General features: G+C 38.5%; 50 protein-coding genes and 2 riboswitches (1 of these 52 cut by a window edge). Of the genes, 45 read left to right on the forward strand and 5 right to left on the reverse strand.

Annotated features, from left to right (window positions below):
• Positions 1-69: 69 nt before the first annotated feature.
• Positions 70-627, reverse strand: a complete 558-nt coding sequence (locus tag B494_RS0112920) for a TetR/AcrR family transcriptional regulator (protein ID WP_017472810.1) — start codon at positions 625-627, stop codon at positions 70-72.
• Between the two features lie 286 nt (positions 628-913).
• Here B494_RS0112920 and B494_RS0112925 point away from each other — a divergent pair, with 286 nt between their 5' ends.
• The 3 genes from B494_RS0112925 (at position 914) to B494_RS0112935 (ending at position 6,942) form a co-directional block, all read left to right on the forward strand.
• On the forward strand, positions 914-1,615 hold the full coding sequence (locus B494_RS0112925; RefSeq protein WP_017472811.1) for an ABC transporter ATP-binding protein: 702 nt from the start codon (positions 914-916) through the stop codon (positions 1,613-1,615).
• 13 nt (positions 1,616-1,628) lie between these two features.
• Complete coding sequence (locus B494_RS0112930; RefSeq protein WP_017472812.1) at positions 1,629-5,078, forward strand: ABC transporter permease; 3,450 nt, start codon at positions 1,629-1,631, stop codon at positions 5,076-5,078.
• A gap of 343 nt (positions 5,079-5,421) precedes the next feature.
• A riboswitch (purine riboswitch) is annotated at positions 5,422-5,522 on the forward strand.
• 121 nt (positions 5,523-5,643) lie between these two features.
• Positions 5,644-6,942, forward strand: a complete 1,299-nt coding sequence (locus B494_RS0112935; protein WP_017472813.1) for an NCS2 family permease — start codon at positions 5,644-5,646, stop codon at positions 6,940-6,942.
• A 277-nt stretch (positions 6,943-7,219) separates the two neighbouring features.
• On the opposite strand, the gene B494_RS0112940 is transcribed toward B494_RS0112935, so the two are convergent.
• Positions 7,220-7,630 carry an Hsp20/alpha crystallin family protein gene (locus B494_RS0112940; protein ID WP_017472814.1) on the reverse strand — a complete coding sequence of 137 codons (411 nt, stop codon included), beginning with the start codon at positions 7,628-7,630 and terminating at the stop codon, positions 7,220-7,222.
• A 111-nt stretch (positions 7,631-7,741) separates the two neighbouring features.
• On the opposite strand from B494_RS0112940, the gene B494_RS0112945 reads away from it, so the two are divergent.
• From B494_RS0112945 to B494_RS0113020, 16 genes are all read left to right on the forward strand, one after another.
• On the forward strand, positions 7,742-8,392 hold the full coding sequence (locus tag B494_RS0112945) for a DUF2179 domain-containing protein (RefSeq protein ID WP_017472815.1): 651 nt from the start codon (positions 7,742-7,744) through the stop codon (positions 8,390-8,392).
• Positions 8,373-8,549, forward strand: a complete 177-nt coding sequence (locus B494_RS0112950; protein WP_017472816.1) for an NETI motif-containing protein — start codon at positions 8,373-8,375, stop codon at positions 8,547-8,549. The genes B494_RS0112945 and B494_RS0112950 overlap by 20 nt, the downstream gene beginning before the upstream one ends.
• 82 nt (positions 8,550-8,631) lie before the next feature.
• Positions 8,632-8,731, forward strand: a riboswitch (purine riboswitch).
• Between the two features lie 517 nt (positions 8,732-9,248).
• Positions 9,249-9,740, forward strand: coding sequence for a 5-(carboxyamino)imidazole ribonucleotide mutase (gene purE, locus B494_RS0112955; RefSeq protein WP_017472817.1), 492 nt, complete (start codon positions 9,249-9,251; stop codon positions 9,738-9,740).
• A complete protein-coding gene (gene purK / locus B494_RS0112960) occupies positions 9,727-10,848 on the forward strand; it encodes a 5-(carboxyamino)imidazole ribonucleotide synthase (RefSeq protein WP_017472818.1) in 1,122 nt (373 codons plus the stop codon). Before purE ends, purK begins: the two co-directional genes overlap by 14 nt.
• A gap of 12 nt (positions 10,849-10,860) precedes the next feature.
• Positions 10,861-12,156, forward strand: coding sequence for an adenylosuccinate lyase (gene purB / locus B494_RS0112965; RefSeq protein ID WP_017472819.1), 1,296 nt, complete (start codon positions 10,861-10,863; stop codon positions 12,154-12,156).
• 64 nt (positions 12,157-12,220) lie between these two features.
• A complete protein-coding gene (purC, locus tag B494_RS0112970; protein WP_017472820.1) occupies positions 12,221-12,931 on the forward strand; it encodes a phosphoribosylaminoimidazolesuccinocarboxamide synthase in 711 nt (236 codons plus the stop codon).
• Complete coding sequence (gene purS, locus B494_RS0112975; RefSeq protein WP_017472821.1) at positions 12,928-13,179, forward strand: phosphoribosylformylglycinamidine synthase subunit PurS; 252 nt, start codon at positions 12,928-12,930, stop codon at positions 13,177-13,179. The genes purC and purS overlap by 4 nt, the downstream gene beginning before the upstream one ends.
• Positions 13,176-13,859: a phosphoribosylformylglycinamidine synthase subunit PurQ gene (gene purQ, locus B494_RS0112980; RefSeq protein ID WP_017472822.1), complete on the forward strand. Its 684-nt coding sequence runs from the start codon at positions 13,176-13,178 to the stop codon at positions 13,857-13,859. Before purS ends, purQ begins: the two co-directional genes overlap by 4 nt.
• Positions 13,843-16,071 (forward strand): phosphoribosylformylglycinamidine synthase subunit PurL, encoded by a 2,229-nt coding sequence (purL, locus tag B494_RS0112985; RefSeq protein WP_017472823.1) that lies wholly within the window; start codon positions 13,843-13,845, stop codon positions 16,069-16,071. Before purQ ends, purL begins: the two co-directional genes overlap by 17 nt.
• Positions 16,047-17,456 carry an amidophosphoribosyltransferase gene (gene purF, locus B494_RS0112990; protein WP_017472824.1) on the forward strand — a complete coding sequence of 470 codons (1,410 nt, stop codon included), beginning with the start codon at positions 16,047-16,049 and terminating at the stop codon, positions 17,454-17,456. Before purL ends, purF begins: the two co-directional genes overlap by 25 nt.
• A gap of 18 nt (positions 17,457-17,474) precedes the next feature.
• Complete coding sequence (gene purM / locus B494_RS0112995; RefSeq protein ID WP_017472825.1) at positions 17,475-18,503, forward strand: phosphoribosylformylglycinamidine cyclo-ligase; 1,029 nt, start codon at positions 17,475-17,477, stop codon at positions 18,501-18,503.
• Positions 18,493-19,074, forward strand: coding sequence for a phosphoribosylglycinamide formyltransferase (purN, locus tag B494_RS0113000; protein ID WP_017472826.1), 582 nt, complete (start codon positions 18,493-18,495; stop codon positions 19,072-19,074). Before purM ends, purN begins: the two co-directional genes overlap by 11 nt.
• A 3-nt stretch (positions 19,075-19,077) precedes the next feature.
• The gene (gene purH, locus B494_RS0113005; RefSeq protein ID WP_017472827.1) at positions 19,078-20,613 is read left to right on the forward strand and encodes a bifunctional phosphoribosylaminoimidazolecarboxamide formyltransferase/IMP cyclohydrolase; all 1,536 of its coding nucleotides are present in this window, start codon (positions 19,078-19,080) and stop codon (positions 20,611-20,613) included.
• Positions 20,614-20,639: 26 nt separating this feature from the next.
• Positions 20,640-21,896, forward strand: coding sequence for a phosphoribosylamine--glycine ligase (gene purD / locus B494_RS0113010; protein ID WP_017472828.1), 1,257 nt, complete (start codon positions 20,640-20,642; stop codon positions 21,894-21,896).
• 274 nt (positions 21,897-22,170) lie between these two features.
• On the forward strand, positions 22,171-22,965 hold the full coding sequence (locus tag B494_RS0113015; RefSeq protein ID WP_017472829.1) for an ABC transporter ATP-binding protein: 795 nt from the start codon (positions 22,171-22,173) through the stop codon (positions 22,963-22,965).
• Entirely contained in the window at positions 22,958-24,568 is a 1,611-nt protein-coding gene (locus B494_RS0113020) for a hypothetical protein (protein ID WP_017472830.1), read from the forward strand. The genes B494_RS0113015 and B494_RS0113020 overlap by 8 nt, the downstream gene beginning before the upstream one ends.
• A gap of 122 nt (positions 24,569-24,690) precedes the next feature.
• Here the strand turns inward: B494_RS0113020 and B494_RS0113025 are convergent, their stop codons facing one another.
• On the reverse strand, positions 24,691-25,944 hold the full coding sequence (locus B494_RS0113025; RefSeq protein ID WP_017472831.1) for a methyl-accepting chemotaxis protein: 1,254 nt from the start codon (positions 25,942-25,944) through the stop codon (positions 24,691-24,693).
• A 230-nt stretch (positions 25,945-26,174) separates the two neighbouring features.
• Positions 26,175-27,488, reverse strand: coding sequence for a 6-phospho-beta-glucosidase (locus B494_RS0113030; protein WP_017472832.1), 1,314 nt, complete (start codon positions 27,486-27,488; stop codon positions 26,175-26,177).
• 508 nt (positions 27,489-27,996) lie between these two features.
• Between B494_RS0113030 and B494_RS0113035 the strand changes: the two genes are divergently transcribed.
• The 23 genes from B494_RS0113035 to mobT all read left to right on the forward strand — a co-directional run bounded on the left by B494_RS0113035 (position 27,997) and on the right by mobT (position 54,907).
• Positions 27,997-29,037 carry a DUF3048 domain-containing protein gene (locus B494_RS0113035; RefSeq protein ID WP_017472833.1) on the forward strand — a complete coding sequence of 347 codons (1,041 nt, stop codon included), beginning with the start codon at positions 27,997-27,999 and terminating at the stop codon, positions 29,035-29,037.
• A gap of 13 nt (positions 29,038-29,050) precedes the next feature.
• A complete protein-coding gene (locus B494_RS0113040; RefSeq protein ID WP_017472834.1) occupies positions 29,051-29,353 on the forward strand; it encodes a YerC/YecD family TrpR-related protein in 303 nt (100 codons plus the stop codon).
• A 15-nt stretch (positions 29,354-29,368) separates the two neighbouring features.
• Complete coding sequence (locus B494_RS0113045; protein ID WP_017472835.1) at positions 29,369-30,355, forward strand: Gfo/Idh/MocA family protein; 987 nt, start codon at positions 29,369-29,371, stop codon at positions 30,353-30,355.
• Between the two features lie 320 nt (positions 30,356-30,675).
• Positions 30,676-31,362: a heptaprenylglyceryl phosphate synthase gene (gene pcrB / locus B494_RS0113050; RefSeq protein WP_017472836.1), complete on the forward strand. Its 687-nt coding sequence runs from the start codon at positions 30,676-30,678 to the stop codon at positions 31,360-31,362.
• Positions 31,355-33,607, forward strand: coding sequence for a DNA helicase PcrA (gene pcrA, locus B494_RS0113055; RefSeq protein WP_187682941.1), 2,253 nt, complete (start codon positions 31,355-31,357; stop codon positions 33,605-33,607). The genes pcrB and pcrA overlap by 8 nt, the downstream gene beginning before the upstream one ends.
• A gap of 16 nt (positions 33,608-33,623) precedes the next feature.
• Positions 33,624-35,624 (forward strand): NAD-dependent DNA ligase LigA, encoded by a 2,001-nt coding sequence (gene ligA, locus B494_RS0113060; protein WP_017472838.1) that lies wholly within the window; start codon positions 33,624-33,626, stop codon positions 35,622-35,624.
• Between the two features lie 17 nt (positions 35,625-35,641).
• Positions 35,642-36,805, forward strand: a complete 1,164-nt coding sequence (locus tag B494_RS0113065; protein ID WP_017472839.1) for a CamS family sex pheromone protein — start codon at positions 35,642-35,644, stop codon at positions 36,803-36,805.
• Positions 36,806-37,036: 231 nt separating this feature from the next.
• The gene (gene gatC / locus B494_RS0113070; protein ID WP_017472840.1) at positions 37,037-37,327 is read left to right on the forward strand and encodes an Asp-tRNA(Asn)/Glu-tRNA(Gln) amidotransferase subunit GatC; all 291 of its coding nucleotides are present in this window, start codon (positions 37,037-37,039) and stop codon (positions 37,325-37,327) included.
• Between the two features lie 13 nt (positions 37,328-37,340).
• Complete coding sequence (gene gatA / locus B494_RS0113075; RefSeq protein WP_017472841.1) at positions 37,341-38,822, forward strand: Asp-tRNA(Asn)/Glu-tRNA(Gln) amidotransferase subunit GatA; 1,482 nt, start codon at positions 37,341-37,343, stop codon at positions 38,820-38,822.
• Complete coding sequence (gene gatB / locus B494_RS0113080; RefSeq protein ID WP_017472842.1) at positions 38,819-40,249, forward strand: Asp-tRNA(Asn)/Glu-tRNA(Gln) amidotransferase subunit GatB; 1,431 nt, start codon at positions 38,819-38,821, stop codon at positions 40,247-40,249. Before gatA ends, gatB begins: the two co-directional genes overlap by 4 nt.
• 420 nt (positions 40,250-40,669) lie before the next feature.
• Complete coding sequence (locus B494_RS0113085) at positions 40,670-41,605, forward strand: diacylglycerol kinase (protein WP_017472843.1); 936 nt, start codon at positions 40,670-40,672, stop codon at positions 41,603-41,605.
• Positions 41,606-41,999: 394 nt separating this feature from the next.
• On the forward strand, positions 42,000-43,088 hold the full coding sequence (locus tag B494_RS0113090; protein WP_017472844.1) for a hypothetical protein: 1,089 nt from the start codon (positions 42,000-42,002) through the stop codon (positions 43,086-43,088).
• Positions 43,089-43,135: 47 nt separating this feature from the next.
• On the forward strand, positions 43,136-44,434 hold the full coding sequence (locus B494_RS0113095) for a hypothetical protein (protein WP_017472845.1): 1,299 nt from the start codon (positions 43,136-43,138) through the stop codon (positions 44,432-44,434).
• A 351-nt stretch (positions 44,435-44,785) separates the two neighbouring features.
• Positions 44,786-46,168, forward strand: a complete 1,383-nt coding sequence (gene rlmD / locus B494_RS0113100) for a 23S rRNA (uracil(1939)-C(5))-methyltransferase RlmD (RefSeq protein ID WP_017472846.1) — start codon at positions 44,786-44,788, stop codon at positions 46,166-46,168.
• A gap of 663 nt (positions 46,169-46,831) precedes the next feature.
• Positions 46,832-47,875 carry a DNA cytosine methyltransferase gene (locus B494_RS0113105; RefSeq protein WP_017472847.1) on the forward strand — a complete coding sequence of 348 codons (1,044 nt, stop codon included), beginning with the start codon at positions 46,832-46,834 and terminating at the stop codon, positions 47,873-47,875.
• Between the two features lie 167 nt (positions 47,876-48,042).
• Positions 48,043-49,080, forward strand: a complete 1,038-nt coding sequence (locus tag B494_RS0113110; RefSeq protein ID WP_017472848.1) for a DUF262 domain-containing protein — start codon at positions 48,043-48,045, stop codon at positions 49,078-49,080.
• A 4-nt stretch (positions 49,081-49,084) separates the two neighbouring features.
• A complete protein-coding gene (locus B494_RS0113115; RefSeq protein ID WP_017472849.1) occupies positions 49,085-49,810 on the forward strand; it encodes an MAE_28990/MAE_18760 family HEPN-like nuclease in 726 nt (241 codons plus the stop codon).
• Between the two features lie 123 nt (positions 49,811-49,933).
• Positions 49,934-51,016: a DNA cytosine methyltransferase gene (locus tag B494_RS0113120; RefSeq protein WP_017472850.1), complete on the forward strand. Its 1,083-nt coding sequence runs from the start codon at positions 49,934-49,936 to the stop codon at positions 51,014-51,016.
• A gap of 82 nt (positions 51,017-51,098) precedes the next feature.
• Positions 51,099-51,302, forward strand: coding sequence for a hypothetical protein (locus tag B494_RS0113125; RefSeq protein ID WP_026065250.1), 204 nt, complete (start codon positions 51,099-51,101; stop codon positions 51,300-51,302).
• Positions 51,303-51,404: 102 nt separating this feature from the next.
• Positions 51,405-51,719, forward strand: a complete 315-nt coding sequence (locus B494_RS0113130; protein WP_017472852.1) for a YdcP family protein — start codon at positions 51,405-51,407, stop codon at positions 51,717-51,719.
• Positions 51,720-51,748: 29 nt separating this feature from the next.
• Positions 51,749-52,129: a YdcP family protein gene (locus B494_RS0113135; protein ID WP_017472853.1), complete on the forward strand. Its 381-nt coding sequence runs from the start codon at positions 51,749-51,751 to the stop codon at positions 52,127-52,129.
• A 2-nt stretch (positions 52,130-52,131) separates the two neighbouring features.
• Positions 52,132-53,469, forward strand: coding sequence for an FtsK/SpoIIIE domain-containing protein (locus tag B494_RS0113140; protein ID WP_017472854.1), 1,338 nt, complete (start codon positions 52,132-52,134; stop codon positions 53,467-53,469).
• A 220-nt stretch (positions 53,470-53,689) separates the two neighbouring features.
• Positions 53,690-54,907 (forward strand): MobT family relaxase, encoded by a 1,218-nt coding sequence (gene mobT / locus B494_RS0113145; protein WP_033193658.1) that lies wholly within the window; start codon positions 53,690-53,692, stop codon positions 54,905-54,907.
• 119 nt (positions 54,908-55,026) lie between these two features.
• On the opposite strand, the gene B494_RS0113150 is transcribed toward mobT, so the two are convergent.
• Positions 55,027-56,211, reverse strand: coding sequence for an IS110 family RNA-guided transposase (locus tag B494_RS0113150; protein ID WP_017470375.1), 1,185 nt, complete (start codon positions 56,209-56,211; stop codon positions 55,027-55,029).
• 315 nt (positions 56,212-56,526) lie between these two features.
• Here B494_RS0113150 and B494_RS0113155 point away from each other — a divergent pair, with 315 nt between their 5' ends.
• From B494_RS0113155 to B494_RS0113165, 3 genes are all read left to right on the forward strand, one after another.
• Entirely contained in the window at positions 56,527-56,748 is a 222-nt protein-coding gene (locus B494_RS0113155) for a hypothetical protein (RefSeq protein ID WP_017472856.1), read from the forward strand.
• Positions 56,749-56,870: 122 nt separating this feature from the next.
• Positions 56,871-57,191, forward strand: a complete 321-nt coding sequence (locus B494_RS0113160; RefSeq protein WP_017472857.1) for a hypothetical protein — start codon at positions 56,871-56,873, stop codon at positions 57,189-57,191.
• Positions 57,192-57,365: 174 nt separating this feature from the next.
• Positions 57,366-57,671 carry the 5' portion of an antirestriction protein ArdA gene (locus B494_RS0113165; RefSeq protein ID WP_017472858.1) on the forward strand. The gene runs 195 nt beyond the window's last position, so only the first 306 of its 501 coding nucleotides appear in the window; it begins with the start codon at positions 57,366-57,368; the stop codon falls past the right edge of the window.

Here is a 57,671-nt window from a genome sequence, read left to right on the forward strand (position 1 = left end):
CTCTTTAAAATGTGTTTATGCTAAAATGAAAATTCAAATCGTTAGCATTGATAAAGAGAGAGCAAGGCATTACTTTTCAAATGCACCTATACCATTTTGACCGAGACGCATTATAATATCAGCCATTTCAACAGACGATTTGGTGGAATTATTTTTTAGCCATGTTTCGATCAGGCGGATACTACCGCTAATTATATATGTGCTTATATAATCCGCCAGTTCTTCATCAATTTTATTTGTTTCTAAAAACCCTTGAACAACAAAATTATGAGCCATGCTCGTGATTTTGTCATGGAAGCCTGCATTCACTTTTTCATTTAGGAGTGTTAAGCATATATCTTGGTTGGCTACAATATAGTCTAATAATTTAATCACCATTTCATCCGCTTCATTTATATTGACATGGTAGTATGCGATTAATGTTTGCTCCATGTCGTTCATCACTTCTGTTTCAATCTGATCAAGTAAATCGTAGACATCACGAAAGTGGGCATAAAAGGTTGAACGGTTAATGTCTGCTTCCTCACATAATGCTTTAATGGTGATCTTAGAGATAGATTTATCTTTAAGTTGGTTGATTAGCGCTTCTTTTAACACCATTCTTGTGTATTTTTTTCTTCGATCCATTCCAACTCCTCCTACCTAAGCATATCAAACTATACAATAATAATGAAAATGTTAGTACGGCAACATAATAGTCATATTTGTTGGGGACTGTACGTTTTTAAAAGAACTGTATGTTGAATACCCAACACGCTGTCTTTATAATGGAATATATCAATTTTATGAATAGTGGTCAACAGTGGCTGAACGGAAAGATAAATATATGTTAAAGGCATTATTGACCTGGTGATAAGATGCACTTTATTTGTAGTATAATGGTCTATGGGACATTTTAAAGGGGGCAAAATCTGTGAGCTATGTTGAAGTTGTTGATGAACATAAACGTTATAAAATGGGTGAAAATACTATTGTGGCAAACAATGGTATTTCCTTTGAGATAGAACAAGGTGAGTTTGCGATTATCCTGGGTCCAAGTGGTGCGGGAAAGTCAACCGTGCTTAATATTCTAGGTGGCATGGATACACCTGACGAAGGAAAGGTTTTAGTCGATGGTCATAATATTGCTGAATACTCAACGAAGCAATTAACTCAGTATCGTCGTGATGATGTTGGATTTGTTTTTCAATTCTACAATCTTGTGCCTAACTTAACGGCAAAGGAAAATGTTGAATTGGCTACACAAATATCACCAAATGCTTTAGATGTTGATGGCGTGTTGAATGATGTAGGCTTAGCCGATCGAGTCGCTAATTTCCCTGCCCAACTTTCTGGTGGGGAACAACAACGGGTTGCGATAGCGCGTGCTTTGGCGAAGAATCCGAAGCTATTGCTTTGTGATGAACCAACAGGAGCATTAGATTTTGAAACAGGCAAGCAAATCCTTAAGTTATTACAAAATACAGCACGTGAAACCGGAACAACAGTTATTGTTATTACCCACAATTCAGCGATTGCGCCCATGGCTGATCGCGTTATTTATATCAATGATGCAAAGGTAAGGGAAACGATTTTAAATCCACGGCCACGTTCGGTTGAAGAGATAGAATGGTAAGGAGGCGTGATTAGTGGGTAAAAAAACAGCATTACGAAAACTGATTTTTAAAGAGATTTGGACTTCAAAAGCGCGCTTTTTGTCTATTTTAATATTAATCCTTTTAGGGGTAGGTTTTTTTGCAGGGCTACAGGCAACAGGTCCAAATATGTTAACAACAGCTGATGATTATTTCGATCAACAACATCTTTATGATATCCATATCCAATCAACACTGGGTTTTGAAGATGAAGAAATACAAATGATTGCAGACTATCAAGCAACGGAGCAACTCGAAGCTGGTTATAGTCAAGATGTATTAGCTGGTGAGCAACGTTTAGCTATGAAATTAATCGGTTATCATCAAGACCAGCAATTAAATCAATATATAGTCAATAGTGGGCGACTCCCTGAAAATAGCGGTGAGATTGCTTTAGATAATCATGAGTCGATTCGTAACCAATATGAAATCGGTGACCAAATTACACTTTACGCTGATAAGCAAGATACAGACCTAGCGGAGCAATTCAATGTGACGACGTACGAAGTTGTTGGGTTTGTTACAAGCCCACGTTATATTACTGAAGATTCGCGAGGTCAAACCACTATAGGACGTGGGCAACTTGATGCATTCGGGGTTATTATCGAAGATGACTTTAACTTACCGGTCTATACCGATTTATTCGCCACTTTTACTGGATTAAGAGCACTCGATACGTATGGAAGTGATTATCAACAGCTTAGTCGTTCACACCAAACTGAAATTGAACAGCTTTTAGAAGCGTATGGACCTGAACGTCTTGAGTCGATTCGAAATGAAGCAGAGGAAGACATCGCTGATGCAGAGGCGGAGATTGCTGATGGGCGAGCCGAGCTAGATGAAGCACGTCAGCAATTAGATGATGCAAAAGAGCAGTTAAATGAGGGAAGAGAGGCGATCGCTAAAGCAGAAGCCGAGCTAGAGCAAGGCCGAGCAGACCTCGAGCAAGGTGAACGAGATTATCAAGCGGGTTTGGAAAGCTTTACGAACGAAATAGCAGATGGAGAAGAACAGCTTGAAGAGGGAAAAGCCGAACTTAAACGCCAACAGACAGAGCTTGATCAGGGACGGAAGGAGCTTGAACAAGGCTCAGCTGAACTAACCGATGCCAAAAAAGAAATTGATCAGCAACGTGCAACACTTGTTAAGCAACAAGAAGAATTCAAACAACTTCGTGCTGAGCTCAATCCGTTGTTTGACGTGCCAGTTGAGTATGTGCCTGAGCAGCAAAGAGTAGCAATTATAGAAGAAACGGCTTCTATTGAATTGGGAGAACAGACGTTGGCTGATCTATTAACCGCCTATTTTGCGGGGCAGATAGATGCCGACAAAATTCAGGAGCTGTTAAACCAAGTGGAAGCCGAACTTGAAGCCGGCTTGGTACAACTGGATCAAGCCGTGGAAGAAGTTAGTGATCAGCAAAAAGCAGTTGATTCTGGACGCACCGAACTAGAGGCTGGACAGGAAGCACTTGATCAAGGCAAAGCGACTTTAACTGAGCAGGAGTCACGTTTAGAGCGTGAACGAAATAGGGGGCAAGCCGAGCTCAATCAAGCTCGAACTGAACTGGACGAAGGATGGAATGACTATCAATCGGGGCGAGCCCAACTTGATGAGGAACAGGCTAACTTTATAGAGGCGGAAGCAGAATATGATGAGGGTCTGGCTACCTTTGAAGATGAACAGGGAGATGCGTTAGCTGAAATAGAAGAGGCAGAGGCAGACATTGCAGAGGCCCGTGTTGAGCTTGCAGACCTTGAAGAGCCAAGCTACTATCCATTTATTCGAGAAGACAATGGTGCGTTTATTGAATATGCTGATAATGCAGATCGATTAAGCGATTTAGCTTCTATATTTCCGGTGGTCTTTTTCGCAATTGCAGCGTTGGTCACATTAACAACGATAACACGTATGATTGAAGAACAACGTGGAGAAATTGGAACATTAAAAGCTTTAGGCTATTTGAACGGCGAAATATCCTTAAAGTATTTTGCCTATGCGATTAGTGCAAGCTTACTTGGTACAGTATTTGGTTTATTACTAGGTTACTTGATATTACCGCGCATTATATATGATGCATACCGGATGCTTTATAATCTACCTGATTTAATTTTGGCCAATTATTGGTTGTATACTGTGATCTCTTTGACGATTGCTTTACTATCAACTGTGTTGACCGCGTGGATTGTTCTTCGTGTTGATTTAAGAAGCCATCCGTCTGTTTTAATGCGCCCGCGCGCGCCGAAGATAGGGAAACGGATATTAATTGAACGCATTACACCATTGTGGAAACGCCTAAGTTTCATTGAAAAGGTAACGGCTAGAAATTTATTTAGATATAAGCAACGGATGTTAATGACGGTGTTTGGTATTGCGGGTTGCGCAGCTTTAATTGTGACCGGTTTTGGTTTGAAGGGAGCCGTTGAAGGTTTGACAACATTACAGTTTGGTGATGTGATGCAGTATAATGCAATGGTTATCCTTGATCAAGATGCATCTGAACAAGATGCGACATCTTATCATCAACTTATTGCTGAGTGGGATGGATTGGATGATCATTTAACCGTGTATCAAGAACAATACGAAGTTGCTCAAACGGGGCAAAATAGTCAAGATGTTCATGTCATTGTACCAGAGGAGCCCAACAGGTTAACCGATTTTATTCATTTAACTGATCGGACATCTGACCAACCTTATCAACTAACCGACGATGGAGCGATTGTCTCCGAGAAGTTAGCGACGTTATTTGATGTCCAGCAGGGTGACACCCTTACCATTACCGATGCTGATAATGAATCCTATCCAATTGAAATTGCGGAAATCACCGAGAACTACACGGGGCATTATCTCTATATGACTGAAGCTGTATATCGCGCCCAAGTTAAAGATGAACCGATTCGTTTCAACGCAGATTTATTAAACTATGATCAAGATCGTGACTGGGAAGATGCTTTATCTGATCGATTGATGGAAGAAGACATGGTGGTTACCACATCATTTAATGCAAGCATGATTGAAACGTTTGAAGATTCAATGGAAAGCTTAAATGTCGTAGTTATTGTATTAATTATTGCGGCAGCAGGGTTGGCGTTTGTTGTCTTATATAACTTGACAAATATTAATGTATCTGAGCGGATTCGAGAATTATCCACTATTAAAGTGCTTGGTTTTTATGACGGTGAAGTGACGATGTATATTTATCGTGAAAATTTAATTTTAACGATAATGGGTATTGTTGCAGGTAGTTTTTTCGGCCGTATTCTCCATGTATTTGTATTGGAGACGGCTTCAATGGATAATATGATGTTTAGCCCCAACTTACATTGGTCGAGCTACTTATATGCGGCGATTTTGACGTTTGTCTTTTCTACATTCGTGATGTGGATTATGCATCGCAAATTAAAATCTGTTGATATGATTGAAGCATTAAAATCAAATGAATGATAAGCGATTAGCTGTGTATCACAGATAACCGATGCTAGTGCCTTAATTTACGCAACTAAAAAGGTTCTACGTCAAATGACGCTGGTAAGTCCTAGTAGTCAACTAAATTATCTTGTGTTTGAAGCCGTGCCTGCGGAAAGCGAGTATATTTCCTTTGCGCTTCAAGCATCATGTGAGGTTAGTGCGTTTTTTTACTCACCAACGTCATTTATTGTACAACCAATAAAAATAAGAGAGACATGACGAAAAAGGGTATATCCGAACGATGGATATATCCTTTTTGTGAACATTCGTTTTTTCACTTGACGATCGATGGGTTCCCTAGTATGATTATTTCTGTATTAAAAATTAAATTTAAATTCGTCGTATAATCTTGAGGATATGGCTCTAGAGTCTCTACCGACCACCGTAAATGGTCTGTCTACGCAGAAGAATAGAAGAAATATGTCTTATTAATGCTTATTTATCAATCTATTTTCTACTTCTGACTGGCTGAGCACATCCTTGATTATATTGTTAAGGGTGTGCTTTTTTACGCGACGAAAAAGAAGGGAAGCGAGGATTTATGAAGAATTTCTTTGAGTTAGATCAGTTGGGTACAAATGTGAAAACTGAATTTATCGCAGGTTTAACGACCTTTTTATCAATGGCTTACATTTTATTTGTTAACCCACCAATGCTTGCAGCAACGGGTATGGATGAAGGTGCTGTTTATACAGCGACGGCATTGTCAGCGGTCATTGGTACATTAATTATGGGACTTTATGCGAAATACCCGATTGCATTAGCACCAGGTATGGGTTTGAATGCGTTCTTTGCTTATACGGTTGTTTTAGGCTATGGTATCCCTTGGGAAACAGCTTTAAGTGGTGTGCTTGTTTCTGGTCTAATCTTTATTTTGTTAACTTTGTCAGGTGTACGTGAAAAAATTATTAACACGATCCCACCAACATTGAAATTAGCGGTAGGTGCTGGTATTGGCTTGTTTATTGCTTTTATTGGTTTTCAAAATGCAGAAATTATTGTTGCTGATGAGGCGACGATTGTTGCTTTAGGAGACTTCACTTACGGACCAACGGCACTTGCTATCTTTGGTTTAATTGTTACGGTGGTATTAATCTCCTTAAAAGTTAATGGTGGTGTGTTTTATGGTATGGTGATAACTGCAGTGGCGGGGATTATTGTTGGACAAATTGATTTACCGTCTTCAATTTTTGCTCCTGTCCCGAGCTTAACGCCAACTTTTGGTCAAGCCTTTGCTAACTTTGGAGATATTTTTACGATACAAATGGCAGGTGTTATCTTAACTTTCTTATTTGTAGATTTCTTTGATACGGCAGGTACGCTTGTTGCGGTAGCAGAAAAAGCTGGTTTTATGAAGAATAATGAATTACCGCGTGCCGGTCGTGCGCTCATGGCAGATTCAACAGCAACAGTAGCTGGGGCCGTCTTAGGTACCTCAACAACCACTTCATATGTTGAATCGGCAACAGGTGTTGGTGCTGGCGGGCGTTCAGGTTTAACGTCAGTCTTTACGGCTATGTTTTTCTTGTTAGCATTACTTTTCTCGCCACTTTTAAATGTGGTCACATCTTCAGTGACTGCGCCCGCATTAATTATTGTTGGTGTGATGATGGCTTCAACGTTAAAAGATATTGCTTGGGATCAATTTGAAATTGCTGTTCCAGCGTTTTTAACGGTGATTATGATGCCACTAGCGTATAGTATTGCAACAGGGATCGCTGTTGGTTTCACATTCTATCCAATAACGATGGCAGCGCGTGGTAAAGCAAAAGACATTCACCCATTAATGTGGGGACTATCTGTTATATTTGTGTTATTCCTCATCTTCTTAGCTGAGTAAGGTGAAAAAAAGGTCTAGCCAAAAATAAAAGTAAATCTTTAGTGGGGATTTTCGTTCCTTGCAGCTTGTTTCATTGAGTGAATAAGGACAGACATTAGCGTCCGTTTTCGCCCGCCTAAATAGGCGAGCGCTGCTCTCTATTTTAAAGCAGACGTTTTAAGGACGGTTATCCGGGATAGAAGAAACAAAGTGAAAAGCGAATGATCCGTTGATTTAGTTGACGGGATCATTCGCTTTTATTATGTTTTTGCACTGATATAGTCCAAAAAAAGTATGTTTAATCTATTTTCTCAATAGGAATCGTTGTAGAAGGTGCATCCTCATCTAACTGTCGGTGTAATCGAATAATAAGTAAACCAGCTCGATAAGACGCCTGTATTTGATCGGGTCTCACTGAATAAGGGAGATCAATTGATCGCTCAAACGCACCATGTACAATTTCATCCTGAATAAGTTGGCCTTCTGTTTGATTTAAGGGGATTTCGCCAATAATAAATAAACGACTCCCTTTAACGTAAAGTTTAATGGCATTGACATCCTCTAGACCTGGGACGTTGACATAACACGTGATTTCTTTATCAAGCTGATAGATATTCGTCTGTGGAATAGGTGGCTTTAAGATGTGTTCAAAGGAATGCCAAAATTGATCACCAAAAAAATGATCGAAATTCTTTTTCCATTGTTGCATAAACTGAACCTCCTCCATGTCATCCTATCCTTAACATATGCCCATTTGCATAAGAAGGTTCATTGGAAAAATAAGAATAAGTCATATACAATGGAGCTAGGAGGGTTGCATATGTTAGAAAGTGCGATGATAATGGTTTCAATTATATTAGCGATTAACATTATTTATGTATCCTTTTCAACAATTAGAGTTATTCTCACTTTAAAAGGACAGAAGTATATTGCTGCAATGATTGGAACGGTTGAAATTATTATCTATACATTAGGACTCGGTCTTGTACTTGATAATCTTGATCGGATCGAAAATTTACTTGCCTACGGAATTGGTTACGGTATTGGGGTCATTGTAGGCTCGAAAATTGAGGAACGCTTAGCATTAGGTTACATAACAGTTAATGTAATTTCATCTGATCCTGGTATTGCTTTTTCAAGAGAGTTGCGTGCAAAAGGTTATGGTGTCACCAGTTGGTATGCGTATGGCATGGATGGTGATCGGTTAGCGATGCAAATTTTGACGCCAAGAAAGTATGAGCTACACCTGTATGAGACGATTAAGACGATGGATCCTAAAGCCTTCATTATATCTTATGAACCTAAACATATTAATGGTGGTTTCTGGGTTAAACAAGTTAAGAAAGGAAAGATTAAGCAAAGTGTCGAAGCAGAAGAAATTGAGCGGTTCAAAGCTGACCAACAAACGAATGAAACGGCAGAACAGCCAAAACAAGAAACAATTCGAAGTGATGGACAACGAGACGATTGATCAGTGTATAGATCGGATAAAAGCAGCGGGGTATCAGCCGGCAAGAAGGATAGAAAAGCCGATTTTTAGAGAAGTGATCAAAAATGAAGAAGTTGATTATCAACCGATTGGAAAAAAGATTGTTTTTGACGCGATTGTGAACAAAGACGAACAATAGGTCTTTTTATTTATTTATCGTTCGATTTTTTGTTGACTAATAAAGGCGTCCTTGTTATGATAAACATGCAGTAATGATAATGAATGAATATAAAAACTGACCTCATATAAATTTGAGAATAGGGCTCAAAAGTTTCTACCCGTTACCGTAAATAATGGACTATGAGGGAAGATGAAGCATGACAACAGCAATCTATCAACGATCACATAACCGTCCGTAAAACACCCACCTCAGTAGAGGTAAATCTATTGAGGTGGGTAATAACGGTCGCTAATGTCCTGATCCAATCAGTAGGAGAAGAAACGAAAAAACCGCTGATTGAAGATTTATTTAATGTTGTGATGTTCTTTTGTTCTGACTATTGGTTCAGACAGTGATTGTTCATTGGTGTGTAAACGCCAATTCACCTATTCATCTTCTCTCATAAATGGGAGAAGTGGATAGGTTTTTTTAATCACCGATAGCCGTCAATAAAATGCCGCCTCAAACTAGAGCGTAGAGCAGATCTATTTAGACCAGATATAACGGCTACTAATGCCTTGATCCAATCAAAGGTTCGTTTTATAAGGTTAGATTGTATAAAATAAAAATGAAGAATCATTAAGTATTTAAAAGAGGAAAGTATAAGAAGAGCGACTTCATTTGATGAAAATAAGTAAATGCGCGTTCTTCTTATATATTTAGGAAAAGGGGGATAAGATGGTTCAAGTCGGTGTGATTATGGGAAGCATTTCAGATTGGCAAACAATGATGAATACATGTGAGGTGCTCGATTATTTAGCAATTGATTATGAGAAGTTAGTGATATCTGCTCACCGGACACCTGAAGATATGTTTGAATATGCAGAATCAGCTCGTGCAAAAGGTTTGCGTGTGATTATTGCTGGTGCAGGTGGAGCCGCTCATTTACCAGGTATGGTTGCTGCAAAAACGACGTTACCGGTTATTGGTGTACCGATTCAATCGAAAGCATTGAATGGTATTGATTCTTTACTATCGATTGTACAGATGCCGGCCGGTGTCCCTGTCGCAACGGTTGCTATTGGTGTTGCTGGTGCGAAAAATGCAGGTTTACTTGCTGCGCAAATTTTGGCAACACATGATGCTGATTTAGCGACTAAATTAACCGCTTATCAAGCGGAAATGCGTGAAAAAGTGTCGGAAATGAGGGATCAGCTTGCCGAACAATGAATTTTGCTTTGGGAAAACAATCGGGATCATTGGTGGTGGACAGCTAGGTCGGATGATGGCAACAACAGCACGTCACATGGGTTATCGTCTGATCGTACTTGATCCGACACCGAACTGCCCAGCAGCACAATTAGCTGACGAGCAAATTATCGCCTCCTATGACGATTTTACAGCCATCAAAACATTAGCTGACAAAACAGATCTAGTAACTTATGAATTTGAGAATGTCGACCTTGAAATGGCACGCTATCTCGAAAAGCAGGGGTGTTTGCCACAAGGCGCCAAGTCGCTTGAAATTACCCAAGACCGTGAAAAAGAAAAACAGGCGATGCTCGCTAGCGGACAAGCAGTAGCCCCATTTAAAATCATAAAAACCAACGAAGATCTAATAGAAGCAGTGAACACGATTGGCTTCCCCGCTGTGCTAAAAACATGTCGCGGTGGTTATGATGGTAAAGGGCAAATAAAGTTAACGAGCAAAGCTGATTTAGCAGAAGCATCGACATTTTTAACAAAGCATCAACGCCTTATTTATGAGGCGTGGGTCAGTTTTGATTGCGAAATATCGGTTGTTTTCACACGGGGTATCAACGGTGAGATTACTTTCTTTCCGATTGGCGAGAACGTTCACCGCGATCATATTTTGCATACAACAACGGTTCCCGCTCGTGTCTCACCAATCGTCATAAACAAAGCGAAACAGGCGACAGAATCAATAGCAGAAACGATTGGTGTGGTTGGTACATTTGCGATTGAGTTATTTGTTAAAGATGATCAGGTCTTTATCAATGAATTAGCACCACGACCGCACAATTCTGGACACTATACCATTGAAGCCTGTAATGTGTCACAGTTTGAGCAACATATTCGAGCGATTTGTCATTTACCGCTACTTCCCATTTACTTTCACGGGGCAGCGGTAATGATCAACTTACTTGGTGATAATATAGATACTTATTTTTCAAATGATGAACGGCTTGAGCGTGCCCATGTTCATATGTATGGCAAGGATCAGCTTAAACCAAAACGAAAAGTAGGTCACCTTACCTTTGTTGACCAAGATCGTCAACAATTGGTGCAATATTTAAAGCAACAACATTTAATTTAGGGGGACATAAAGATGATTGAACGTTATACGCGACCTGAGATGGGTGCAATTTGGACAGATGAAAACAAATATCAAGCATGGTTGGAAGTAGAAATTCTAGCTTGTGAAGCATGGAGCGAGCTTGGTGTTATCCCGCAAGCTGATGTGAAGAAACTTCGTCAACATGCTTCGTTTAGTATTGATCGTATTTTAGAGATTGAGCAAGAAACACGCCACGATGTTGTCGCTTTTACACGAGCGGTCTCAGAGACACTTGGTGAAGAGAAAAAGTGGGTGCATTATGGCTTGACCTCAACAGATGTCGTTGATACAGCTTTGTCTTATTTACTAAAGCAAGCAAACGTCCTTATTCGTAACGATGTTGAACAATTTATTGATGTTTTAAAAAATAAAGCAATCGAGCATAAACATACCGTCATGATGGGACGTACACACGGTGTGCATGCTGAACCAACGACCTTTGGATTGAAGATGGCATTATGGTATGAAGAAATGAAGCGTAACCTTGAACGCTTTAATGCAGCGGCAGAGGGAATTGAAACAGGTAAATTGTCCGGCGCGGTTGGGACTTACGCCAATATTGATCCCAAAGTTGAAGCTTATGTTTGTGAAAAGCTTGGACTAAAGCCGGCTCCTGTTTCAACCCAGACGTTGCAACGCGATCGCCACGCGCAATATATGTCTGCATTAGCACTAATCGCAACATCAATCGAAAAGTTTGCGACTGAAATTCGAGGTTTACAAAAAACAGAGACACGTGAAGTCGAAGAGTTTTTTGCTAAAGGACAAAAGGGTTCTTCAGCTATGCCGCATAAGCGGAATCCTATTGGATCTGAGAATATGACGGGGATGGCACGTGTGATTCGTGGTTATATGATGACAGCTTATGAAAATGTCGCATTGTGGCATGAACGTGATATATCACACTCTTCAGCTGAACGAGTGATTTTACCAGATGCCACCATCGCTTTAAATTATATGCTTAATCGGTTTAGTCATATTGTTAAAAATTTAACCGTATTTCCTGATAATATGAAACGCAATATTGATCGGACCTATGGTGTGATCTTCTCACAACGCGTATTACTTTCATTGATTGATCAGGGGATGAGTCGAGAAATGGCTTATGATCTTGTTCAACCAAATGCCATGAAAGCATGGGAAACGGCTACGTCTTTCCGTCGTTTGATCGAGCAAGAACCAAAGATTACAGGACTATTGTCTGAAGCGCAAATTGATGATTGTTTTGATTACACCTATCATCTGAAAAATGTTGATCAAATTTTTGAACGGCTTGAACTTGTGTAAATCAGGTTTGCCTTTGGTTACGTTGTTTTAAATAGAAGGATATCACAATAGAGGGGTGTAGCTGATGAAGAAACAGCTTTTATATGAAGGGAAAGCTAAGCAAGTCTATACAACCGATCAATCGGATTTACTTGTGCTTTCTTATAAAAATGAGGCGACTGCCTTTAACGGAAAAAAGAAGGCCTCTTTTAATGGGAAAGGCCGGTATAATAATTTAATTTCAGCTTACTTGTTTACCTATTTAGCGGATCATGGTGTTCCAAGTCATTTCAAACAAACGTTAAGTGATACAGAACAACTTGTCCAACAAACGACAATCATTCCACTTGAAGTCGTTGTTCGTAATTTAGCAACAGGTAGCATTGTCAAACGATTAGGCATTGAAGAAAAGACTGTTTTTGATCCACCTCTGATTGAATTCTATTTTAAAGAAGATGCGCTTGATGATCCTATTATTAATGACCAACATGCTTTGCTTTTAACAGATGCAACGGTCGAAGAGCTTGATCAAATCAAAAGCTATGCTCTTAAGGTGAACCATGTACTGCAAAGTTTCTTTGATACGATTGAAGTTAAATTAGTAGATTTCAAACTTGAGTTTGGTCGTGATCGATTAGGAGAAATCGTCTTAGCTGATGAAATTTCACCAGATACGTGCCGACTTTGGGACAAAACGACTGAAGCTAAACTAGATAAAGATGTGTTTCGACAAGGTACCGGTGATTTAATAACCGTCTATGATACGATACTAAAACGACTGGAGGCAGTAAAATGATTAAAGTTAATATTCATATCACGCTAAAAGAGGGTGTCCTTGATCCCCAAGGGAAAGCGATTGAAGGCTCTTTAAATACGCTAGGCTATCAAGGTGTTGAAGACGTCCGTGTAGGTAAGTTGATTGAGATGACCTTTTCTGATAGTGAACAGGTAACAGAGCAAGTCGAGCAAATGTGTCAGAAACTTTTGGCTAATCCAGTGATTGAAAATTATAGCTATACCATTGAGGAGGGCGTTGTTCAGTGAAGTTTGCTGTGATTGTTTTCCCTGGCTCAAATTGTGATCGTGATATGTATTATGCTGCCAAAGATGCACTTGGAGCAGAAGCTGAGTTGGTCTGGTATCAAGATTCATCTCTTGAAGGCTATGATGCGATTTTACTTCCTGGGGGTTTTTCTTATGGTGATTATTTACGCTGTGGCGCCATTGCCTCAACTTCAGAAATTGTAAAATCACTTCACCGCGAAGCTGATCGTGGCACACCGATATTAGGGGTGTGCAATGGATTTCAAATTTTACTCGAATCCGGTCTTTTACCGGGGGCGTTATTAAGGAATAAGGGATTAAAATTTTTGTGTCATCATGAGCATTTAGTCGTTCGTAATAACCAAACATTATTTACTTCGGAATATGAAAAAGGGCAAATGATTTCGATTCCGATTGCTCATGGAGAAGGCAATTATTTTTGTGATCCAACCACGCTTGCTCAGTTGAAGGCAAATAATCAAATTGTCTTTACTTATCAAAATAACCCGAATGGTTCGGTTGAGGATATTGCCGGCATTGTTAATGAAAAAGGAAATGTTCTTGGCATGATGCCACACCCTGAACGTGCAACGGAAGCTATTTTAGGCAGCGAAGATGGCTTGAACTTATTTAAGTCAATGCTGGTAAATTGGAGGGAAAGCTATGTTACAAACGCTTGAAGTTAGCCCTGAGACCATTGAAAGAGAAAAACATTATCGAGAAATGGGTTTATCCGATCAAGAATATCAATCGATCGTGGGTATTTTAGGTCGACGCCCTAACTTTACAGAGACTGGGATATTTTCCGTGATGTGGTCAGAGCATTGTAGTTATAAAACATCAAAGCCATTATTGCGCAAGTTTCCAACCGAGGGTCAACAAGTGATCCAAGGACCAGGTGAAGGTGCCGGTATTGTTGATATTGGTGATGGTCAAGCCGTTGCTTTTAAAATAGAGAGTCACAATCATCCTTCAGCAGTTGAACCTTATCAAGGTGCAGCTACTGGAGTTGGTGGGATTATTCGTGATATCTTTTCGATGGGTGCACGTCCGATTGCCTCACTCAATTCCTTACGCTTCGGTCCGCTAACAACGGGTCGTGTGAAGTACCTATTTGATGAAGTGGTCCATGGTATTGCTGGTTATGGTAATTGTGTTGGTGTTCCTACTGTAGGGGGAGAAATTCAATTTGATGCATGTTATGAAGGGAACCCTCTTGTTAATGCGATGTGTGTCGGTCTGATCGATCAAAAAGATATTCAAAAAGGTATTGCGGCTGGACTCGGTAATACCGTGCTTTATGTAGGATCGAAAACAGGACGAGACGGTATTCATGGTGCTACATTTGCTTCTGAAGACCTAACGGAGGACTCAGAAAGCAAACGTTCAAACGTTCAAGTTGGCGACCCGTTTATGGAGAAATTATTAATTGAAGCCTGCCTTGAAGCAATTAAATCAGATGCCCTTGTTGGGATGCAGGATATGGGAGCTGCGGGTCTAACGTCTTCAGCAAGTGAAATGGCGAGTAAAGCAGGCATGGGGATGGAAATGAATTTAGATTTGATTCCACAGCGTGAAGCGAATATGACGGCATATGAGATGATGTTATCTGAATCACAAGAACGGATGTTACTTGTTGTTGAAAAAGGTCGCGAACATGAAATCACGTCTATTTTTGAAAAATATCAATTAGAGGCTGTCGCAGTTGGGCAAGTTACAGATGATAAGCAATTTCGCTTACTTCATCAAGGAAAGGTCGTTTGTGATATTCCTGTTGACAGTTTAGCTGAAGATGCACCCGTCTACAATAAACCATCACAAATACCTGCTTATTATGAAAAATTTCAAGCGATGCCTGCTTACTATCCAAAGGTAACGAATCATGGTGAGCTATTGGAACAATTACTTGCTCAACCGACGATTGCTAGTAAAGAATACGTCTATGATCAATACGACTCGATGGTTCAAGCTAATACAGTTGTCGCACCAGGTTCTGATGCGGCGGTCGTTCGTATTAGAGGTTACGATAAAGCGATTGCGATCACAACAGATTGTAATGCCCGTTATATCTATTTAGATCCAGAAATGGGTGGGAAGATTGCTGTTGCTGAGGCGGCCCGTAATATTATAGCATCAGGGGCAAAACCCCTTGCTTTAACAGATGGTTTAAATTTCGGTAATCCTGATAAACCAGAAAATTTCTGGCAAATGGAGAAAAGTGTTGAAGGGATGGCAGCGGCTAGCTTAGCCTTAAATACGCCTGTTATTAGTGGGAATGTGTCACTTTATAATGAATCAAATGGTCAATCGATTTTCCCAACACCGATCGTTGGTATGGTAGGGTTGCATCAATCAACGAAGGATATTACCACTTCACACTTTAAAGCTAGCGGTGATGTGATTATCCTTATTGGTGAAACCAAGCCGGAATTTGGTGGCAGTGAGTTGCAAAATCTATTAGAAAAACAATACTATGGTAAAGCCCCATCGATCGATTTAGCCATAGAACAAAAGCATCAAAATCAACTGTTATCAGCTATTCAAAAAGGCCTTGTTAAATCAGCTCATGACTTATCTGAAGGTGGGTTAGCTGTTGCATTAGCTGAATCGCTCTTTTCAACTAAGCAATTAGGTGCTGACGTTCAATTAACTGGTGATGCAACAACAATGTTATTTAGCGAAAGTCAATCACGCTTTTTAATAACGGTTGCGCCTGCTGACAAAAAACGTGTACTCGCGGAAATTGAAGATGCAGCACCGATTGGTACAGTCACTGAGACGGCTGATTTAAAGATCACGATCAATGATAACATGCTGATTAGCAAACCAATGACAGTGTTAGAATCACGCTGGAAGGGAGCTATACCATGCTTGCTGAAATCAAAGGCTTAAATGAGGAATGTGGTGTTTTTGCAGTTTGGGGTCATGAGAAAGCCGCGGAGATGACGTATTATGGTTTACACGCCATGCAACATCGTGGGCAAGAAGGTGCCGGCATTGTCACAAGTGATGGTGATCAACTCCACCTTCATAAGGGGATAGGCTTAATTAATGATGTTTTTCAAGAAGGACAGATAAAAGAATTGACCGGTACTGCTGCAATTGGTCATGTTCGTTACGCCACACAAGGTGGTGGTGGATATGAAAATGTACAACCCTTATTATTTCGTTCACAAACATCGAGTATGGCTCTTGCCCACAATGGGAATTTAGTCAATGCATTTGCTTTAAAAGCGCAACTCGAGGCACAAGGAAGCATTTTACAAACGACCTCTGATACAGAGGTTGTCGCCCATTTAATCAAACGTAGTGGTTACCTTAGTTTAGAGGAAGCAATTAAGCAAGCATTAGGCATGATCAAAGGGGCATATGCATTTACCTTTCTAACAGAGCGACAGTTATTCGTAGCACTCGACCCAAGGGGTTTACGTCCGCTCTCATTAGGTAAATTAGGTGATGCTTATGTGGTCGCTTCTGAGACATGTGCCTTTGATTTAATTGGGGCTGAGTATTTACGAGAAGTAAAACCAGGTGAATTGATTACGATTGACAAAGATGGGCTGAAGTCAAGTGTATTCAGTTCTCCAATGCGTCGCTCACTTTGTGCCATGGAGTATGTTTATTTTTCACGCCCTGACAGTAATGTCAACGGTCAAAATGTTCATGCTAGTCGAAAAATAATGGGGAAACAGTTAGCGAAAGAATCGATGATTGAAGCTGATGTGGTTACTGGCGTTCCTGATTCAAGTATTTCTGCTGCGATTGGTTTTTCTGAAGCGAGTAGTATTCCTTATGAAATAGGGTTAATCAAAAATCGTTATGTCGGTCGAACGTTTATTCAACCTTCACAAGAATTGCGAGAGCAAGGTGTGAAAATGAAGCTATCTCCGGTTAGGGGGATTGTTGAAGGGAAACGTGTCGTAATGGTTGATGATTCAATTGTTAGAGGGACAACAAGTCGACGTATTGTTCGCTTGCTAAAGGAAGCTGGCGCAACAGAAGTGCATGTGCGGATTGCTTCTCCACCGATTATGAACCCGTGCTATTACGGTATTGACACGTCAACTAAAAGTGAACTCATTGCTGCCAATTATTCGATTGAAGAAATGTGTGAACAAATTGGCGCAGATAGCCTGGCCTTTTTATCTGTCGAGGGATTAGAGCAATCGATTGTAAAAGAGCCTTCAGTTGAAGAAGGTATTTGTCATGCATGTTTTACGGGCAATTATCCAACCGAAATCTATCCGGATACGGTTATACCAGCTTACAAAGATTAAGGACAGGAGCGAATAATGATGAGTGATATTTATAAAGCTGCCGGTGTTGATGTGCATGCCGGTTATCAAGCGGTTGAGTTAATGAAAAAACATATAAAACGAACCGATCGTCCAGAAGTCCTTGGTGGTGTCGGTGCTTTTGCTGGTTTATTTGATCTTACTGGATTCAGATACGATCAACCCGTGCTTATTTCTGGAACAGATGGTGTTGGGACGAAGCTAAAACTTGCTTTTGAATTAAATCAGCACGATACAATCGGTATTGATTTAGTTGCCATGTGTGTAAATGATGTCATTGCTCAAGGGGCGGACCCGTTGTTCTTTCTTGATTATATCGCTTGTGGCCGCAATGTACCTCAACAAATCGAACAAATTGTTAAAGGAATTGCCGATGGCTGTGTGGAAAGCGGGGCAGCACTAATAGGTGGAGAAACCGCCGAGATGCCTGATATGTATCAGCCAGGTGAATATGATCTCGCTGGTTTCGTTGTCGGTATTGCAAATAAACCTGATTTAATCACAGGCGAAACGATTAAGGCGGGGGATTGTATTATCGGATTAGCCTCAAGTGGTGTACACGCTAATGGCTTTTCGTTAGTTCGAAAGATTTTGACTGATCAGCAACTTAAATTAACGGATGTCCCAGAACAACTCGATAGGTCGATTGGTGAATCACTATTAATACCAACCAGAATTTATGCGAAAGCAATTAAGGCATTAAAAAAGAACGTCACGATTAAAGGGATTAGTCATATTACTGGGGGCGGCTTTTACGAGAATATTCCGCGTGCTTTACCCGATCACCTTGGTGCTATCATTCAAACGTCTAGTTGGGAGATTCCAGCTATTTTCACTTTTTTAAAAGATCAAGCTCAGTTAACAGATTCAGATTTATTTGGTGTATTTAATATGGGGATTGGCATGGCGATGGTTATTGATGCTGAGCAAAAAGAGTTGGCATTGCAATTATTGACAGACCTTGGCGAAGCAGCCTATCATATTGGCAATGTAGTTGCAGAGACAGGGGTGACATGCATTGAAGGATAAGGCGCAATTGGCTGTCTTTGCTTCTGGAACCGGGAGTAATTATGATGCGATTGATCGAGCCATTAAGCAAGGTGAGCTGGATGCGGAAGTGGCTATACTGGTTTGTGATCGGCCAGGTGCGCAAGTGATTGAAAAAGCAGAACAAAACAAAGTCGCTACCTTTGTTTTTAATCCAAAAGATTATCAAACGAAAACGGATTTTGAAGCAGAAATTGCCAAGCAGTTGCGAGAGGTAAAGGTAGATTGGATCGTTTTAGCTGGTTATATGCGCCTTGTCGGCCCTACGTTATTGTCAGCATATCAAGGGAAAATGATAAATATTCATCCATCGCTACTCCCTGCGTTTCCCGGTCTAGATGCGATCGGTCAAGCTTTACAGGCTGGTGTTAAAGTGTCTGGCGTGACGATTCATTATGTCGATCAAGGTATGGATACCGGGAAAATCATTGCACAACAACCTGTTAAAATTGAAGAAGACATGACACGTGAGGGGTTACAATGTAAGCTTCAAGAAGTTGAGCATATGTTGTATCCCAAAACGATTCAGCAACTAATCAAAGAGGGGGAATAGACGTTGACGAAAAGAGCGTTATTAAGTGTTTCAAATAAAGATAATCTTGTGCCATTTGCAAAGGGGTTAGTCGAAGCTGGTTATCAATTAATCTCAACTGGAGGGACGTTAAAAGCGTTAGAAAAAGCTGGACTCGAGGCTTTACCCGTATCAGCTGTTACTCATTTTGATGAAATTTTGGACGGTCGTGTGAAGACGCTACATCCAGCCATCCATGGTGGTTTATTAGCTCGTCGTGATGATCCATCACACAAAGATCAATTAGCCGAGCGGGGGATTACACCGATTGATATCGTTGTCGTCAACTTGTATCCATTTAAAGAAACGATTGCAAAACCAGGTGTAACAGAGGCTGATGCGATAGAGAATATTGATATTGGTGGACCAACGATGTTAAGGTCAGCAGCAAAGAACTTCCGTGATGTTACTGTTGTTGTTGATCCCACAGATTATGACATGGTGCTATCACAATTAAATGACGGGCAAGTCACTGTAGCATTCCGCAAGCAATTAGCAGCAAAAGTGTTTCGTCATACAGCACATTATGATGCGTTAATTGCTAATTATTTTGCTGAAATAACAGAAGAGAACGCCCCCGAAACCTTAACCCTTACTTATGAGAAAGTACAATCGCTACGTTATGGGGAAAATCCACATCAATTAGCTGCTTTTTATCAAGAACCGATCATAAATGGTGGGTCAATTGCAAATGCAAAGCAACTTCATGGCAAAGCGTTATCTTACAATAATATTCAAGATGCAAATGCTGCCTTAGAAATTGTATTTGAATTTGATGAGCAACCAGCTGCTGTTGCAGTAAAGCATATGAATCCTTGTGGTGTGGGGATTGGTGAGACGATTGAACAAGCTTTTCAGAAGGCTTATGACGCTGACCCTATTTCGATCTTTGGGGGGATTATTGCGTTAAATCGCGAAGTGGATCAAGCGACAGCCCATCTGTTGCAAGACATCTTTTTAGAAATCGTGATTGCGCCAAGCTTTTCTCATGAAGCACTTGATATTTTAAAGAGTAAGCCGAATCTACGCTTACTCGAAGCATCAATGGAATCAGATAAACAAGATACGCAAAAAGTCGTCAGTGTCCTTGGTGGTCTTCTTGTTCAAGACCGTGACCTTGGTCAGATTGATGCCGATCAATTAACTGTTGCGACAGAACGCGCGCCAAGTGAAGCGGAGTTGAAAGAATTATTATTTGCTTGGAAAGTGGTGAAACATGTGAAATCAAATGCGATTGTCGTCGTTAAAGGTCAGCAAACCATCGGTGTAGGCGCCGGTCAAATGAACCGTGTCGGTGCTGCCCAGATCGCCTTTGAGCAGGCTGGTACGGCAACACATGGAGCCGTTCTTAGCTCAGATGCATTTTTCCCAATGCCGGACACCGTTGAGAATGCTGCAAAGGCCGGCATTACAGCAATTATTCAACCAGGTGGATCGAAGCGCGATCAAGATTCAATTGATGCATGCAATCATCATGGTATAGCGATGGTGATGACAGGTATGCGTCATTTTAAACATTAAGATTTTAAGATAAGTGAGGGATTCAGATGGACGTACTTGTGATTGGTAGTGGTGGACGTGAGCATATGCTTGTGAAGAAATTAAATCAATCAGATCGTATTAAGCAAGTTTATGCTGCGCCAGGTAATGGTGGGATAGCAACAGAAGCGATTTGTGTGGACATTAAAGATGATGCAATTGAAGAGCTTGTTGCATTTGCCAAAAAAGAAGCGATTGATTGGACGATCGTCGGCCCTGAAATTCCATTAACAAAAGGGATTGTAGATGTGTTCCGGCGAGAAGGGTTAAAGATATTTGGACCGACACAAGCAGCTGCGCAAATTGAAGCTAGCAAAGATTTTAGCAAACATTTAATGCAAAAATATCATATCCCTACAGCGAAGTATCAGACATTTACGAATAGTGAACAAGCAAAAGCCTATATAAGCAGGCAAGGGGCACCGATTGTAGTGAAGGCAGATGGTTTAGCTGCGGGTAAAGGTGTGGTCGTGGCGATGACTGTTGAAGAAGCTCATCAAGCGGTTGAACAAATGCTTGTCCACAATCGTTTTGGTTCAGCTGGCGCCTCGGTCGTCATTGAAGAATTTCTAGAAGGCAAAGAATTTTCTCTATTTGCTTTTGTTGAAGGGGAAGCCGTTTACCCGATGATTCCGGCTCGTGACCACAAGCGCGCTTTCGACCATGATCAAGGCCCTAATACTGGTGGGATGGGTGCATATGCACCTGTGCCAGACTTAGACCCTGCTCATGTATCATTTACTGTCGAGTCGATTATAAAGCCGGTCGCCAAAGCGATGGTCAAGGAAGGAAACCCTTATACCGGGGTGTTGTATGCTGGATTAATAGAAACAACGTCAGGTATTAAGGTGATTGAATTTAATGCGCGTTTTGGTGACCCTGAGACACAAGTCGTCTTACCGCTGTTAGAAAATGATTTGATTCAAGTGATTGAGGACGTGACGTCAAGTACCGATCCAAAATTAAAGTGGCGTGATCAATACGCAATCGGTACCGTTGTAGCTGCAGCCGGCTATCCAGCAGCATATAACAAAGGTGTCCCTTTACCGGAACTTAGTGATGATTCAGATTGTTACCTGATTCATGCCGGTACTAAACAAGGAGAAACGGGGGAGCTTGTTTCAAATGGAGGGCGTGTTTTATTGGTTGGGGCGATAGATAGCACACCTGAAAAAGCACAAGCCCATATCTATCATTACCTTAAACAATTTGATCAAACGAATCACTTCTTTTACCGCAAAGATATAGGAATAACTGAATCTTAACGAGAAAGAGCTTGTCGCACGTTTATGTGTGACAAGCTTTTGCTATACCCGTCGATCCATTTAAAATGAACTTTCAATCAGTGGGTGGAGGGCCATAGGACGTGGCGGTTTTAGTCTGTAATCCTTCTTAAAGATAGTCTACGATCTGGCCTCCCACTGATTGATAGTTGAGTTAACCAGGACATTTGCGCCGGCTATCTGTAATAAAATCTTTAGTGATCATTAGTAAATTATGTTAAGGTTAAAGAAGTGATTAGTTAAGGGGGCGATTGATTTGTCAGAGGATCTCGTACTTGAATTAAAAGATTTATCCATTCAGTTTCATGCAAAACAAGTACTTAACCACATCAACTTACATGTGAAACGCGGGCAAATTATTGGTTATATTGGTCCAAATGGTGCAGGAAAAAGCACAACTGTAAAAATCATTTTAGGTTTGCTTGACCGTTATCAAGGACACGTCCACGTATTTGGTCAAGATATTAGACACGGAACAGTCGAATATAAACGTCGAATTGGCTATGTTCCTGAAAACGGAGAAATTTATGATGATTTAACCGCACAAGAATACATCCTTTTTGTTGGACAGATGTATGGGATGGATGCTGAAATCATTAAGCGGAAATTAGCGGTACTACTTGAGAAGTTTGATATGAAGACCGTGACCCATTCAAGAATTGGTACGTTTTCTAAAGGGATGAAACAAAAACTGTTAATTATAGCAAGTTTAATACATAATCCCGATTTGATTTTTTTCGATGAACCGTTAAGTGGTTTAGATGCAAATAGTGTCATGATTATTAAAGAGATGATGGCGCAATTGGCTAAGCAAGGAAAGACGATCTTTTATTCATCGCATATTATGGACGTTGTTGAGAAGATAAGTGATCGAATCTTATTGCTTAATGAGGGGGAAATAGTAGCGGATGGCAGCTTCGATCAACTAAAAGCTAAAAACAAGGAAGGAACGTTGGAGCAAATATTTAACCAGCTGACCGGCTTTGATCAGCATCAACAATTAGCAGAGGACGTTGTGGCGGTTATTCATGGAGATGATAATAATGAATGAGTCATTAACATTAAAAATACTTGATCAATTTGCCTGGCTATTTCGTTTGTTAAAGGCAGATTATTGTTCGTTAAGATTAATTATTGCATTTAAAATCAAAATGGATCATCGTCGTGTGCCTACAATTATGCAAGGTGGTAAACAGCGTGCAGATCCAATCATGTCTCCATTTGTTAAATCATTATTATTATATGCTTTTTATGGCTTGTTCCTTATCCCATTTCTTATTTCTGAGGATTCTTATCTAATGCAGATGATGATTGTCTTTGCTATAATGATGTTTATTTTAATAACATCGATGATATCGGATTTCTCATTTGTCTTATTAGATGTTCGAGATAAAGTGATTTTGGATACCAAACCACTAGATGCGCGAACACGGGCTTTAGCAAAGTTTACCCACGTTATCATTTATATGGTGCAATTGACGGGGGCTTTTTTATTGCTCCCTTTTTTAGTAAGTAGTTTGGTCCAAGGCCCACTATTTTCATTATTGTTTTTTATAAGCGTTATCTTAAATGCAACATTTTGTATGGTTATAACTGCTCTTTTCTATATGGCTATTTTAAAATTTTTTGATGGTGAAAAATTAAGCAATCTTATTAATATGATTCAGATCTTTTTAACTGTTGGGTTGTTTATAGGCTATCAATTGATTGTGCAATCTTTTGGTGTTGTTGACTTATCGATTACAATCGATTGGCAGTGGTGGCACATATTTCTACCGCCTATTTGGTTTAGTGCGGTTTTTGAGATGTTTTTACTTAACAACTATTCATTCGTGTTGATCATAGCTTCGGTACTTGCTGTTATGATTCCTTTATTATCGATATCGCTTTATTTCAAATGGATGCCTACTTTCGAACGCAACTTACAAAAACTATTGATGACCAGTCATACAGGTAAGCCTAAAAAACATTGGTGGTCAACGTTGATAGGTCGGATAGTCTGTCGTGATGTTCAAGAACGGACGATTTTCACTTTTGCTTGTGCAATGATGCGACAAGAGCGTGAGTTTAAATTAAAAGTATATCCTTCATTAGCTATTTCAATTATCTTACCGCTGTTCTTGTTGTTTAATTTATTTAACCCTGATCAAGGGTTCGGTGGTGGTCTTAGTTATCTTTACGGATACTTTGTGTTGTTGATGATTCCAAACGTGGTTTATATGTTAAAGTATTCTAGTAAGGCAAATGGTGCATGGATATATAAAGTGGTACCGATAGAAAACCGAAGTCTATATTATCGTGGGACATTGAAAGCATTTTTTGTTCAACTATGCTTACCATTGTTGAGTGTATTGCTGATTGTTTATGTGGTCATGATAGATTTTTCACTGTTTCTTGATTTATTTATTATTCTTGTCACTGCATGCCTATTTACGGTGATCTGTCATAAAATCTTTAACAATGGTACATATCCGTTTTCAGTATCTTTTTCTTTTAGTGATTCAGCGGGTGCAGTGTTAGTATTTGTTGCCATGTTTGTAATTGGAATATTTGCCTTTATTCATTTTGCCTTTACCTTGATCCCAATTGGTTTATATATTTACTTACTTGTGTTGCTTATTGCGAACTTTTTTGTGTGGAAGAAAGTTCTGTAATGAAAATGAAAAATTGAGAAGGTATATTTTAGTTCTTCCAACGTTTCGGCAAAATACTGAGCACGGGCTTAGGATTACAGTAGGTAACCCTAAGACCGTGCCCATGGCATGGTTTACTATGCTTAATGAAAAGATGCATTTAAATCAGCAACTTCATCATTAATCGTTTCCGCGTGCTTAAGTTGTTCTGAAATAACATCATTCATTTTAACGACATGTTCGGTGGTTGATTCGGTTTTCGTTGTTGCTTGTTCCATTGCACTAGCAATTTCTACACTCGATTTAGAGATATCTTGGGTATGTTGATTAATCGTATCAATCACCTTAATATTTTCAGCAATATTTTGGGCAAACTGTTTGAAGTCATTATTAATCGCTAGGATTTTACCCGATTCATCAGCTATATTTGTCGCCTGTGTCTCTGTTTGTGTTGTAAATTGTTCAACACCAGCTAAAATTTGATCAACGGTTTTTGCAATTTGGTCTGTTGCATCAACCGAACGCTCAGCAAGTTTTCTTACTTCATCAGCAACAATTGAGAAGCCTTTACCATGTTCACCTGCTCTAGCAGCCTCTATCGATGCATTTAAAGCCAATAAATTTGTTTGTTCAGAAATATCATTAATCAGTGTGACAATGCCTTTTATTTTATCGATTTCGTTGGTAAGGTTAGAAACGATCGTTTTGGTTTGATCAGAATTACTTGCGATTTCCTCCATTGCAGTAGACGACTGATTAACTTGATTAATGCCAGCATCGGTACTGGCACGCATTTTATTGAAAGATTCTGTCAATTCACCGATACTTGTAGCAATCGATTGAAATTGATCGTTCATATTATCTGTTACTGCTGACGTTTCTTCAAATGTACTTAATTGCTCAAGTGCACTATTCGAAATATCGTCAAAATATTGGTGCATTGAGCGCATTTCCTTTGTTAAATGATCAACTCTCTCCGAGATGGTTTGTGATTTGTTTTCTACAAAATTAATTTGGGTTTGCTGATCGTTTTGATGTTGTTCTATTTGAATAAACAACTCATTTAAACGATGACTGAGTACACCAATCTCATTGGAGTTCTTTGCGTTTACTCGGACAGAAGCGTCACCTTGCTGGAACTGATAAATTTTTTTCTCGATTGTTTGAATCGGCTTAATAATATAGTAATTAATAAACAAGGTAATTAAGATGGTAGCCACAATGATATTCATAAAGCCATTTAAAAATTGTCCAATTAGCCCCAATTCTATACCGGTCATCTCAATTAAATTTAATAACAGTCCAGAAACGGTTGTATTTATTAGTAGAACAATGACTAATATTGAAATCGCATGAATATGAAGTCTTTTCCAAAATGGTATTTTTTTGTGTGTCATAGCTATTCTCCTTTATTTGTCATTTTTCTATGTGGATTTTCATAAGACCTTCATATTATAACAAACAATTTGTGTGATGACGAACAAAAAGCAAGCGACCGATGAAATAGATTTATTTAGTATAAGAAAAAAGGAATCCAGTATCGACTGAATTCCTTTTTACATTTTATCTGGGGTTTGTCCCAAGCACGATACCTTCAGTATTTACGGTTAAAAGAAATATCGTTTCGTTAAGAGAATTGTGGCAAGTGTTCTTTGTGCGCTTCCATCATTTCGTCTACAATTTGTTTAGCTACGGTATCAGATGGCGTAAGTGGGTTAATGGTTAAAGCCAAGACAGCTTTATCATAATCACCAGTTACCGCTGCTTCTGCACCAATTCGTTCAAATGATTTAATTTGTTGGACTAATCCACGAACAGCAACAGGTAAGTCCCCGACTGCGATTGGTTTAGGTCCATCTTTTGTAATGATACTACTAACTTCTACTGCTGAATCGTCCGGAATACTTGCGATTGCGCCATTGTTTCTCGTATTTACAGGTTGAATATCACGTTTGTCATTATAAATAGACGTAATTAGCCGAACTGCTGCATCCGAATAGTAAGCACCTCCACGTTCTTCAAGTTGAGGCGGTTTAATTGCTAGCTCAGGATCTTTATAGAGTTCGAATAGCTCTTTTTCTAATTTAAGCACAACTTCTGCACGCGTCCCTTTTTCTGCTGCATCTTTCTTTGTTTTTTCAAGCATGTCCTGAGATTTATAGTAGTAATTATGATAGGGACAAGTCAGGGCATTTAAAGCACGGATAAAGCTTGGCTCCCAACCAATACCTTCAATGTTTTTGACAAAGCTTGTGTTTTTAGGATCTGTTAGCATTTCTATCACTTTTTCTTTGACACTAACACCATCTAAATAGACATCCAAGCCATATACCATGTGATTTAAACCGGCAAAGTCGATGCGGATTCTTGAGTGATCAACGTCGAGTAACTTGGCAATACCCATTTCAATGCCGATTGGCACATTACATAAGCCCACCACTTTCTTAATATTCGTATAACGCAGCACAGCTTCTGTAACCATTCCTGCTGGGTTAGTAAAGTTAATCAACCAAGCATCAGGACAGAGACGTTCGATATCACGACATATATCTACAATAACTGGAATCGTACGTAGCCCTTTGAATAATCCGCCAGGACCGTTGGTTTCTTGACCTAAAACACCATATTTCAATGGTATCCGTTCATCCTTAGCACGTGCTTCCAATAAGCCAACACGGAATTGTGTTGTGACAAAGTCTGCGTCTTTTAATGCCGCTTCACGATCTAATGTTAAATGAACATCAATCGGTAAGCCTGCTTTTTTCACCATGCGTTTGGCAAGCTCTCCTACGATTTCAAGCTTTTCTTTTCCTGCTTCAATATCAACGAGCCAAAGCTCTGTTAATGGAAACTCATCATAACGTTTAATAAATCCTTCAATTAATTCTGGTGTATAACTTGAACCTCCACCAATCGTTGCAACTTTTAACTTCTTTGTCATAAGCTATTTGCCTCCATTTCTTCTCGGTTATCCTAGTTAGTCACTCTTAAAAGCGTTATCATTTATCATTGTACCTTGGAAAACATGTGTTGGCTAGGTCGTTTGCGAAAACGGTTTATTTTAACATGAAAAGGAACTTGTTTTATTTGCGTAACAGTGTGTTTTATCACAGGTAGCCGTCCGTAAAAGGCCCCCAAAAATCGCGAGAGCCAATCTATTTAGGCGGGGGCTAAAGGACACAAATGTCCTGATCTACTCAGCTACCAATCAGTGGACAAAGAACGAACATGCCCACTGATTGAAGGTTCGTTTTATACTGTGCGTGGGTCACTGAAAAAGCCAAGCGCTTCGTGGAGATCTTTGGTATAATATAGATTATAAAAAGTTGCATTCACTTCCCCTTAGCAAATGTTTTGATTTTTTTTAGGCTTGGATTTTGAAATTTTTCAAGCTTTCTTAACGTAAAAATAAAGCTCGTTAACTTCTATGTCAGTAAAGGATGGATGTCATGATAACAAAGAAATTATTAAGTCTTATTATGTTGTGTTTAATTATTTTAATCGCTTGTTCTAATGATGATGCGGATCAGACAGGTCAAAATGTGGCTTCAAAAGAAATCGATCAGGAGCCGATTGAAACATCTGAACCTGAATTTTATTATCCGCTAACAGGTTTGCCGTCTTCTCAGCCTGTTACGAACCGAATTGTTAGTGTGATGATTAATAATCATCCGTCTGCGCGCCCCCAAACGGGTCTATCTCAAGCCGATATCGTATTTGAAATGCTCGCTGAAGGACAAACAACACGCTTTTTAGCAATGTTTCAAAGTGAAGCACCAGAGGTTGTAGGGCCTGTTCGGAGTGCACGCCCATATTATTTTAATTTAGCTGATGATTACAATGCGCTTTATGTTTACCATGGTGCGGCAGATTTTATTGAAAATATGCTTAAAGGCGGTGCAGCTGACCATTTGAATGGATCCTATTTTGACAATGATGGTCACTTGTTTGTCAGAGAAACTTTTCGTGTCGCCCCACATAATTCTTATTTGCAGTATCAAGCTGTAGAAGATGTTGCGACTACTCAAGGCTATGATATGGAAGCTACATATGAGACTTTACCATTTTTAGATGAGGAAACTTTAGGTGATATTGCCGGAGAACAGCGGTCTGAGGTTACCCTCTATTATGGACAAGAGTCCGTTCGTTACGTGTATGATGAGACAATCGATAAGTACTTGCGTTATAATAATCAACAACAAACCGTTGAATTAGAAAATGAAACACCGATTGAATTGGATAATGTTTTCATCATAGAAACCCCACACCAAGTGATTGATGATCAAGGACGACGAGATATTGATTTAACATCAGGGGGCAATGCTTATTTATTGCAAAAGGGTAAGTTGCAAAAGATTCAATGGAAAAATAGTGAAGGTAGACTCATTCCGGTACGCAACGATGAGCCTGTTGGATTTGTTCCGGGGAAAACATGGGTTAATGTGATTCCAACAGATCCAGGCTTGAATGGGATAACGGAAATGGAATAGGAGGTTAGCGTCAATGCAAATCGATAAATTGAGAGGGGAACAGCTCGATCAATTATTTGATGCGATTTTAACATTAAAGGATCGTGAAGAGTGTTATCGTTTTTTTGATGATCTTGCTACAATGAATGAAATTCAAGCACTTGCACAACGGTTAATGGTAGCCAAGATGCTTTATGAAGGCCAAACTTACCATGCGATTGTCGAAGAATCTCATGCGTCAACAACAACGATATCGCGCGTTAAACGGTGTTTGACTTATGGAAGTGAAGGTTATACAACAGTATTAGATCGAATCACTAAAAAGACTGGAGAATAAGAGAGGATGGTAAAGATGGTTCGTTTTGGTGTAATCGGAACAAATTGGATTACGGATCGTTTTCTAGATGCAGCTTTTATGGTAGAGGATTTTCGTTTAACTGCTGTTTACTCAAGGACTAAAGACAAGGCAGTAGCTTTTGCTGACAAGTATCAAGTTGATACGACCTATACGGATATTGATCGCTTTGCACAAAGTGATCAGATTGATGCGGTTTACATTGCTAGCCCGACGTCACTTCATGCTGAGCAAGCTATCCGTTGTATGGAGCAAGGTAAACATGTCTTTGTTGAAAAACCAATTGCCTCTAATCAGCGAGAGGTTGAACAAATGATTGCCGCAGCGAAAAAGCATAACGTTTTGCTAATGGAAGGGATGAAGACTACCCATTTACCTAACTTTAAGGTGCTTAAAGATCAACTGACAACGATTGGACCTGTTCGCCATTTGGTAGCTAATTTCTGCCAATATTCATCGCGGTATGATCAGTATAAGGAAGGTGTTGTGCTAAATGCCTTTAAGCCTGAATTCTCTAATGGCTCATTGATGGATATCGGTATTTATACGGCCTATCCGATCGTGGCATTGTTCGGGTTCCCTGAACATGTCAATGCCAATGCCTATATGCTTGATTCTGGTGTTGATGGTCAAGGAACTATCGCTGTTAAGTACCCGGAACTAACTGCAGATTTAATGTTTTCAAAAATTACAAACTCTAGTATCCCGTCAGAAATCCAAGGTGAAAAGGGAACGATTGTCGTTGATAAATGGAGTGATATGCGTAAACTGACTTTAATCGATAATGAAGGGACCGTCACCGATATTTCTGTTGAGCAAAAGCAAAATACAATGTATTACGAAATTAACCATTTTGTTGGCTTATTACAGGACGGTTTGCGTGAAAGTGATGTGAATAGTCATCTGGTGTCGTTGAATACAATGAAACTGCTTGATCAAGCGAGAGCCTCTATTGGCTTGCGCTTTCCTGCTGATGAGATTTAACGCAACACAAATATATATTGAATAGTCTCAATTAGAAACGTACTACTCTTGGTAGTGCGTTTTTTTAGTTAGCACAGCTAACCGTCCGTAGGATACCTCTCTCAAAATGGAGAATATAGGTAGGTGATAGCGAACGCTTATATCCTGATTCACTCAACTAACAATCAACGAGCGAAGAATGCCCACTGATTGAAGATTCATTTTATGCTAAGAAGTATAATTGAATCGATTAATTGATGATTCCTTGATAAAATCTCCCCGTTTTGATGATGTTTTTGTTATAATGAAGAGATGAAAATAAAGAGATTGGAGGCTTCATGTTGTATAATCGTAAGGCATGGAAGCATGTATTTAAACTAGACCCGAATAAATCGCTAACTGATCAACAGTTAGATCAAATATGTCAATCTGGAACGGATGCTATTATCGTTGGTGGCACAGATCATGTTACGCTTGATGGTGTACTTGATTTAATGAGTCAAATTCGTCGTTATACTGTCCCTTGTGTACTTGAAGTATCAACGCTTGATGCGATTACACCTGGTTTTGATTTTTATAATATCCCAATGGTTCTAAACAGTCGTGAGAAGAAGTGGATGATGGATATTCAACATCAAGCAGTGAAAGAATATGGACACTTCTTAAATTGGGATGAACTAGTGACGGAAGGCTATGTGATCTTAAATCCTGAAGCCAAAGCTTATCAATTAACCAATTGTCGCTTACCGGATAGCGATGACGTCATTGCTTATGCCCAAATGGCTGAGCATATTTTTAAATTACCGATTTTCTATATTGAATACAGTGGTACATATGGTGATCCGGAGCTTGTCAAAAAAGTTAAACAAGAACTGCAACACACCCAACTTGTATATGGTGGTGGCATTAAGCATCGCTCACAGGCAGTAGAAATGGCGCAGTATGCAGATGTAATTGTTGTAGGGAATGGCTTGTATGAACAGTTTGATGAAGCGATCGAAACAGTAACTGCAGTCAAACATGGATAAGGACGGTGATAGTGTGAATCAACAGACGCAAGATTTCCTTAATGGATTAAATAAAAAACAACAAGAAGCGGTTAAACATACTGAAGGACCACTGTTAATCATGGCAGGTGCCGGTAGTGGTAAGACACGTGTGTTGACCCATCGGATTGCTTATTTACTTGATGAAAAACAAATTGCCCCTCGCAATGTACTGGCGATAACGTTTACCAATAAGGCGGCAAGAGAAATGAAAGCGCGTGTCCGTCAATTGGTAGGTCCAGAGGGTGAATACATGTGGGTATCTACCTTCCACTCAATGTGTGTACGTATGTTAAGAAGAGATATTGATCGGATTGGTTATAATCGCAATTTCACTATTTTAGATAGTGGTGATCAGCTAACTGTGATAAAAAACGTGTTAAAGGCAAAAAATATTGATGCAAAAAAGTTCGAGCCACGAGCAATGTTAGCTGGAATTAGTGCAGCTAAGAACCGCTTGCTAACACCTAAACAACTTGAAGCAGAAGTTGGCAATTTCTATGATAAAACAGTTGCAGATGTGTATAACGGGTATCAGAAAGTGTTGCAACAAAATCAATCATTAGATTTTGATGACTTAATTATGCAAACCATTAAATTGTTTGATCGCGTTCCAGAAGTCTTAGAATACTATCAAAGACGCTTTCAATATATTCATGTAGATGAGTACCAAGATACGAACCACGCACAATATCAGCTTGTCAAACAATTGGCAGCTAAATTCCAAAATCTTTGCGTCGTTGGTGATTCGGATCAATCGATCTACCGCTGGCGGGGAGCAGATATTAAAAATATTCTATCATTTGAAAAAGACTACCCCAATGCACAGGTTGTCATGCTCGAACAAAACTATCGCTCAACAAAGTCAATTTTAGATGCGGCAAACGCAGTGATTAGCCGTAACCCAGGTCGCAAACCGAAAAAACTGTGGACCGATAATGATCATGGCTCTAAATTGTATTATTACCAAGCAGCGACCGAACAATATGAAGGTCTCTATGTTGCTGATAAAATTGAAACCTATGTTCAAGAGCAGACATTTAATTATCGAGACATTGCCATTCTTTATCGAACCAATGCGCAGTCTCGTGCAATTGAAGAAACATTTGTGAAGGCGAATATCCCCTATCAAATGGTCGGTGGAACGAAATTCTACGATCGTAAGGAAATCAAAGATATGTTGGCATATTTACGTCTGATCTCTAACCCAAATGATGATTTGAGTTTTGCCCGTGTCGTGAATGAACCAAAGCGTGGAGTAGGCAAGACCTCACTTGAAAAGCTCCAAAACTATGCAGCTAGTCATGATATATCATTGTATACAGCAACAAAAGAAATTGATTTTGTTGGACTTAGTACACGTGCAACCAAGTCACTTGCGGCATTCGGACAAATGATTGCAGAATGGACCCAACAGCAAGAATTCTTAGCAGCAACCGATATGGTTGAAGAAGTGTTAAAGCGGACAGGCTATGAAGAGATGCTTGTTAATGAACGTACGATCGAATCGCAAAGTCGTTTGGAGAACTTAAATGAATTTAAAACGGTCACCCAACACTTTGAAAAGGAAAGTGAAGACAAAACATTAGTTGCTTTTCTCACAGATTTAGCACTTGTAGCTGATATTGATCGTATCGATGATGATCCAGATGCTGATAATAAGGTAACAATGATGACTTTACACGCGGCCAAAGGTTTAGAGTTCCCTGTTGTGTTTTTAATCGGTATGGAAGAAAATGTTTTTCCGCATAGCCGCTCGTTAATGGATGATGAGGAAATGGAAGAAGAACGTCGCCTTGCTTATGTTGGGATTACCCGTGCGGAAATGGTGTTGCATTTAACCCATGCACAGATGCGATCCCTATATGGGCGTACCAATATGAATCCAATCAGTCGCTTTATCCATGAGATACCAACTGATCTGGTCGAGGGATTAACGGAACAAAAAGGTCAACCTATTTTTTCTTTGTCACATAAACAGCAATCGACACCAGCGGAAAAACCTACGCCAAAGCAAACGATTAAGCGTCAGGCTCAGAAACGATCAACTGGTGGAGAGACACAGGATTGGCAAGTAGGTGACAAAGCGGATCATAAGAAATGGGGTACGGGTACGGTTGTCAAAGTATCGGGTGCGGGTGAATCGCTTGAATTAGATATTGCCTTTCCGGCACCAACTGGGGTTAAACGATTGCTCGCTAAATTTGCCCCTATTACGAAACCATGATGAAGAGGTGACAGGATTGACATCACTAGAGAAAAAAGTTGCTGATTTACGCGAGACTTTACACACCTATAATTACCAATATCACGTCCTTGATCAACCAACAGTACCTGATGCCGAATATGATCGATTAATGCAGGAATTGCGAACGTTAGAATCAGCCAATCCTGAGCTCACTGCAGCTGACTCACCGACACAACGTATTGGCGGTCAACCACTTGAAGGGTTTAATAAAGTTGAGCATCAGGTTCCCATGCTCAGCTTGGCAAATGCTTTTAATGATCAAGATTTACGTGATTTTGATCGCCGAGTTCGCGAAGGATTGGGGATTGAACAGGTTGATTATGTTTGTGAATTGAAAATTGATGGTTTAGCTGTATCATTACGTTATGACCAAGGTATATTCCAACAAGGGGCAACACGTGGCGATGGGAATATTGGCGAAGATATTACGCACAATTTGAAAACGATACGCAGTATTCCATTGAAAATAAATGAAACCAGTACGATTGAAGTCCGCGGCGAAGCCTTCATGCCAAAACAATCTTTTCTTTCTTTAAATAAAGATAAAGAGATGCGTGAGGAAGAGCCATTTGCCAACCCGAGAAATGCAGCGGCCGGTTCATTAAGGCAACTTGATCCAAAGATTGCTGCACGTCGTAATCTTGACATTTTTATCTATGCCGTTGGGAAATGGGAAGCGGGCGATTTAGATAGACATAGTGATCGATTAACTTACCTGACCTCGTTAGGCTTTAAGATCAATCCGGAGTGGAAGAAGTGTCAAGGCATTGACCAAGTGATTGATTATGTGGAGAGTTGGGTAACTAAACGTGATGAATTACCTTATGAAATAGATGGTATTGTCATTAAAGTTGATCGTCTGGATTATCACGACGTATTAAAGACAACAGCAAAGAGTCCACGTTGGGCGATGGCTTACAAGTTTCCAGCAGAAGAAGCTGTCACGACGTTGAATGATGTCATTCTAAGTGTGGGACGAACAGGTGCTGTCACACCGACTGCGTTACTTGAACCCGTAAAAGTTGCTGGCACAACCGTGCAACGCGCTTCTTTGCATAATGAGGATTATATTAAAGAAAAAGATATTCGTATTAACGATACGGTTGTCATTAAAAAGGCAGGAGATATTATTCCTGAAGTGGTGCGGGTTATACCAGAACAACGACCAAAAGATGCCGAACCTTTTTCAATGCCAGCTGAATGTCCATCATGTGGCGCGGAACTGGTTCGCCTCGATCAAGAGGTGGCGTTACGTTGTATTAATCCAAACTGCCCAGCCCAATTAAAAGAAGGTTTGACCCATTTTGTGTCAAGAAATGCTATGAATATTGATGGGCTTGGGGAAAAAGTGATTGAACAACTTTATGATAATCAATTGGTTGCCAATGTTGCTGACCTTTATCAGCTTAAACGTGATGAATTATTAGGGCTTGAGCGAATGGGTGAAAAATCTGTTAGCAATTTGTTATCAGCAATTGAGGCTTCAAAAGCAAATTCACTTGAACGGCTACTATTTGGTTTAGGTATTCGCTTTGTCGGTTCAAAAGCAGCTAAGACATTGGCTCGCGCATTTGATGATATCGATCAACTCCGAGCCGCCTCACGTGAATCATTAGAAGCTGTTGATGAAATTGGGAAAAAAATGGCTGATTCAATTGTCCGTTTTTTTGCGGAAGAAAAAGTTGGGCAACTAATTGATCGTCTGAGACAAGTTGGTGTGAACATGCATTATCGAGGACCAAAGCCAACTGTGAATCAAGAACAATCGATTTTTCACAATAAAACAATTGTTTTAACGGGGAAACTTGAGCAATTAACCAGAAATGAAGCAAAAGAAAAAATTGAGATGTACGGTGGAAAAGTGACAGGAAGTGTAAGTGCAAAGACAGACTTACTCATTGCTGGTGAAGATGCAGGTTCAAAGCTAACGAAAGCAGAGCAGTTAGGAATTGAAATATGGACTGAACAACAGTTTATTGATCAAATAGATAAATAAACGGGAGGAGGACTGGAATGAAACGTTTACTAATTTTATTAAGTGTTATTTTCATCGTATTAGCCGGCTGTGCACCTGATTTTTCTAATCAAGAAGAAGTCGTAGATGAAAACATGCCTGATGATGTTGCACAAGAATCTGCGATCATTCCGAACTATAGTGTGTCTGATCAGGAGTATCAAATTCTATTACCTTATCGTTTGAGTCAATCACGTGGTGTGACAACGAACCAAGTCGCGAACCGTTTAGACATCCCTGCATTGGAAAATGGGTTGCGTCGACATTCAACGGATGTGTTTGATCCAGGTAACCATTATTTTCAGGAAGGTCAACAGTTGGGGACAAGTGAATTGTATAGTTGGTTAGCACGCGAGTCTGACTCAGATGAACTCGGTTTAAATCCATCCGTTGACTATGATGAAGAAGACGATGAAGAAGAAATTATTGAGGAAGAACGAGATAATCCAAGATATTTATCACATATCCTTGAACAAAATTACCTTGTTCGAACTGATGATAATACGGTTCAGCTAGCCGGTATTTCCTTGGGGATTGCGATGAAATCCAATTATCGTTTTCAGACTGAAATCGGTGGTCCTTTTTACTATGAAGATATTTCAGAACAAGCGATGCTTCAAGAAGCTTCTGTTATTGCAGAGGAAGTGGTTAGCCGGATGCGTCAAAAAGAAGGATTACAGGAAGTTCCAATCATGATTGGTATTTATCGAGAGGCCGCAAGAGATGCTCTTGTTCCAGGTCACTTTGTTGCAACAACAACTGTGCAAGGAGGGAGTCAATCGATCGGTAACTGGGATTCTGTTGATGAGCAATATGTACTCTTTCCTTCTAGTGATGCGCGTGATTTAGATCCAGATCTATCGGCTACGATTGAAGGGTTTAAATCAGAAATTGCAGACTATTTTCCAAACTATGTCGGCATCATCGGCGAAGGGTTTTATGAAGGTGACCAAATTCGCAAGCTCACATTAGAAATCCCGATTGAATTTAATGGGCAGGCTGAAGTTGTTGGCTTTACTCAATATGTATATGGTTTAATTATGGATAGCTTTCAACCTCACTTTGCGATTGAGGTCAACATTAAGTCAAGCGATCAACAACAAAGCTTGATTGTTCGTGAAGCAGGTGAAGAAGAACCAATTGTCCATATATATGAAAGGTAAATTGATTATTGTGGTAACCAAGCTTTATTGAAGTATCAACGTTGTCATTGTAAGTTGCGATAAGTGAGAAAGAAAAAGAAGGTTTATGTCCCCTTTTTCTTTCCCTGTTTTTTGAGGTAATATTACATCAACGCCAATTTTAAGGCTAAAGTTGCTAAAGCGCGCTATTGTTTGCTATTATCATAAGTATGTTTAATCAGATGAAGTAAAAATCTCATGGAGGTGACAGAAATGGCTGAAATTTCAAAACAACAAGTTAAACATGTCGCTCATCTCGCTCGATTAGCAATAACTGATCAAGAGGTAGAAGTGATGACAAAGCAACTAGGAGATATTATTCACTATGCTGAACTATTAAATGATTTAGATACTAGTCAAGTTGAACCAACGACACATGTACTGGATCTTAAAAATGTAATGCGTAAAGATGTCCCACGTAAATGGATTGATCGCGAGGATGCTTTAAAGAACGCACCAGATCAACAGGATGGTCAATTCCGAGTGCCATCAATTTTAGAATAGGAGGCGAGCTGAAATGTCAGTTTTTGAGTATACGTTAAAAGAATTACAAGCTAAGCTACATAATAAAGAACTTACCGTGTCAGAACTTGTGCAAGCTTCCTTTGATCAAATTGAAGCAGTTGATGATCAAATTAAAGCCTTTTTAACTTTAAATAAAGAAGCAGCCCTTAAACAAGCACAACAATTAGATGAGCAAGTTGATCAAGCCAATCATCCATTATTCGGTATACCAATTGGTATAAAGGATAATATGGTAACAAAAGGGGTACGAACAACGTGTGCGAGTCAATTTTTATCTAATTTTAATGATCCCTTATATGATGCAACCGTCGTTGATAAGTTAAACAAGGAAAATACCGTTATGATTGGGAAATTAAACATGGATGAATTTGCGATGGGGTCATCTAATGAGAATTCAGGCTACTATACAACCCGTAATCCTTGGCATACTGATTATGTGCCAGGGGGTTCAAGCGGTGGTTCTGCGGCAGCAGTTGCAGCTCGGGAAGTCTTTTTTTCACTAGGCTCAGACACGGGTGGCTCAATTCGTCAACCTGCTGCTTTTTGTGGCGTCGTAGGTTTAAAGCCGACGTATGGTCTAGTGTCTCGCTTTGGATTGGTCGCCTTTGCTTCTTCTCTTGATCAGATTGGTCCAATTACAAGAACGGTAGAAGATAATGCCCATCTCTTACAAGCAATTGCTGGACATGACCCAATGGACTCAACATCTGCTAATGTCGAAATCCCGACTTATAGTGATGCTTTGAAACAAGATGTTAAAGGGTTGAAGATTGCTGTGCCAAAAGAATATTTGTCAGATCAAGAAGGTGTAAATAGCGAAGTACGTGAAGCTGTATTAGCTGCGCTTAAAGTATATGAAGCGTTAGGTGCGACGTGGGAAGAGGTTTCACTACCACATTCTAAATATGCGGTAGCCGCTTACTATTTGCTTGCTTCATCAGAAGCTTCAGCTAATTTGGCACGATTTGATGGTGTTCGTTACGGTGTCCGCACAGAAAATGCCGACAATATGATTGATATGTTTAAGAAATCCAGAAGTGAGGGTTTCGGTGATGAAGTTAAACGTCGGATTATGCTAGGAACCTTTGCACTTAGCTCAGGTTATTATGATGCTTATTATAAAAAAGCGCAAAAAGTAAGAACATTAATTAAAAATGATTTCGATAAAGTGTTTGAAGACTATGATGTTATTATTGGGCCAACAACACCAACACCAGCCTTTAAAGTAGGCGAAAAAGTTGATGATCCATTGACCATGTATGCCAATGATATTTTAACGATTCCTGTTAACTTAGCAGGCGTACCAGGCATGTCAATACCATGTGGATTCTCAAAAGATGCGGGCTTACCAATTGGCTTGCAAATTATCGGAAAACATTTTGATGAAAGTACCCTCTATCGGGTAGCATATGCATTTGAACAGGCAACAGATTATCATAAACAACGTCCTCATTTAGGAGGGGTGAAGTCATGAATTTCGAGACAATTATCGGTTTAGAGGTTCACGTTGAACTTAAAACAGATTCAAAGATATTTAGTCCAAGCTTTAACCATTTTGGTGCAGCGACAAATGAAAATGTCAATCCAATTGATTTAGGTTATCCAGGTGTTTTACCTGTACTAAATGAAGAGGCCGTCAATTTCGCCATGAAAGCTGCCATGGCGTTAAACTGTGAAATTGCCACAGATACTAAATTTGACCGTAAAAATTATTTTTATCCAGACAACCCTAAAGCTTACCAAATTTCGCAATTTGATCAACCTATTGGTGAAAATGGCTGGATTGACATTGAAGTAGAGGGCAAAACAAAGCGGATAGGCATTACTCGCCTTCACTTAGAGGAAGATGCTGGAAAGCTAACACATAGTGATGATGGTTACTCACTCGTTGATTTTAACCGTCAAGGAACACCACTTGTGGAAATCGTATCAGAACCAGATCTGCGCTCACCAGCAGAGGCTTATGCGTATTTAGAAAAATTAAAAAACATCATCCAGTACACAGGTGTGTCTGATTGTAAAATGGAAGAAGGTTCATTACGTTGTGATGCTAATATTTCACTTCGACCGATTGGTCAAGAGGAATTTGGTGTTAAGACAGAATTGAAAAATTTAAACTCATTTTCTTTTGTTCAAAAAGGCTTAGAGTTTGAAGAAAAGCGCCAACAAAAAGAATTATTAACAGGTGGCGTTATTTTACAAGAAACCCGTCGCTATGATGAGCAAACAAAGGAAACGATTTTAATGCGTGTTAAAGAAGGTTCAGATGATTATCGTTATTTTCCTGAACCAGATCTTGTGCCACTCTATATCGATGAAGATTGGAAAGCGCGAATTCGTGCAGAAATCCCAGAGCTTCCAGATGCTCGAAAAGCACGTTATATTAAAGAATTAAATTTACCAGCTTACGATGCGATGGTCTTAACGAGTACGAAAGAAATGTCTGACTTCTTTGAAGCTGCTATAGTAGCTGGGGCTGACGTCAAACTTGTTTCCAATTGGTTAATGGGTGAGGTTTCTGCCTATATGAATAAGCATCAGAAAGAACTTCATGATTTACCACTGACTCCAGCCGCGTTGGCAAAAATGATCACGCTAATTGATGATGGCACTTTATCATCTAAAATGGCGAAGAAAGTCTTTGCTGAACTTGTTGAAAATGGTGGAGATCCTGAACAGATCATTAAGGAAAAAGGTCTTGTGCAAATTTCAGATGAAGGTCAATTAACTGAAATCATTACAACGATCCTTGATAAAAATCAACAATCCATTGAGGACTTTAAAAATGGTAAGGATAAAGCGATTGGCTTTTTAGTCGGTCAAGTGATGAAAGAAACAAAAGGACAAGCTAATCCACCAATGGTGAATAAGATCTTGTTAACAGAAATAAAAAAACGCTAGCACTTATTTAGGACTATCAATACAGTTGTTATTGATAGTCTTTCTTTACACATTTGTTTATTATAAACGAATGGGAAAAGATAAATGCAAGATCTCAAGGTGCTAATCAGAGGCATGAATATTTTTGAAGTTGCTAGGCAATAACGAAGTTAAATACTTACTATGTGTTGATAACATTGCTCATCATTACTATAAAATGAACCTCCAATCAGTGGGTGCGTTCTTCCCCCATCGATTGGTCATAGCGTTAATCAGGAGATTAACGTCCGTTAACGCCGTCTAAATAGGCAATCTCTCTTCACTCGTTTGAGGAGGACCTATGGACGGTTATCTGTGATAAAAAAACTGCTAATTTGGAGTTTTTCTGACACAAAAATGGTATGATAAAGTCAGATAGTGTATGTCATTAGGGGGTTTTTTATGAAACGCGCAAGAATTATTTACAATCCAACGTCAGGCCGAGAAGCTTTTAAAAATAAACTTCCTGACGTATTAGCAAAATTCGAGCAAGCCGGTTATGAGACGTCAGCGCATGCAACAACAGGTGTTGGAGATGCAACTGAAGCGGCTCGAATTGCTGTTGCTCGAGATTTTGATGTGATTGTAGCAGTAGGGGGAGATGGCACGATTAATGAAGTTGTTACAGGTATATCAGATGCTGATCAGCGTCCGCGTTTAGGTATTATCCCTGCTGGAACAACGAATGATTTTGCCCGTGCTTTGAATATTCCTAAGGCAATTGACAAAGCTGTTGATATTATATTAGCGAACCACACCTGCAAACTGGATGTCGGTCGAGTGAATGAACATTATTTTGTTAATATTGCCGGTGGTGGAAAGTTGACAGAGGTATCTTATGAGGTACCAAGTAAATTGAAAACGATGTTAGGCCAACTTGCTTATTTTATGAAGGGTGTTGAGCTCGCACCACGTTTACGACCGATTCGGACCCGAATTGAATTTGACGATAAAGTCTTTGAGGACGAGATCATGATGTTTTTAATCGCAAATACAAATTCTGTTGGTGGCTTTGAAAAATTAGCTCCAGAAGCAAAAATGGATGATGGTCTATTTGATCTGCTCGTTTTGAAAAAAAGTAATGTTGCTGAACTTGTTCGTGTGTTGTCAGCCGCTACGAGAGGTGCACATTTTGATGATGCTAATGTATTTCATGCCAGAGCTAAAGCTATTAATGTCTACACAGAAGAAAAGATGCAATTAAATATCGATGGTGAATATGGTGGACTGTTACCGGGTAAATTCACTAATCTTAAGCAACATATTGAATATTTTGTTCCGACACCTGACCAAGCTACATTACAAATTGAAGAACCGATTGAAGAAGCCCTTGAATAAATTCGAGGGTTTTTATTTTGGGTTTCAACTTATCTAAGCTTAAGGATGAGCGACCTTCATTTTAGATCGGCATAACTTTTGTCCTGTCGATATGAAGTTAGTTAAGGTATAAAGTCCTTTTTCTGAAAAGGTACAGCATTCGACAAATTCCACAACTGCCTTGTGTTATATTATGGATATTCATTTGTTCTAGCGATTCAAGAAAGGGGGTCTAGAAGAAAGCGAACCGCTAGGATAACGACAACTTAGCTAAGTAAACCACTTCTCCAAATTTTTCTCGTCGATTTAGAAAAGGAGCATTGTGTTTACTTAAACATCATTTGCTTTAAATCAATGAACATCTTTGTTTCGACATCAATAAAAAATAACAGAGGTGATTAAGGTGAAAAGTAAAATGAAAAAAGTGGTATGGATAGCCGTACTCGTGATCAGTCTAACAACCATCCTAGGCATTCCATCGTTAATGGCTGAAGTTGAAGAACAAAGCGATATTGACTGGGATGAGACTAAGTTAGCCTCCTTTGATTTAGGTTTAATTGATGAAGATGATGATGTTGAGATCAGTGAAGAAGAGCTCATTATTGATAAATCAAAAGCTATTGAGGTTGAAGAAGATAACACAATGTCGACACAAAGTTATTACTCGGTTGATGGTGACCGTATGTATTTTACTGATACATTAACGAATGATGATCCTGATGATTGGTGGTTTTTTTCGCTTGAGGAAGAAAGAAGTTTCTTATTTGAACTCGAAAGTGATCAAACAGATTACTATATCCAACTTTATCTAGTAGACTGGGATACGGGCAATGCATATGAGACAAGCATTGGATCAAGTCCTAACAGACTATATGCTGGTGGTTACATCCCAGAAGGGGATTGGGCACTTCGTGTCTATTCAAATGATCAATTAGGGAATGATTATACGATAAAAATGAATGCAACCAATCCATCAGGTGCTGTAGGTGTTTTATCGAGATCTTCTTCATTATTATATGTCGCATTAAGCTATGACAGCGGTGACATTTATCTTAACGGTGACTATATTGCTAACCTTAGCGGTAATAATAGTCATTTAGATTGGGAGCGTCGCTATCAATTTAATTGGGACGGTAATTATAATCAACGGACACACACCGTATCAAGTGTAAAAGTTAGCAATGTTTCCGCCCCTGTAAGATATCAATCACAATATGCGAGTTCAGCTAATGCTTTACTCATTTATTTGGATATAGATACACTATTTATGCATCATGAATCTTATTTCCGGTCAGGACCACCAACACAGTATGAAAGTTCTTTTGTAGATACGATTGGAAAGGTCACACCAAGACGTCTAGATCAAGACGACTTTGATTACTGGGGCGATCATATCTTGGTCTATGATATTGAAAATAATGAGGCGATAGACTTTTTCAGTGTCTTGAATTATTACTATGCAAGTGGGGTAGAACGGACGCCAACGATTAGCTTTTTACAGTAGCAAAAGTAAAGATTCACTCAGTTGCAGCAACAAAGGAGATAAACATTATGATTACCAATAGATTTGCCACAACGTATTATGGAGGATTGATAAATCAGAGTAGAACGTCTAATCTTTCTCTTTTTAATCAAACGAATAATCAAGTATTGACGAGCGCTGATTATCTAGCTAATCAAGATATATATAAACAACAAGCCTCTAATCGAATTGGAAAACAGATCTTTAACATTGTAAGAAATGACGAAGGTACAGTTACAGATATGGTAGCCGCCGCAGATAGTAGTCGAAGGTTTAATTGGGGGTTATTAGCACTTCCACTTGTTCCAAACCATAGCACTGCGGATAACGTTGGTTACGACATTGATTATTTAGCTTCTGAATACGTCAATTATCAAAATCAAATTAAACGGCTATACAGTGAAGAGGAGCAGGCGGAGCAACTTCAGAAGCTTGATCAACTCATGAGCAAACAAGTAGAGAAGTATGCCGAGAAATTTGCTGAGATAACGGGTGGTTTTTTAAATGAAAATGGTGTGGTTGTTCAAGCAGAGGACATTAAAGCAAGTTTAATTGATCATTTTCATCAACGCACAGAGCAATACCAAAACTTTTATCAACAAAATCAAGATTATGCTCATTTAAAAGGAACTGAAGATGAGTGGTTGTTAGATGATGCGATCTACATGGGTGATTATTTGCGTTATGCTTTTACTCAAGAACATTCAGAAATGAGCATTTCTAGCGAGCATGGTTACCATATTGAGGAATTGGTTGCAGTTGGAACCATTGCCTCTGAAACGTGGCAGATGACATATCAATCTCGACTCCTCGGTTCGTATAAAAATAAGTCAGAAGAAGAGCTAGGTGTTTCCTTAGGGTTAATGGCGATGAAATATGAGTTGATCAGTGACACCTATCAGCTAAGTGATCCTTTTAAAGCAAAGCTTGATCAAGCTTTTAAAACATACTTACAGGTAGAGAACGAAAGGGCACGTGACTATGTTACTCAGCAACAAAAAGATCCTTATGTGAGAAATAAGCAAGCTTATAAAATGGATTGGAATGAACAGTTGGTTTATGACATTATTGAGCGAATGGTAAGTAGTCTTCAAACGGATGATGTGCAACAAGCTATTGAAAATGACATCCTTATCATTACTGAAATGTACAAAACCAATCGTGACCAACATTCAAATCTATCAAGATACAATAACAACAATCATTCATCGACGATCAACAACTATGTTCAAGACTGGAACCGTTTTATTAAGACGATCATACCAGACGATCAGGTAAATGATTATTTACTAGATGTTGAGTTTGCAAAATTAGATATAAAGGTTTAATGGCTAAAAAGTCAGCGATAAATGCTGGCTTTTTATTTTTTGAAATTAGTATTTATCACAGGTAATCGCCTGTAAAACGCTCGCCACAAAATGAGCGTAGAGCAAATCTATTTAGGTGGGCGTTAACAACCGCTAATGTTCTGATTCACTCGGCCCTCACTGATTAAAGGTTCATTTTAGTAATCTGATAGGGCACTAATATCCCTGCTTTTCTAAAGAATAAAGTCCTCAAGGACGAATTTAGACAAATTAATTATTTCCTAGGAAATAAAAAGTCGAAAGAGCGTCGCTTTCTTTCCTAAGGGCTTTTTGATAAACTATGAACAGTGCTAAGAAAAGGACGTTGATACAATGAATAAACCACAAGCACCTGTTAAAAAGAATCAGACGGTTACCTTAAATTTTGAAGACATCACACATGAAGGAAGTGGAGTCGGCAAACTAGATGGTTATCCGCTATTTGTTGAGAATGTTCTGCCAGGTGAAACAGCAAAAGTAAAAGCAATTAAAGTGAAGAAGAACTATGCAATCGGTAAGTTGTTAGAGATTGAAACAGAAAGTGCTGAACGTGTTACCCCGCCGTGCAATGTGTATTTTCAGTGTGGTGGTTGTCAGCTGCAACACATGAGCTATCAGATGCAATTAGATATGAAACGTCAACAAGTTGAAACGGTATTGAAGAAAATAGCTCATATTGAAAGTGTGTCGGTGGAACCGACCTTGGGAATGGAGGATCCTTGGCGCTATCGCAATAAAGTGCAAATCCCTGTTGCGAATAAACAGGGTGAATTGATAACTGGTTTTTATCGTAAAAAAAGTCATGATATTATTGAGGGAATGGATCGCTGCATTATTACAGCAGAGGTTAATGATCGTATGGTAGAAGCAGTCCGTTCAATTGCCGATCAACTTGGCATCCCTGCCTATGATGAACAATCTCATCGTGGCGTTTTGCGTCATATTATGGCAAGAACAGGTCAAGAAACCGACCAAACCATGATTGTACTTGTCACACGAACGAATGAATTGCCACATAAAAAACAATTGATCAAGCAATTAACCGAAACGTATCCTAACGTTAAATCGATTATTCAAAATGTTAATCAGGAGCGAACCAATGTCATTTTAGGTAAACGCACGCTCTGCCTCTGGGGTGACGAATATATTTATGACACCATTGGTGAGATCAAATTTGCGATCTCAGCCAAATCTTTTTATCAAATCAACCCAGATCAAACGAAAGTGCTTTATGAAAAAGCACTTGAATACGCTAATCTAACGGGAGGCGAAACCGTTATTGATGCTTATTGTGGTATTGGTACGATTTCACTGTTTTTAGCAGAGAAAGCTAAGAAAGTTTACGGTGTCGAAGTGGTTCCAGAGGCAATTGAAGACGCCAAACAAAATGCAATTCTAAATGGCATCACTAACACTGAATTTGTTGTTGGCCAGGCTGAAAAAGTTATGCCATGGTGGACCGCGCAAGGATTAAGACCAGATGTGATTGTCGTTGATCCGCCAAGAAAAGGCTGTGATCAAGCCCTGCTTGATGCGATGCTTGAGATGAAACCTGATCGGATTGTCTATGTTTCGTGTAATCCCTCAACGCTAGCTCGTGATTTAGCCATCTTAGAAGAGGGAGGATATCAAACACAGAAAGTCCAGCCTGTGGATATGTTTCCGCAGACGAGTCATGTAGAGACGATAACGTTGCTATGTCGCCAAACTACGTAGAAATCCTTAGTTTCAAGGCGTTTCACAAGCATTCTTACTTTGAGACAAAAGGTGAAAATGGCAGAAAAAAAGTGATAAAAAACCACATTAATGTTTCAGTAGGAATTGACCTAGTGTGAGGAGACATGTGAGATTAATTATTCTATATTAAAATAGATTCATTATTTTAGACGTTCAAACAAACTGAACGTCTATTTTTTTATGTAAAAATTGGAAATTAATATTTAATAATTCTTAGAATAAAACTTAAGATTTATTCTTTCTGGCGAAAGTCTTGATTTTCGTTCAATTGGTATCGTTATTGTCAAATACGTAAAATTATAGAGTTCAGTACTGTTAGTTATGTTTTCTCTAAATAGTAAGAACAAAACTATTTTGTGAACCTTGCGTAAAGAACAAATCTTTTAAAATAAGCAGTAGTTAACACAAAATGTCCTTATATCAAAAATAATAAATGTATTTAGTTTCTTGGCTTTGTCACATTACTTGTTTTTATGTTAATAGTTAATTTTTATGGTAATAGCAAAACAAAATTGTTAAAATGAATTTATATGTGTTTTAAATGTTAAGTTGAGCAGTAATTTAACTATTTAGAAATGGATTTAAGTGGTAATTTAAGGTGTGAATAAACTATGTTAATTTTGAAGTGAGGGAGGACATGAATTGAATATTGAAGCTGTAGATTTGTTCTGTGGTGTAGGTGGTTTAACTTACGGCATGCAACAAAGTGGTATTAATGTTATTGCGGGCTACGATATTGATGATTCCTGCCGTTTTGCCTATGAAAGTAATAATAATTCTAATTTTATCAATAAAGATGTAAAAGAAATAACAGGAGAAGAAATAAAATCGCTTTATTCTAAAGATACTGATATAAAAATCTTAATGGGATGTGCTCCATGTCAGCCTTTTTCTTCTTATAGTTATCGATATAAAGATAATCAAAATACAATAAACAAAATGGATTTATTAGATTACTTTGGTAATCTAGTGGAGAGTGTGCAACCAGAAATTGTATCTATGGAAAATGTTCCTCAATTGAAAAAAGAGGATGTTTTTTCTGATTTTATAAAGTTATTAAAGAAAAATGGATATTTTATTGAATGGAAAGTTATTTTTGCTCCTGAATATGGTGTTCCTCAAAACAGAAAAAGGCTTTTACTACTAGCTTCCAAAATAGGTCCTATTACGCTGATAGATCCATTATTTAATGAAGATGAATTTGTAACAGTTCGAGATACTATAGGTTTTCTGTCCCCTATAAATGCTGGTGAAGCTTCTAAAGAAGATCCTATGCATAAAAGTGTAAAATTAAGCGATATCAATTTAAAACGTATAGAACAATCAATTCCGGGGGGAACTTGGAGAGATTGGGATGAGAATTTGATACTTTCTTGTCATAAAAAAAGTTCTGGAAAATCCTATCCATCTGTTTACGGACGTATGGAATGGGATAAGCCCGCTCCAACAGTTACAACTAAGTTTTATGGTTATGGAAATGGACGTTTTGGACATCCAGAGCAAAATAGGGCAATTTCATATAGAGAAGGGGCGCTTCTTCAAACGTTCCCAAATGATTATAAATTTTTAGATCCTTTGGAACCTGTTACAACTAAGAAATTAGGAATACAAATTGGAAATGCTGTTCCAGTTAAATTAGGAGAAGTTATAGGGAATTCAATAATCCAACACTTAAATAATGAATAATATTAAGTAGTATATTTAAATCCATTGTTTAAGTCAAAATGCTTAAATTTATGTGATGATATAATTACTATAACAGATTGGTGGATGTACGATAGTTCGTAAATTGATGATGTGCCATAAACTATAAAATAAATGTTTGAATTTATTTTAAGATAAGGGGAAATGTTATGACTCAGGAGATAAGCGCACAGGACATTAAAAAAGCCGAGCAGCAAATACTAGAGCAACAGTCAAGAGTTGACTATGATATAAGAGATTTCCCAATTGCCTTTATAGTTGAAAATTTTAATGAGGGCGAGTATTTTGTCCCTGAATATCAAAGAGAATATGTGTGGACAAAGGAGTACAGGGTTCGTCTTATTGAGTCATTATTATTAGGGTTGCCAATTCCTCTAATTTTTTTATCAGATACTGCAACAGGAGAATTAGAAATTGTTGATGGTGTTCAAAGAATTAGTACATTGTCTTCTTTTATAAATAATGAATTACAATTAAATGAACTAAAAAAATTAGATTCCATAAATGGTTTTTATTTCAAGGATTTACCTCCTTCACAACAAAGGAAATTAAAATCAAAGTCACTAAGGGTAATAGTTCTAAGATCAAATACTAAAGAAGATATTAGAAAAGAGTTATTTAACAGATTAAATACTTCTTCATTAAAAGCTAGTGATTCTGAAGTAAGAAAGGGTTCATATGGAGGCAAGTTTATGGATTTTGTTATTCGTCTATCTGAAAATCCTAAACTAATTGAAGTTGCTCCGATATCTAAAAAACTCTTACAAAGACAGGAAAATATTGAATTCGTTTTAAGATTCTTTGCTTACTCTAATAATTATCAAAATTTCAAACATGGAGTTCAAAGTTTTATTGATGATTATATTGAAGAAGTAGAAAACTCATTCGATGAACAAATTATGGAAGATGAATTTAATTCAATGTTAGAGTTTGCAACAGAGTATTTCCCGATTGGCTTTCGAAAAACTAAAAATGCTAAGACTACTCCAAGAGTAAGATTCGAAGCTTTATCAGTGGGGATAAATTTAGCACTTAGAAAGAAAAAAAAGTTAGTTCCCACTGATGTTAATACATGGCTTGAAAGTGAAAAATTTAAAATTCTTACTACTTCTGATGGAAGTAATTCTAAAACGAGAGTGGCTAATAGAATAGAATTTGTACGTGACAAATTATTAGGTGAGGAATAAAAATATGTCAACACCAGCAGAATTTCCAAATATAGAATTTCAAAATAGAGTGAATGAAGTAAATTATTTTTTTTCTTGTCTAGAGACATTATATGAATTCTTTGATCAGAAACAATCTAAAGTTTTGAAAAACAAATTAAGTGGTAGTGAACTAAATCATTCTGATTTTATGATTATATTAAAATCAAATGGTTATCTCATGTTATATAACTTGATAGAATCAACAGTTAGATCATTGATACAAAGAGTATATGACGAAATTACTATCCAAAGATTAGGCTATAAAGATATAAGGCAAGAATTACAAAAAATCTGGATTAATGTATCTTATGATTCATTAGGTCATACAACTACCAATTTTGATCAACATAAAAATAAAGCGAAAGAAATGATTGGTTTTGTTATTAATGAAGAGAAGATAGTTCTCACTGAAAAAGATATTAGCTTTAATGGAAATGTTGACTTTAGATCAATAAAGGATATTTTTAAGAATCATGGATTAACTGTGCCAAGTAATCACGGATCAAGAGTGGGTGCTGGTTTAAAAGAAGTAAAAGATAAAAGAAACACTATAGCTCATGGTAATATGTCATTTATTGATAGCGCTAGAGATACCACATTATCAGATTTGTTGGTGTATAAAGAGGAAATAATTGATTATCTAAGTAAGCTAAACAGAAATGTTACAAATTTTATTGATACACAAAATTATAAAACTTATACAACATGATATTTTGATTCTTGCTATTTTATTTAAAAAATATATCTATCTGCTCACTATAACGTCATTTGAACGGTATTTTACCGACAAATGGCGTTTTTTAGTGCGTTTTTTAGGAGTGAGAAATATTATATGGAAAATAAAAATAAATTTAATACAAATCTAAAAATCGGAAGCCTTTTTGATGGTATTGGAGTTTTTCCTCTCGCTGCTTCTCGTTATGGAATTATACCTACATGGGCAAGTGAAGTAGAAAAAGCACCTATTTCCATTACGAAACGCCATTTTCCTAACATACTTCATATAGGAGATATTACCAAAATAGATGGTGGAGAAATACCACCTGTTCATATCATTACATTTGGTTCTCCCTGTCAGAATTTATCTAATATCGGTAAGCGAGAAGGTCTTGCTGGAAGCAAATCCAACTTATTTTATCAAGTATTACGAATTATTGAAGAAATGAGGTGTGCAACGAATGGTGTATATCCAGTTATCGCTGTTTGGGAAAACGTCATGGGAGCTTTTTCATCAAATAACAGGATGGATTTTAAAGCCGTGCTGGAATCTTTCACAAACACCGAAATTCCAATGCCTGCTACTGGAGGATGGGCAAACGCCGGAATGGTTCGAGGGAACAACGTTGATGTCTGTTGGAGATTGTTGGACGCCCGATATTGGGGAAAGCCCACTCTCGCTCAAAGAAGAAGACGTATCTTCCTCGTGGCAGATTTTAGAGGAAACCGTGCCCGAGAAATATTATTTAAAGCCCGCAATCTGCAATCGTTTCTTTCGACTAGCGGAGAGGGCAGGTTATCCTCCCCCGACACCAGTCAAATATCTTCTGAAAAAACAAGGTGGGAAGTACCCATCGTCCGTCCCTTTCAAGAAAGGCGTATGCGAAGTGCCGCAAAAGATAAAAACAAAACAGGATTCATTGGAAGTTTCGGAAAAACAGGTGACCCTTTTCCCACTTTGTTAGCTGGTTCAGTCAACTTCTTTTCTTTTTGGTATGAAGGGAAAGAAAAAGATGGTTTTATTCGACAGCTTACTCCATTGGAATGCGAGCGTTTAATGGGATTACCCGAAGGTTGGACAGCTTTTGGAGATCAAGAAAAAACTATTAGCGATTATGCCAGATATAAAGCACTGGGAAATTCAATTGCTGTACCATGTGCGGAATATATTATGGCTGGTATCGCGGAAAGTTTATAGAAAATCAATTCCTTAGCTTGTTGGATAACTCTCCTCTGACAAGCTTTTTGAATGGATAAAAGCACTGGAAAGGAAAATGGGCATGATGTCTTTGGAAGAACAAGAAATATACGAAGATAAGGTAATGGAATGGATTGACGATCACTTTGTTCTAAATGAAGTTGAAATTGAAGATTATCCTCTTTTTCCTCATGGGAAACTGATTCGTGATAAAAATGAGGAAACCATGATTGTATTTTGGTGTGTCATTTATGGACGTGTAGATTATCGTTTTCAAGACGCATAAGGAGTGATGAATCATGCAGATGTTTTGTTCTCGTTCCCCTCCCTTCTATCTCGTTTTCTTCTATCTCATTTATAAATAAAAATAAGGAAAGAGGTATATAGAATGGAATTAAAATATGTGATTCCGAATATGGAAAAAACATTTGGTAATTTAGAGTATGCAGGTGAAGGAAAGGTCGAACAGCGACGGATTAATGGGCGGATGACAACATTATCCCGTAGTTATAATCTTTATTCAGATGTTCAACGAGCAGATGATATTGAGGTTGTTCTCCCTAACGAAGCTGGAGAAAAATTTTTTGAACACGAAGATAAAGTCAAATTAGTTAATGCACGCATTACCGCAGAAGGCTATAAAATCGGGGATCGTGGGTTTACAAACTATATACTACATGCTGATGACATCGTTAAAGCATAACATAGGCAAAATATAAGGAGGAATATTATATGAGATTAGCACAAGGAATTGTGATTGATAAAGAAAAAACATTTGGAGTATTGAAGTTTTCCGCATTACGACGGGAAGTATTTTTACAAAATGAAGATGGTACCGTATCAACGGAGGTAAAGGAACGCACATATGATTTAAAGTCCAGGGAACAAGGACGTATGATCCAAGTGAGTCTTCCTGCTTCTGTTCCATTGAAAGAGTTTGATTATAACGCAGAAGTAGAAATTATGAACCCTATTGCGGATACAGTCGCCAACGCTACTTTTCGTGGTGCGGATGTCGATTGGTATATAAAAGCCGATGACATCGTGTTAAAAGGAAAAGCTACTTTAACTATTGGAGAAAACCCATCAAAAATACCACCAAAGGATAAATAAGAATGAACCCTTTCAAAAAACGAGGGAAACGTATTAAAGAAAAAGACGCTTCTCTCGTTTTTCAGTTTATATTCGTTAGTTTATTTGGCACATGGCTGCTTTTCTTTCTCCCTTTTCACTTGTCATTTTTAATGGCTACAACGTGGCAGCTCGAAGAACTACAAGCACATTTTATTAGTTTGTATGGATTAGTGACGTTGTGTATTAGTCTTGTTTTAACGGCGGCATGTGCTTTTGTCTATTATCGTTATTGCTATAACCACTTCAAACAGCTTATTCATCGACAAAAGCTTGCTAAAATGGTGTTAGAAAACAGTTGGTATGAAACAAAACAAGTCACACAAGAGAGTTTCTTTAAGGATATTCCATCTAATAAATCAAAGGAGAAAATCAGCCATTTCCCGAAAATCTATTATCGGTTTGAAAAGGGTTTGCTTTACATTCAAGTAGAGATTACACTTGGAAAATTTCAAGAACCATTATTAAATTTAGAAACAAAACTGGAAAGTGGTTTGTATTGTGAATTGGTATGGAAGGAATTACGTGATTCTTACGTGGAGTACACGCTTTTCTATGATATGATTGCGAACCGCATTTCCATTGATGAGGTTATCGCACAGGATGGCAGCTTAAAATTAATGGAATCTTTTTATTGGGAGTATGACAAGTTACCGCATATGTTGATCGCTGGCGGAACAGGCGGCGGAAAATCATATTTCATTCTCACGTTGATTGAAGCCTTACTCAAAACAGATGCTAAACTATATATATTAGATCCCAAAAATGCTGATTTGGCAGACTTAGCTACCGTTATGCCTGATGTGTACTACAAAAAGGAAAATATGACAGCATGTATTGATCAATTCTATGAGGACATGATGAAAAGGAACGAGGAAATGAAGCAAATGCCGAACTATAAGACTGGTGAAAACTATGCTTATTTAGGCTTGCCTGCTCGCTTTTTAATCTTTGATGAGTATACGTCATTTATGGAAATGATTGGGAAAGAGAGCATTAAAGTCATGAGTAAACTAAAACAAATTGTTATGCTTGGTAGGCAGTCAGGTTTTTTCTTGATCCTTGCTTGTCAAAGACCAGACGCAAAGTATCTTGGAGATGGAATTAGGGATCAATTTAATTTTCGAGTAGGTTTAGGTAGAATGAGTGAACTTGGGTACGGTATGCTTTTTGGCAGCGACGTACAAAAACAATTTTTCTTAAAGCCAATCAGAGGGCGTGGATATGTCGATAAAGGGGATAGTGTGATCTCTGAATTTTACACGCCCCTTGTCCCAAAAGGACATGACTTTTTAAAGGAAATTGGTAAATTATCTAGCTAGAAGGCTGCCCAGTGCGGCGACGTGCGAAGCGAAAGGCGCTGTGCTGGGCTAAGCCTGCGTGGCGACAGCCACGCCTTAACCCCCCATTTCTAACAGGGGGGTAGAAAAACAATTGAAAATTGTTCCAAAAGCCAACAAAGCCTGATGGCACAACGATTTAGGGTATATTAAAAAGATGTCAGCTTTTAAGCCAAAGTTGACATCTTTTTAGTTAGGAGGAATGCAAGTGTATCAAATGCCTTGGTATCACGTATTAAGAGAAAAAAGATTGGAATATGGTGTATCACAAAATAAATTGGCGGTACACGTTGGAATTTCAAGACAATATCTAAGTGAAATTGAGACAGGAAAAGTGACACCCTCGGAAGCTATTCAAACTACTTTGTTCGATATTTTAGAACAATTTAACCCAGAAGCACCATTGGAAATATTATTTGACTATGTGCGAATCCGATTTTTAACAACGAATCCTACCCTAGTAATTGAAGATATTTTACAGTTGAAAAAGAGTTATATGCTTCACGAAGATTTCGCGTTTTACTCGTACTTTGAGCAATATGTCTATGGGGATATTGTGGTGATGGTTTCACCTGATGAGGACAAAGGATGTCTGCTTGAACTAAAAGGAAAAGGTTGTCGTCAATTTGAAAATTTCCTTTTAGCTCAACAACGGACATGGTTTGATTTTTTTATGGAAGTGTTTCGTGTGGGTGGTGTCTTTAAGCGAATTGACCTTGCCATTAATGATAAGACAGGCATTTTGGATATCTCCTTTCTCACTCAAAAATGCAGAAATGAAGAATGTGTCACGGTATTTCGCAATTTTAAAAGTTATCGTTCGGGTGAACTGGTTCATGCAGAAGATAAACCTGACATGGGTCATACCTTATATATCGGTTCGTTAAAAAGTGACGTATATTTTAGTATCTATGAAAAAGATTATGAGCAGTATGTGAAATATGGTACGTCTATTGAGGACACCGATGTGAAAAATCGTTTTGAAATTCGGCTTAAAAATGATCGAGCCTACCATGCGATTGTTGACTTAATGACTTATGAGGACGCAGGGAAAACTGCTTTCTCCATCATTAACCGTTACATTCGTTTTGTCGATAAGGATGAGAAAAAACGGCGGAGCAGTTGGAAAATGAATGCAGATTGGCAACGCTTTTTGGATTTGGGCGTGAATCGAAAAATCTCTTTAACGACAAAACCCGAACCTTATACGTTTGACAAAACGTTGAGATGGTTAGCTCATCAAGTTGCTCCTACTTGGAAGCTAGCAACAGAAGTGGATGAAATCAATCAAACCACTGTCATCAAAGATATGTTAGCACAAGCAGAGTTATCGAAACGTCATCAAAAGATACTTTTGCAACAAACCGTCCCAGTGGAGAAAGCAATCCGCCTTCCGTCCACTAACAATGATGAAAAATAGAAAGACTAACTATATAAAGTCAAGTGAGAAATAAAAGAGATGGTTTTAGAGTTGAATAATGATTTTACAGAAATGAAAGCACACGAAATAAACCTGAGAAAAGTTCTTTTTTCGCAAGGTTATTGTCTAATTTCATAGGGTTCATTCTTCTTGAGTATCGCATGAATGATATAGCACAGTTTTCTAGCGACAGCTCCAACAGCCGTGAGGTGATGCTTTCCTTCTGAACGCTTTTTTTGATAGAAGTCTTTAAGAACAGGATCGTGTTGTGATGCCACCAAAGCAGCTGAAAATAAAGACTTTCGCAAATAAGGTGACCCTCGCTTGCTCATGACGTTATGTGTAGCTTCATATTCACCAGATTGTGTGACAGAAGCATCTAAACCAGCATAAGCTACTAACTTTGCAGGATTGGAAAACTTATGAATATCGCCAATTTCTCCAAGAATAGAGGCACCGTTAATGGGGCCGATTCCTGGAACGGTTTCAATGACGGAATGTAGCGTATGCATAATTTTCTTGATTTCCATTTCTGTTTCCTTAATTTGTGTTTCGAGAAACTTCAGCTGTTCAATCATAGAGCGAAGTTGGAAAGTAAAGGCACCTTGGGCAAATTTGATTCCAAAAGAGTGTGACGCTGCCTGTTTTAATGATTCTGCTTTTTCCATACCTAATCGGCTTCGACTGGCTTCACTAAGTAATTCAGCTAATGTATCCGCTGGGACTTTATGAAGTTTCTCGGGGGAGCTATATTCAAGTAAAATTTCTTTGGACGCTTTTCCAAAGATACCTATTTTGCTAAATACAGAATCGTATTCAGGAAATACTTGATCCAATACGGCAATAATTTTTCGTTTAAAGTCACTGGATGTGCCAACCAAATAAGTACGATAACGAGACAATTGTTTGAGAGAGAATATGTTCTCATCGGAAAGGGATGTTTCTATGAAAGCTCCATAGCGAATTAAGTCTGCGATTAATACAGAATCGATAATATCATTCTTTCGTTTTCGAATTTCTGTTCCTTTCCGCCAACCATCTGTTTGAATGGGATTCAGGACATGGATTAAAAGATGACGGTCATGTAAAAATGAGTAGATGGCTAACCAATAGTGCCCAGTAGCTTCCATACCTACAGTAAAGTCGTCTATGGAAGGGGAAAAGGATTGGAGTTTTGTAAGTAATTTTTCTCCACCTTCTGTTGTGTTAGGAAAAGAGAATCCTTTAAGTACAACCTTGCCTTCTTCATTCATAACAGAAGCTACATGAGTACGTTTACCAATATCGATACCAAGGTAGAACATGAAATCACCCTTAAAAAATATTTTGGATTGAATGCCACTCATCTGAAAAGCGTTACTACCTTGTCCTAGATACGGAGTAAGGCGAAAGCCTTCAACATCTAACTCATTCGTAAACTGCTTATCAGAGAGAGACGCCAGTCTTTCGATAACGAGTTCATAGACCCAAGGAGAAAACGGCTTAACCTCTCAATCCAATAAATATATTATCTCAGAAAAACTGAGTTAATATCTAACTAAATTACTTTGGTTCATAGAGTTTCCTATTAAAAATCGGAAGATAAAAACTCTAAATATAATATACAAGGAGATAGTCAGATGAACTTTGGGCAGAATATTTATAACTGGTTTTTGGACAATGCTCAATCCTTAGTCTTAATGGCAATTGTGATGATTGGTATTTATTTAGGATTCAAGCGTGAGTTTTCCAAATTGATAGGATTTCTGATTATTGCGCTCGTGGCAGTAGGATTAGTCTTTAATACAAGTGGTGTTAAGGATGTATTGTTGAATTTGTTTAATAGAATTATAGGTGCGTAGATGTTACAATTTATGGAGATTGTTATGTATTTATTGTAAGATTGAAGCATCGTATAAAAGATTATAGCATTCCTTATTCAACCAACGGGCCATTTTGTGGCGTAAGTAAAGGGGGAAGCAAGATGAACTTTATAAAAACGAAACAATTTTTTGTGTTTTTATCGCTATTATGTGCAATAGGTGTATTTTTAATGAGTGGTCCATTTCAAAGTATGGCGTACTGGGGAAATGATTTTACTTGGTATTGGGTTGGAGTTGCTTTCACTTATTTTCTTTGGTTGATGGGTATAGTTTTCTTAGTGGTAGCAATTACTAGGGAAGCAAACGTAAACGGAAAATTAATATTTGGTTTGTCAATGCTCGGGATAGCGACACTTATTTTATTAATTTGTGGTTTTTTATGGACTACCTTTGTGATAATTGCAGGAATGTCTGGAATGTGACTTTTTCACAACTGGCTGCGATTGTTGAATAAGAGCTTAATAAGAAAATTTATGCTATTTCCTATTTGAAAATCAAAATTGATTAAGAGGACAACGGATTCTCAAAAAAACAGTTAACTTTAAACAGTTAGCTGTTTTTTTAATGCTTATTTTACAAAAGGGGTGTGATAACAAGTGGAAATGCAAGTTTTTATAACGAATCTCGGTAAATATAATGAAGGAGAAATCATGGGTTCGTGGTTTACACCACCCATTGATTTTGAAGAGGTAAAAGAACGAATCGGGTTAAATGGTGAATATGAAGAATACGCTGTGCATGATTACGAGCTGCCATTTGAAATCCATGAGTACATGCCGATTTCCGAAATCAACCGCTTATGTGAAATGGTACAAGAAATCGAAGGTTCTCCCTTGTACGACGCACTTTCAGAAATACAGAATTATTGGTTTAATAGTGTCGAAGAATTACTGGAAAATCAA

The sequence above is a fragment of the Amphibacillus jilinensis Y1 genome, from assembly GCF_000306965.1.
Classification (GTDB): Bacteria; Bacillota; Bacilli; order Bacillales; family Amphibacillaceae; genus Amphibacillus_C; species Amphibacillus_C jilinensis.

What these genes read in the sequence shown, in the direction of transcription:
- B494_RS0112920 (WP_017472810.1), bottom strand. Translation starts at nt 627, where the DNA reads ATGGATCGAAGAAAAAAATACACAAGAATGGTGTTAAAAGAAGCGCTA.
- B494_RS0112935 (WP_017472813.1), top strand. Translation starts at nt 5,644, where the DNA reads ATGAAGAATTTCTTTGAGTTAGATCAGTTGGGTACAAATGTGAAAACT.
- B494_RS0112940 (WP_017472814.1), bottom strand. Translation starts at nt 7,630, where the DNA reads ATGCAACAATGGAAAAAGAATTTCGATCATTTTTTTGGTGATCAATTT.
- B494_RS0112945 (WP_017472815.1), top strand. Translation starts at nt 7,742, where the DNA reads ATGTTAGAAAGTGCGATGATAATGGTTTCAATTATATTAGCGATTAAC.
- B494_RS0112950 (WP_017472816.1), top strand. Translation starts at nt 8,373, where the DNA reads ATGGACAACGAGACGATTGATCAGTGTATAGATCGGATAAAAGCAGCG.
- purE (WP_017472817.1), top strand. Translation starts at nt 9,249, where the DNA reads ATGGTTCAAGTCGGTGTGATTATGGGAAGCATTTCAGATTGGCAAACA.
- purB (WP_017472819.1), top strand. Translation starts at nt 10,861, where the DNA reads ATGATTGAACGTTATACGCGACCTGAGATGGGTGCAATTTGGACAGAT.
- purC (WP_017472820.1), top strand. Translation starts at nt 12,221, where the DNA reads ATGAAGAAACAGCTTTTATATGAAGGGAAAGCTAAGCAAGTCTATACA.
- purS (WP_017472821.1), top strand. Translation starts at nt 12,928, where the DNA reads ATGATTAAAGTTAATATTCATATCACGCTAAAAGAGGGTGTCCTTGAT.
- purL (WP_017472823.1), top strand. Translation starts at nt 13,843, where the DNA reads ATGTTACAAACGCTTGAAGTTAGCCCTGAGACCATTGAAAGAGAAAAA.
- purF (WP_017472824.1), top strand. Translation starts at nt 16,047, where the DNA reads ATGCTTGCTGAAATCAAAGGCTTAAATGAGGAATGTGGTGTTTTTGCA.
- purM (WP_017472825.1), top strand. Translation starts at nt 17,475, where the DNA reads ATGAGTGATATTTATAAAGCTGCCGGTGTTGATGTGCATGCCGGTTAT.
- purD (WP_017472828.1), top strand. Translation starts at nt 20,640, where the DNA reads ATGGACGTACTTGTGATTGGTAGTGGTGGACGTGAGCATATGCTTGTG.
- B494_RS0113020 (WP_017472830.1), top strand. Translation starts at nt 22,958, where the DNA reads ATGAATGAGTCATTAACATTAAAAATACTTGATCAATTTGCCTGGCTA.
- B494_RS0113025 (WP_017472831.1), bottom strand. Translation starts at nt 25,944, where the DNA reads ATGACACACAAAAAAATACCATTTTGGAAAAGACTTCATATTCATGCG.
- B494_RS0113030 (WP_017472832.1), bottom strand. Translation starts at nt 27,488, where the DNA reads ATGACAAAGAAGTTAAAAGTTGCAACGATTGGTGGAGGTTCAAGTTAT.
- B494_RS0113035 (WP_017472833.1), top strand. Translation starts at nt 27,997, where the DNA reads ATGATAACAAAGAAATTATTAAGTCTTATTATGTTGTGTTTAATTATT.
- B494_RS0113040 (WP_017472834.1), top strand. Translation starts at nt 29,051, where the DNA reads ATGCAAATCGATAAATTGAGAGGGGAACAGCTCGATCAATTATTTGAT.
- B494_RS0113045 (WP_017472835.1), top strand. Translation starts at nt 29,369, where the DNA reads ATGGTTCGTTTTGGTGTAATCGGAACAAATTGGATTACGGATCGTTTT.
- pcrA (WP_187682941.1), top strand. Translation starts at nt 31,355, where the DNA reads ATGGATAAGGACGGTGATAGTGTGAATCAACAGACGCAAGATTTCCTT.
- B494_RS0113065 (WP_017472839.1), top strand. Translation starts at nt 35,642, where the DNA reads ATGAAACGTTTACTAATTTTATTAAGTGTTATTTTCATCGTATTAGCC.
- gatC (WP_017472840.1), top strand. Translation starts at nt 37,037, where the DNA reads ATGGCTGAAATTTCAAAACAACAAGTTAAACATGTCGCTCATCTCGCT.
- gatA (WP_017472841.1), top strand. Translation starts at nt 37,341, where the DNA reads ATGTCAGTTTTTGAGTATACGTTAAAAGAATTACAAGCTAAGCTACAT.
- gatB (WP_017472842.1), top strand. Translation starts at nt 38,819, where the DNA reads ATGAATTTCGAGACAATTATCGGTTTAGAGGTTCACGTTGAACTTAAA.
- B494_RS0113085 (WP_017472843.1), top strand. Translation starts at nt 40,670, where the DNA reads ATGAAACGCGCAAGAATTATTTACAATCCAACGTCAGGCCGAGAAGCT.
- B494_RS0113090 (WP_017472844.1), top strand. Translation starts at nt 42,000, where the DNA reads ATGAAAAAAGTGGTATGGATAGCCGTACTCGTGATCAGTCTAACAACC.
- B494_RS0113095 (WP_017472845.1), top strand. Translation starts at nt 43,136, where the DNA reads ATGATTACCAATAGATTTGCCACAACGTATTATGGAGGATTGATAAAT.
- rlmD (WP_017472846.1), top strand. Translation starts at nt 44,786, where the DNA reads ATGAATAAACCACAAGCACCTGTTAAAAAGAATCAGACGGTTACCTTA.
- B494_RS0113110 (WP_017472848.1), top strand. Translation starts at nt 48,043, where the DNA reads ATGACTCAGGAGATAAGCGCACAGGACATTAAAAAAGCCGAGCAGCAA.
- B494_RS0113115 (WP_017472849.1), top strand. Translation starts at nt 49,085, where the DNA reads ATGTCAACACCAGCAGAATTTCCAAATATAGAATTTCAAAATAGAGTG.
- B494_RS0113120 (WP_017472850.1), top strand. Translation starts at nt 49,934, where the DNA reads ATGGAAAATAAAAATAAATTTAATACAAATCTAAAAATCGGAAGCCTT.
- B494_RS0113125 (WP_026065250.1), top strand. Translation starts at nt 51,099, where the DNA reads ATGATGTCTTTGGAAGAACAAGAAATATACGAAGATAAGGTAATGGAA.
- B494_RS0113130 (WP_017472852.1), top strand. Translation starts at nt 51,405, where the DNA reads ATGGAATTAAAATATGTGATTCCGAATATGGAAAAAACATTTGGTAAT.
- B494_RS0113135 (WP_017472853.1), top strand. Translation starts at nt 51,749, where the DNA reads ATGAGATTAGCACAAGGAATTGTGATTGATAAAGAAAAAACATTTGGA.
- B494_RS0113140 (WP_017472854.1), top strand. Translation starts at nt 52,132, where the DNA reads ATGAACCCTTTCAAAAAACGAGGGAAACGTATTAAAGAAAAAGACGCT.
- mobT (WP_033193658.1), top strand. Translation starts at nt 53,690, where the DNA reads ATGCAAGTGTATCAAATGCCTTGGTATCACGTATTAAGAGAAAAAAGA.
- B494_RS0113150 (WP_017470375.1), bottom strand. Translation starts at nt 56,211, where the DNA reads ATGTTCTACCTTGGTATCGATATTGGTAAACGTACTCATGTAGCTTCT.
- B494_RS0113155 (WP_017472856.1), top strand. Translation starts at nt 56,527, where the DNA reads ATGAACTTTGGGCAGAATATTTATAACTGGTTTTTGGACAATGCTCAA.
- B494_RS0113160 (WP_017472857.1), top strand. Translation starts at nt 56,871, where the DNA reads ATGAACTTTATAAAAACGAAACAATTTTTTGTGTTTTTATCGCTATTA.